The 53,826-nt window shown below is 63.8% G+C and carries 59 protein-coding genes, 1 tRNA gene and 1 pseudogene (1 of these 61 only partly in view); 25 read left to right on the forward strand and 36 right to left on the reverse strand.

What is annotated here, in order from left to right:
• Window positions 1-212: 212 nt before the first annotated feature.
• The 3 genes from FJW07_RS26060 to FJW07_RS26070 are packed head-to-tail and all read right to left on the reverse strand — an operon-like array spanning window position 213 to window position 2,076.
• The gene (locus FJW07_RS26060; protein WP_140859287.1) at window positions 213-512 is read right to left on the reverse strand and encodes a GNAT family N-acetyltransferase; all 300 of its coding nucleotides are present in this window, start codon (window positions 510-512) and stop codon (window positions 213-215) included.
• The gene (locus FJW07_RS26065) at window positions 505-1,140 is read right to left on the reverse strand and encodes an alpha/beta hydrolase (RefSeq protein ID WP_140859288.1); all 636 of its coding nucleotides are present in this window, start codon (window positions 1,138-1,140) and stop codon (window positions 505-507) included. The genes FJW07_RS26060 and FJW07_RS26065 overlap by 8 nt, the downstream gene beginning before the upstream one ends.
• Window positions 1,141-1,143: 3 nt before the next feature.
• Window positions 1,144-2,076, reverse strand: coding sequence for a VOC family protein (locus FJW07_RS26070; RefSeq protein WP_140859289.1), 933 nt, complete (start codon window positions 2,074-2,076; stop codon window positions 1,144-1,146).
• A 216-nt stretch (window positions 2,077-2,292) separates the two neighbouring features.
• Here FJW07_RS26070 and FJW07_RS26075 point away from each other — a divergent pair, with 216 nt between their 5' ends.
• Entirely contained in the window at window positions 2,293-3,861 is a 1,569-nt protein-coding gene (locus tag FJW07_RS26075; RefSeq protein WP_140859290.1) for an alkaline phosphatase family protein, read from the forward strand.
• 139 nt (window positions 3,862-4,000) lie between these two features.
• Here the strand turns inward: FJW07_RS26075 and FJW07_RS26080 are convergent, their stop codons facing one another.
• The gene (locus tag FJW07_RS26080; RefSeq protein ID WP_140859291.1) at window positions 4,001-5,365 is read right to left on the reverse strand and encodes a PRC-barrel domain-containing protein; all 1,365 of its coding nucleotides are present in this window, start codon (window positions 5,363-5,365) and stop codon (window positions 4,001-4,003) included.
• A 245-nt stretch (window positions 5,366-5,610) separates the two neighbouring features.
• Between FJW07_RS26080 and FJW07_RS26085 the strand changes: the two genes are divergently transcribed.
• Window positions 5,611-6,531: a diacylglycerol kinase family protein gene (locus FJW07_RS26085; protein ID WP_140859292.1), complete on the forward strand. Its 921-nt coding sequence runs from the start codon at window positions 5,611-5,613 to the stop codon at window positions 6,529-6,531.
• 412 nt (window positions 6,532-6,943) lie between these two features.
• On the opposite strand, the gene FJW07_RS26090 is transcribed toward FJW07_RS26085, so the two are convergent.
• The 3 genes from FJW07_RS26090 to FJW07_RS26100 form a co-directional block, all read right to left on the reverse strand.
• Window positions 6,944-7,408, reverse strand: coding sequence for a hypothetical protein (locus tag FJW07_RS26090; protein ID WP_140859293.1), 465 nt, complete (start codon window positions 7,406-7,408; stop codon window positions 6,944-6,946).
• A 6-nt stretch (window positions 7,409-7,414) separates the two neighbouring features.
• Window positions 7,415-7,741, reverse strand: coding sequence for a DUF883 family protein (locus FJW07_RS26095; RefSeq protein ID WP_140648111.1), 327 nt, complete (start codon window positions 7,739-7,741; stop codon window positions 7,415-7,417).
• A 77-nt stretch (window positions 7,742-7,818) separates the two neighbouring features.
• Window positions 7,819-8,580, reverse strand: coding sequence for a Crp/Fnr family transcriptional regulator (locus FJW07_RS26100; RefSeq protein ID WP_140704741.1), 762 nt, complete (start codon window positions 8,578-8,580; stop codon window positions 7,819-7,821).
• A 152-nt stretch (window positions 8,581-8,732) separates the two neighbouring features.
• On the opposite strand from FJW07_RS26100, the gene FJW07_RS26105 reads away from it, so the two are divergent.
• Window positions 8,733-9,113 carry a response regulator gene (locus FJW07_RS26105; protein WP_140648113.1) on the forward strand — a complete coding sequence of 127 codons (381 nt, stop codon included), beginning with the start codon at window positions 8,733-8,735 and terminating at the stop codon, window positions 9,111-9,113.
• A 35-nt stretch (window positions 9,114-9,148) separates the two neighbouring features.
• Here FJW07_RS26105 and FJW07_RS26110 read toward each other — a convergent pair whose 3' ends face one another.
• Both FJW07_RS26110 and FJW07_RS26115 read right to left on the reverse strand, forming a co-directional pair.
• On the reverse strand, window positions 9,149-9,700 hold the full coding sequence (locus FJW07_RS26110; protein ID WP_140648114.1) for an RNA polymerase sigma factor: 552 nt from the start codon (window positions 9,698-9,700) through the stop codon (window positions 9,149-9,151).
• A 3-nt stretch (window positions 9,701-9,703) separates the two neighbouring features.
• Complete coding sequence (locus tag FJW07_RS26115; protein ID WP_140648115.1) at window positions 9,704-9,907, reverse strand: NepR family anti-sigma factor; 204 nt, start codon at window positions 9,905-9,907, stop codon at window positions 9,704-9,706.
• Between the two features lie 218 nt (window positions 9,908-10,125).
• On the opposite strand from FJW07_RS26115, the gene FJW07_RS26120 reads away from it, so the two are divergent.
• The 6 genes from FJW07_RS26120 to FJW07_RS26145 all read left to right on the forward strand — a co-directional run bounded on the left by FJW07_RS26120 (window position 10,126) and on the right by FJW07_RS26145 (window position 13,774).
• Window positions 10,126-10,920, forward strand: coding sequence for a response regulator (locus tag FJW07_RS26120; protein ID WP_140648116.1), 795 nt, complete (start codon window positions 10,126-10,128; stop codon window positions 10,918-10,920).
• Window positions 10,921-11,089: 169 nt separating this feature from the next.
• Window positions 11,090-11,254, forward strand: coding sequence for a DUF1328 domain-containing protein (locus tag FJW07_RS26125; protein ID WP_018429836.1), 165 nt, complete (start codon window positions 11,090-11,092; stop codon window positions 11,252-11,254).
• Window positions 11,255-11,544: 290 nt separating this feature from the next.
• On the forward strand, window positions 11,545-12,495 hold the full coding sequence (locus tag FJW07_RS26130) for a sensor histidine kinase (RefSeq protein ID WP_246680872.1): 951 nt from the start codon (window positions 11,545-11,547) through the stop codon (window positions 12,493-12,495).
• A gap of 329 nt (window positions 12,496-12,824) precedes the next feature.
• Window positions 12,825-12,995, forward strand: a complete 171-nt coding sequence (locus FJW07_RS31810; RefSeq protein ID WP_181182724.1) for a hypothetical protein — start codon at window positions 12,825-12,827, stop codon at window positions 12,993-12,995.
• 123 nt (window positions 12,996-13,118) lie between these two features.
• Window positions 13,119-13,445 (forward strand): hypothetical protein, encoded by a 327-nt coding sequence (locus tag FJW07_RS26140; RefSeq protein WP_140859296.1) that lies wholly within the window; start codon window positions 13,119-13,121, stop codon window positions 13,443-13,445.
• A gap of 83 nt (window positions 13,446-13,528) precedes the next feature.
• On the forward strand, window positions 13,529-13,774 hold the full coding sequence (locus tag FJW07_RS26145; protein ID WP_140648119.1) for a YMGG-like glycine zipper-containing protein: 246 nt from the start codon (window positions 13,529-13,531) through the stop codon (window positions 13,772-13,774).
• A gap of 93 nt (window positions 13,775-13,867) precedes the next feature.
• On the opposite strand, the gene FJW07_RS26150 is transcribed toward FJW07_RS26145, so the two are convergent.
• From FJW07_RS26150 to xylF, 3 genes and pseudogenes are all read right to left on the reverse strand, one after another.
• Window positions 13,868-15,508 carry a CHASE domain-containing protein gene (locus FJW07_RS26150; protein WP_140859297.1) on the reverse strand — a complete coding sequence of 547 codons (1,641 nt, stop codon included), beginning with the start codon at window positions 15,506-15,508 and terminating at the stop codon, window positions 13,868-13,870.
• A 124-nt stretch (window positions 15,509-15,632) separates the two neighbouring features.
• Window positions 15,633-15,812: pseudogene (locus FJW07_RS26155) on the reverse strand (sugar ABC transporter ATP-binding protein); the annotation flags it as partial.
• Between the two features lie 155 nt (window positions 15,813-15,967).
• Entirely contained in the window at window positions 15,968-17,008 is a 1,041-nt protein-coding gene (gene xylF, locus FJW07_RS26160) for a D-xylose ABC transporter substrate-binding protein (RefSeq protein WP_140648123.1), read from the reverse strand.
• Between the two features lie 270 nt (window positions 17,009-17,278).
• Here xylF and FJW07_RS26165 point away from each other — a divergent pair, with 270 nt between their 5' ends.
• Complete coding sequence (locus FJW07_RS26165; RefSeq protein ID WP_140859298.1) at window positions 17,279-18,520, forward strand: ROK family protein; 1,242 nt, start codon at window positions 17,279-17,281, stop codon at window positions 18,518-18,520.
• A 323-nt stretch (window positions 18,521-18,843) separates the two neighbouring features.
• Here the strand turns inward: FJW07_RS26165 and phoB are convergent, their stop codons facing one another.
• From phoB to FJW07_RS26200, 7 genes are all read right to left on the reverse strand, one after another.
• Window positions 18,844-19,533 (reverse strand): phosphate regulon transcriptional regulator PhoB, encoded by a 690-nt coding sequence (gene phoB / locus FJW07_RS26170; RefSeq protein ID WP_010911896.1) that lies wholly within the window; start codon window positions 19,531-19,533, stop codon window positions 18,844-18,846.
• A 16-nt stretch (window positions 19,534-19,549) separates the two neighbouring features.
• Window positions 19,550-20,257: a phosphate signaling complex protein PhoU gene (gene phoU / locus FJW07_RS26175; RefSeq protein ID WP_140647910.1), complete on the reverse strand. Its 708-nt coding sequence runs from the start codon at window positions 20,255-20,257 to the stop codon at window positions 19,550-19,552.
• A gap of 20 nt (window positions 20,258-20,277) precedes the next feature.
• On the reverse strand, window positions 20,278-21,081 hold the full coding sequence (gene pstB / locus FJW07_RS26180) for a phosphate ABC transporter ATP-binding protein PstB (RefSeq protein WP_140647909.1): 804 nt from the start codon (window positions 21,079-21,081) through the stop codon (window positions 20,278-20,280).
• Entirely contained in the window at window positions 21,078-21,929 is an 852-nt protein-coding gene (gene pstA, locus FJW07_RS26185; protein ID WP_140647908.1) for a phosphate ABC transporter permease PstA, read from the reverse strand. Before pstA ends, pstB begins: the two co-directional genes overlap by 4 nt.
• Window positions 21,930-21,932: 3 nt before the next feature.
• On the reverse strand, window positions 21,933-22,919 hold the full coding sequence (pstC, locus tag FJW07_RS26190; RefSeq protein ID WP_140647907.1) for a phosphate ABC transporter permease subunit PstC: 987 nt from the start codon (window positions 22,917-22,919) through the stop codon (window positions 21,933-21,935).
• 64 nt (window positions 22,920-22,983) lie between these two features.
• On the reverse strand, window positions 22,984-24,042 hold the full coding sequence (gene pstS, locus FJW07_RS26195; protein ID WP_140659482.1) for a phosphate ABC transporter substrate-binding protein PstS: 1,059 nt from the start codon (window positions 24,040-24,042) through the stop codon (window positions 22,984-22,986).
• A 578-nt stretch (window positions 24,043-24,620) separates the two neighbouring features.
• Window positions 24,621-27,986: a response regulator gene (locus FJW07_RS26200; protein WP_246680873.1), complete on the reverse strand. Its 3,366-nt coding sequence runs from the start codon at window positions 27,984-27,986 to the stop codon at window positions 24,621-24,623.
• A gap of 199 nt (window positions 27,987-28,185) precedes the next feature.
• Here FJW07_RS26200 and FJW07_RS26205 point away from each other — a divergent pair, with 199 nt between their 5' ends.
• Entirely contained in the window at window positions 28,186-28,533 is a 348-nt protein-coding gene (locus FJW07_RS26205) for a hypothetical protein (protein WP_246680874.1), read from the forward strand.
• A 58-nt stretch (window positions 28,534-28,591) separates the two neighbouring features.
• Here FJW07_RS26205 and FJW07_RS26210 read toward each other — a convergent pair whose 3' ends face one another.
• Entirely contained in the window at window positions 28,592-29,470 is an 879-nt protein-coding gene (locus tag FJW07_RS26210; RefSeq protein ID WP_246680875.1) for a DUF2865 domain-containing protein, read from the reverse strand.
• Window positions 29,471-29,813: 343 nt separating this feature from the next.
• On the opposite strand from FJW07_RS26210, the gene FJW07_RS26215 reads away from it, so the two are divergent.
• Complete coding sequence (locus tag FJW07_RS26215; protein WP_140647904.1) at window positions 29,814-30,029, forward strand: hypothetical protein; 216 nt, start codon at window positions 29,814-29,816, stop codon at window positions 30,027-30,029.
• Window positions 30,030-30,128: 99 nt separating this feature from the next.
• On the opposite strand, the gene FJW07_RS26220 is transcribed toward FJW07_RS26215, so the two are convergent.
• The 6 genes from FJW07_RS26220 to FJW07_RS31815 form a co-directional block, all read right to left on the reverse strand.
• Window positions 30,129-30,488 (reverse strand): hypothetical protein, encoded by a 360-nt coding sequence (locus FJW07_RS26220; RefSeq protein WP_181175324.1) that lies wholly within the window; start codon window positions 30,486-30,488, stop codon window positions 30,129-30,131.
• 274 nt (window positions 30,489-30,762) lie between these two features.
• Window positions 30,763-31,602, reverse strand: coding sequence for a glutathione S-transferase family protein (locus tag FJW07_RS26225; protein WP_140859301.1), 840 nt, complete (start codon window positions 31,600-31,602; stop codon window positions 30,763-30,765).
• A gap of 22 nt (window positions 31,603-31,624) precedes the next feature.
• Complete coding sequence (locus FJW07_RS26230; RefSeq protein WP_140647901.1) at window positions 31,625-32,206, reverse strand: VOC family protein; 582 nt, start codon at window positions 32,204-32,206, stop codon at window positions 31,625-31,627.
• Between the two features lie 193 nt (window positions 32,207-32,399).
• Window positions 32,400-32,681, reverse strand: a complete 282-nt coding sequence (locus FJW07_RS26235) for a hypothetical protein (protein ID WP_140859302.1) — start codon at window positions 32,679-32,681, stop codon at window positions 32,400-32,402.
• A 124-nt stretch (window positions 32,682-32,805) separates the two neighbouring features.
• Window positions 32,806-33,183, reverse strand: coding sequence for a helix-turn-helix transcriptional regulator (locus FJW07_RS26240; protein WP_181182725.1), 378 nt, complete (start codon window positions 33,181-33,183; stop codon window positions 32,806-32,808).
• Window positions 33,184-33,227: 44 nt separating this feature from the next.
• Window positions 33,228-33,401, reverse strand: coding sequence for a hypothetical protein (locus tag FJW07_RS31815; protein ID WP_181182233.1), 174 nt, complete (start codon window positions 33,399-33,401; stop codon window positions 33,228-33,230).
• Between the two features lie 266 nt (window positions 33,402-33,667).
• On the opposite strand from FJW07_RS31815, the gene FJW07_RS26245 reads away from it, so the two are divergent.
• Both FJW07_RS26245 and FJW07_RS26250 read left to right on the forward strand, forming a co-directional pair.
• Entirely contained in the window at window positions 33,668-34,741 is a 1,074-nt protein-coding gene (locus FJW07_RS26245; protein WP_140859304.1) for a histidine kinase, read from the forward strand.
• A 20-nt stretch (window positions 34,742-34,761) separates the two neighbouring features.
• On the forward strand, window positions 34,762-35,427 hold the full coding sequence (locus tag FJW07_RS26250) for a response regulator transcription factor (protein WP_140859305.1): 666 nt from the start codon (window positions 34,762-34,764) through the stop codon (window positions 35,425-35,427).
• 221 nt (window positions 35,428-35,648) lie between these two features.
• Here FJW07_RS26250 and FJW07_RS31820 read toward each other — a convergent pair whose 3' ends face one another.
• From FJW07_RS31820 to FJW07_RS26265, 4 genes are all read right to left on the reverse strand, one after another.
• Window positions 35,649-35,819 (reverse strand): hypothetical protein, encoded by a 171-nt coding sequence (locus tag FJW07_RS31820; protein ID WP_181182726.1) that lies wholly within the window; start codon window positions 35,817-35,819, stop codon window positions 35,649-35,651.
• 163 nt (window positions 35,820-35,982) lie between these two features.
• Entirely contained in the window at window positions 35,983-36,405 is a 423-nt protein-coding gene (mscL, locus tag FJW07_RS26255) for a large conductance mechanosensitive channel protein MscL (protein ID WP_140647896.1), read from the reverse strand.
• A 37-nt stretch (window positions 36,406-36,442) separates the two neighbouring features.
• Entirely contained in the window at window positions 36,443-36,784 is a 342-nt protein-coding gene (locus tag FJW07_RS26260; RefSeq protein ID WP_140859306.1) for a DUF2853 family protein, read from the reverse strand.
• A 98-nt stretch (window positions 36,785-36,882) separates the two neighbouring features.
• Entirely contained in the window at window positions 36,883-37,233 is a 351-nt protein-coding gene (locus tag FJW07_RS26265) for a YidB family protein (protein WP_140859307.1), read from the reverse strand.
• Between the two features lie 425 nt (window positions 37,234-37,658).
• On the opposite strand from FJW07_RS26265, the gene FJW07_RS26270 reads away from it, so the two are divergent.
• From FJW07_RS26270 to FJW07_RS26280, 3 genes are read left to right on the forward strand one after another with little or no spacing between them, the layout of a single operon-like run.
• Window positions 37,659-38,012, forward strand: a complete 354-nt coding sequence (locus FJW07_RS26270) for a hypothetical protein (protein WP_140647894.1) — start codon at window positions 37,659-37,661, stop codon at window positions 38,010-38,012.
• Between the two features lies 1 nt (window position 38,013).
• A complete protein-coding gene (locus FJW07_RS26275; protein ID WP_140859308.1) occupies window positions 38,014-39,882 on the forward strand; it encodes an OmpA family protein in 1,869 nt (622 codons plus the stop codon).
• Window positions 39,883-39,899: 17 nt separating this feature from the next.
• Window positions 39,900-40,388, forward strand: a complete 489-nt coding sequence (locus tag FJW07_RS26280; RefSeq protein WP_246674413.1) for a hypothetical protein — start codon at window positions 39,900-39,902, stop codon at window positions 40,386-40,388.
• Window positions 40,389-40,420: 32 nt separating this feature from the next.
• Here FJW07_RS26280 and FJW07_RS26285 read toward each other — a convergent pair.
• The 3 genes from FJW07_RS26285 to FJW07_RS26295 all read right to left on the reverse strand — a co-directional run bounded on the left by FJW07_RS26285 (window position 40,421) and on the right by FJW07_RS26295 (window position 41,473).
• Window positions 40,421-40,495 (reverse strand) — tRNA-Glu (locus FJW07_RS26285).
• A gap of 190 nt (window positions 40,496-40,685) precedes the next feature.
• Window positions 40,686-41,099 (reverse strand): VOC family protein, encoded by a 414-nt coding sequence (locus FJW07_RS26290; protein ID WP_140647892.1) that lies wholly within the window; start codon window positions 41,097-41,099, stop codon window positions 40,686-40,688.
• Complete coding sequence (locus tag FJW07_RS26295) at window positions 41,096-41,473, reverse strand: fimbrial protein (RefSeq protein ID WP_140859309.1); 378 nt, start codon at window positions 41,471-41,473, stop codon at window positions 41,096-41,098. Before FJW07_RS26295 ends, FJW07_RS26290 begins: the two co-directional genes overlap by 4 nt.
• Before the next feature lie 26 nt (window positions 41,474-41,499).
• Between FJW07_RS26295 and FJW07_RS26300 the strand changes: the two genes are divergently transcribed.
• Both FJW07_RS26300 and rpoH read left to right on the forward strand, forming a co-directional pair.
• A complete protein-coding gene (locus tag FJW07_RS26300) occupies window positions 41,500-42,570 on the forward strand; it encodes an RluA family pseudouridine synthase (protein ID WP_140859310.1) in 1,071 nt (356 codons plus the stop codon).
• 211 nt (window positions 42,571-42,781) lie between these two features.
• A complete protein-coding gene (gene rpoH / locus FJW07_RS26305; protein WP_140647889.1) occupies window positions 42,782-43,693 on the forward strand; it encodes an RNA polymerase sigma factor RpoH in 912 nt (303 codons plus the stop codon).
• Window positions 43,694-43,999: 306 nt separating this feature from the next.
• On the opposite strand, the gene FJW07_RS26310 is transcribed toward rpoH, so the two are convergent.
• The 3 genes from FJW07_RS26310 to FJW07_RS26320 form a co-directional block, all read right to left on the reverse strand.
• Window positions 44,000-44,659 carry a peroxiredoxin gene (locus tag FJW07_RS26310; RefSeq protein WP_140859311.1) on the reverse strand — a complete coding sequence of 220 codons (660 nt, stop codon included), beginning with the start codon at window positions 44,657-44,659 and terminating at the stop codon, window positions 44,000-44,002.
• A 190-nt stretch (window positions 44,660-44,849) separates the two neighbouring features.
• Window positions 44,850-45,215, reverse strand: coding sequence for a cell division protein ZapA (locus tag FJW07_RS26315; RefSeq protein WP_140647887.1), 366 nt, complete (start codon window positions 45,213-45,215; stop codon window positions 44,850-44,852).
• Between the two features lie 4 nt (window positions 45,216-45,219).
• A complete protein-coding gene (locus tag FJW07_RS26320; protein WP_023763725.1) occupies window positions 45,220-45,492 on the reverse strand; it encodes a DUF4164 domain-containing protein in 273 nt (90 codons plus the stop codon).
• A gap of 260 nt (window positions 45,493-45,752) precedes the next feature.
• On the opposite strand from FJW07_RS26320, the gene tkt reads away from it, so the two are divergent.
• The 6 genes from tkt to FJW07_RS26350 all read left to right on the forward strand — a co-directional run.
• Window positions 45,753-47,744: a transketolase gene (gene tkt, locus FJW07_RS26325; protein WP_140784428.1), complete on the forward strand. Its 1,992-nt coding sequence runs from the start codon at window positions 45,753-45,755 to the stop codon at window positions 47,742-47,744.
• Window positions 47,745-47,899: 155 nt separating this feature from the next.
• Complete coding sequence (gene gap / locus FJW07_RS26330; protein ID WP_140704687.1) at window positions 47,900-48,910, forward strand: type I glyceraldehyde-3-phosphate dehydrogenase; 1,011 nt, start codon at window positions 47,900-47,902, stop codon at window positions 48,908-48,910.
• 158 nt (window positions 48,911-49,068) lie between these two features.
• Complete coding sequence (locus FJW07_RS26335; RefSeq protein WP_140859312.1) at window positions 49,069-50,958, forward strand: potassium/proton antiporter; 1,890 nt, start codon at window positions 49,069-49,071, stop codon at window positions 50,956-50,958.
• A 104-nt stretch (window positions 50,959-51,062) separates the two neighbouring features.
• Window positions 51,063-52,259 carry a phosphoglycerate kinase gene (locus FJW07_RS26340; protein ID WP_140859313.1) on the forward strand — a complete coding sequence of 399 codons (1,197 nt, stop codon included), beginning with the start codon at window positions 51,063-51,065 and terminating at the stop codon, window positions 52,257-52,259.
• Window positions 52,260-52,376: 117 nt separating this feature from the next.
• Window positions 52,377-53,402, forward strand: coding sequence for a class I fructose-bisphosphate aldolase (locus tag FJW07_RS26345; protein WP_140859314.1), 1,026 nt, complete (start codon window positions 52,377-52,379; stop codon window positions 53,400-53,402).
• A 154-nt stretch (window positions 53,403-53,556) separates the two neighbouring features.
• A protein-coding gene (locus FJW07_RS26350; protein ID WP_140859315.1) for a thioredoxin family protein crosses the window boundary here: on the forward strand, window positions 53,557-53,826 show its 5' end (the start). Its footprint extends 465 nt past the window's final position; the window shows 270 of its 735 coding nt (coding positions 1-270); it begins with the start codon at window positions 53,557-53,559; its stop codon lies beyond the right edge, outside the window.

Raw genomic sequence — 53,826 nt, forward strand, 5'->3', positions numbered from 1 at the left:
GTCCGGGCGAACCGTCAACTTAGGCAAGATGATCGGGCCGTGCAAATGCCAAGGGCTTCTCCTTCTCCCCTTGTGGGCCCCCTATGGGAGAAGGTCGCCGAAGGCGACGGATGAAGGGGGGTTCCATGGAATGCCGACGTCTCACCCCGCTGGAGCATCCCTCATCCGTCTCGGCGCTGCGCGCCGATCCACCTTCTCCCAGAAGGGAAAGCTCATTGCTTCAGCACATCCGCCCATTCCGGATGACGGCGGAACTGGGCGTTGGCGAAGGGGCAGAGCGGGATGATCTTCTTGCCGGCCGCGCGTGCGTCCTCGACCGCGCGGGTGACGAGCCGAAGCCCGGCGCCCTGGCCGCGAAAGACATCCGGCACCTCGGTGTGGTCGATGATGAGCTGATGCTCACCGATCTTGGTGAAGGTCATCTCGGCCTCGGCGCCGCCGGGGCCGCGCAGCACGTAGCGTCCCTTGGAGCCGCGGTCCTCCAGTTCGATCTCGGGCAGTTGGTCAACCATTGTTCTTGCCTCCTTCAGCGGGCGCGAGCGCGAACAGCCGCCGCGCCGCTTCGATTTCATTCGGCCGAACCTCATGCCCGCCGTCGTGCCATTCCACTGTGACATCGGCGCCGTCGGCGCGCAAATAAGCCTCGAGCCGCGATGTCAGGCTGGGCGGACAGATCGGGTCGCGCCTGCCGGCCGTGATCAGGATGCTGCGGCCGGCAAGGCTGCCCTGGACGCGTGGCTCGAACGGGATCAGCGGATGCATCAGCGCCGTGGCGTCGAACAGGCTCGGCTCGGCGAACACCACCGAAGCCAGGACGTTGGCGCCGTTGGAGTAGCCGAGGCCGAACACCGCCGAGGGTTTTGCCGCCTCGACATGCGCCTTGACGAAGCCCGCCATACTCGATGTCGCGCGCGCCAGGTCGTCCATGTCGTAGACGCCCTCGCCGGTGCGGCGGAAGAAGCGGGCGGCACCATGCTCCGACACGTCGCCACGTGGCGAGACGATCGTCGCCGAAGGCACAAGCTCGCGACCGAAACCAAGAAGCTGGTTCTCATCCGCGCCAGTGCCGTGGAAGACGAAGAGCAGTGGGCCGCCCGGCGAACCGGGCAGCACCTTGTGGATGTAAGCGTCCTTGCTCATGGCTCAGCCTTCCAGCTTCTGCAGATGCTCTTCGAGATAAGGCCGCAAATGCTGATGCTGGGTCGGCAGCTTCAGCGCCTCGCCGAGATGCGCGGTGTCCTCATCGCGGTCGAATCCCGGTTCGTTGGTCGCCACCTCGAACAACACACCGCCCGGCGTGCGGAAATAGATCGCCCAGAAGTAGTCGCGATCGATGACCGGCGTCACGCCATAACCCGTGTCGATCAGCGCCTTGCGCACTTCGAGCTGCTTGGCGCGGTCCTCGACCGCGAAGGCGACGTGATGCACCGAGCCGGCGCCGAGATTGGCAAAGCCGGCGCCCGGCAGCGATTCGATGTCGACGACGTCGGCGCCATTGCCATTCTTGATCGCCAGCCGGCGGACGTTGCCGGACTTGTCGACCTCCTCATAGCCCATGAACTTCAAAAGCTCCTCGGTGGCGCCGCCATCCTTCAGCCGGAGCAAGACCGAGTGAAAGCCGCGGATCGCCTCGTCGCCGGGAACCCCGCCCTTGACCCAGGGCGCCCTCTTGTCGGCCTTGTCCTCGACCAGCGCGAAGCTGTCGCCGTCCGGACCGGTGAAGGTGAGCCGCTTCTCGCCGAAACTTTCCGTGCGGGCGACGTTGCCCACGCCCTCGTCGGCGAAGCGCTTTTCCCAATAGGCGAGCGTGCCTTCCGGCACCGAGAACACCGTGGTGCCGACTTCGCCGACGCCATGCCGGCCCTTGCCGATATCGGGGAAAGGGAAATAGGTCATCACCGAGCCCGGCGTGCCGACCTCATCGGCGTAATAGAGATGGTAGACATCCGGCGCGTCGAAATTGACGGTCTTTTTCACCCGGCGCAGGCCGAGCTTCTTGGTGAAGAACTCGTTGTTGCGGCGCGCGTCGCTCGCCATCGAGGTGACGTGATGCAGGCCCTTGATCTGATTGAGCATGATCGTGCTCCTTCCCTTGTCCTTATGCGGCCCTCGCCGCTGTCCACGCCAATATGAGGATCGGCGGGCCCGCGGCAAAGCGGGCAAACACAGAATGGACTGTGTCATAAAAGTGAACGACTGGTCAAAATATGTTCACCAATCCATCACCGGCTTCGGCTTGCAACGCCGGTGATTTCCGTTCCATCTGGGGCGCGCGTCCACAAGGAGACGATCTTGGACAATCCGACGAGCCGCCCGAATGTTCTCCTCATCACCTGCGACCAGTGGCGCGGCGATTGCCTGTCGGCCGCCGGCCACCCGGTGGTGAAGACGCCGAATGCGGATGCGCTCGCCGCGCAAGGCGTGCTCTTCCGCCGGCACTACGGAGGCGCAGCTCCTTGCTCGCCGGCCCGCGCCTGCCTCTATACCGGGCTCTACCAGATGAACAATCGTGTCTGCCGCAACGGCACGCCGCTCGACGCGCGCCATGGCAATATCGCGCTTTCGGCGCGCGCGGCGGGCTACGATCCGACCCTGTTCGGCTATACCGATGTCTCGCTCGATCCCCGACAACTCTCCCCGGAGGATCCGCGGCTGCGCAGCTATGAAGGCGTGCTGCCGGGATTCACCGTGCGCCAAGCCCTGCCCGAGCATCAGAAGCAGTGGCTGTCATGGCTGCAGGCGCAGTGCATCGATACCGGCGCGGGTAGCCCCGGCATCCACCGTCCGGCCAACGGGCAAGCGGAACGCGACGTGACCAACGCGCCGCCCGTCTATTCGCAAGACCAGACGCCGACCGCTTTCCTGGCCGGCGAATTCATCCGCTGGCTCGGCGAGCAGGAGAAGAGCGTGCCGTGGTTCGCGCATGTCTCCTTCATCAGCCCGCACCCGCCCTTCATCGTGCCGGAACCCTACAACACGATGTACGATCCAGGCGATGGTCCCGCCTTCCGGCGCGCTGCAAGCTGGCAGGCCGAGGCGGAAAGCCATCCCTATGTCGCTTACGATCTCGACCGGCAGAAGCGGACAAAATTCGTTCCCGGCATCGAAGGCAAGGTGCCGGACTGGAGCGAGGAAAATTTCCGCTTAGTCCGCGCGATCTATTACGGCATGATCGCCGAGGTCGACGCGCAGCTCGGCCGCATCTGGCGGGCGATCAAATCGGCGGACGCCTGGGACGACACCGTCATCGTGCTGACCTCCGACCATGCCGAGATGATGGGCGACCATTTCATGCTCGGCAAGGGCGGCTTCTTCGACGTCAGCTACCATATTCCGCTGATCATCCGCGATCTGCGCCGGAGAGCCGGGGCCGGTTCATCCGTCGACCGTTTCACGGAGGCGGTCGATATCTTCCCGACCTTGCTCGACCTGATCGGCGCCGCGCCGCAGCGCCATCTCGACGGCCGTTCGCTCGTGCCCTGGATCGAGGGCAAGAAGCCGGAGACCTGGCGCGACGCGGCGCATTGGGAGTTTGACTTCCGTACAGTCGCCAAAGACGAAGCGGAGCGCCATTTCGGTATCGCATCGAGCGCCTGCAACCTTGCGGTCATCCGCACGGTCGAGTTCAAATATGTCCATTTCGGCGGCGGTCTGCCGGCGCTTCTCTTCGACCTCTCGAAAGACCCGGGCGAGTTGAACAACGTGGCAGGCGACACGGCCTATCTGCCCGTACGGCTTGAGTTCGCCGAAAGGATGCTCGCCTGGCGCGCCGCGCATCTCGATCAGTCGCTGGCATTGGCGGAACTGACGGAAGATGGCGTGGTCGGGTACGTGAGTCAGGCAGTAGGCAGTAGGCAGTAGGCAGTAGGCAGTAGGCAGTAGGCAGTAGGCAGTAGGCAGTAGGCAGTAGGCAGTGAATATCACAACTGTGGGTTGCCTTGCCAACTTTTCTTTCGTCTACTGCCTATTCCCTACTGCCTACTGCCTAATCCCTAAATCCCTATTTCAACATCATCCGCTGCTGGTCGCGGTTGGCGGCATAACTGCTCTTGTCATAGGCCGTCTGCGCCTGCAACTGTTCCTTGGTGAAGTTGGTATAGAGATATTTCTTGCCGTTCTTGTCGGTCATGAATTTGAGCTTATCCATGCCGATCGCCACTTCCTTGGCGCCGATGCCGAGGAAGCCGCCGACATCGACAATGACTGCGTCCGGCTTGTTGTCGGGCGTCAGCACGACATCGCCGATCGAACCGATCTTGGCATCGTTGGCGCCATAGACCGTCGTGCCCTTGAGGTCGTCGACGCGGATGTTGCCCATCGGCATTTCGCTCAGCGTCGATTTGTCGATGGAAGCGGTCTTGGTCTGGTCGGTTGCGGCGGTGCCGTTATCGGCGGGCTTGTTCTCGGCCGTGCTCTGGGCCGGCGGCGTCGCAGGTTTGTTCTCGGCCGTCGACTTGGCGGGCTCTGCCGGTTTGGCCCCCTTGTCGGAGGTCGTATCCGAAGATACCACCGCGGGCGTGGTCGCCGCAGGAGCGTTGCTCGCTGCCGTCGTCGAGCCCGGCGCCGGATCATAGGCCTTGCGGTTGAAATCGGGCTGGGCCTGCAGCTCCTCCTTCGTCGTCTCGGCCACCAGCCAGCGGTCGCCGTTCTTCTCCGCCCATTTTGCCTTGGCGAAGTCATAGGTGACGTTCTTCGTGCCGATGCCGAGGAAGCCACCGACGCCGATCACCAGCGACTCGGCCTTGCCGTCCTTGGCAAGCACGATGTCCTTCACGTCGCCGATCTTCTGGGCGTCGTCCGCGGTGCCGTTATAGACCGACTCGCCCATGATGTTGGTGGCGAGGTTGCCCTCGGCCTTGTTCACCGGCTCAGCCGGTACGGCCGCCGGAGCCTGCGTTGTGGTCGTGTTGTTAGCAGGTTGCGTAGCGTCGGCCGACTGCGCTGGGGCCGGATCATAAGGCTTGCGGTCGAATGCCGGCAGAGCGTTCAGTTCATCTTTCGTGGACTTGGCGACTAGCCAGCGGTCGCCGTTCTTCTCGGCCCATTCCAGCTTGCCGTAGTCGAAAGCGACGTCCTTCTTGCCGACGCCGAGGAACCCGCCGACCCCGATAATGGCGGATTTGGCCTTGCCGCTGGAATCCAAGACGACATCGTCGACCTTGCCGATGTCCTGCGCGTCATCGCCGGTGCCGTTATAGACGGACTCGCCGATGATGTTCGTCATCAGCGCGCCATCCGAGCGCATGACCGGCGCTGGATTTTCGGCTGCTGGGGCTTGTGGAGCGGGGGCGGGCGTCGTCTGTGCAAAAGCGCCGCTTGCGAGCAGCGTCGCGATCGCGGTCGTCGCAAAAAGAGTGCGGATCATGATGGTCTCTCCTCGTGCCTGATTTGTATATGACACTGCCTCGACCAACCTCTGAGCGGCGGGTCGGGAGCGGCAGTGTCGACAGGTTCACAACGTCGTGACCGGGGTGTTGTTCCAACCACAACGCATCCACCACTGGCTGGAATCCTGAACCTCCGGTGGAACCTTTGGGGCCGCATCTTCGTTCCGGCGTGCGGCTGAGGGTCTGCCGGCTCAAACTGACCTGAAGCGACACGGAGTGGTGCATGCGGTTTGCTGCGGTGCTGAACCAGGACGGCGGCACGCTCCGCACCATCGATTTGGGAGCATTTTCCGAACAGTTGCGTCACACGCTCGAAGCGGCCGGACATTCGGTCGAGATCGATATCGTCGCCGGCCGCGACATCGCCACGGCGCTGGAGAAGGCCATCGCCAGGCGGAACATCGACGTCGTTCTTGCCGGAGGCGGCGACGGCACGATTTCCACCGCGGCGTCCCTCCTCATGAACAAGAAGAAGGTCCTAGCCATCTTGCCCGCCGGCACGATGAACCTCTTCGCGCGCGGCCTGGGCATTCCGCAGACACTGGAAGCCGCCCTGCAATCCTTCGCCGATGGCGAGGTGATCGCGGTCGATATGGCCAGCGCCAACGGCCAGCCTTTCGTGCACCAGTTCTCCGTCGGCATGCACGCTGAGATGGTTCAGCTGCGCGAAAAGATGGACTTCGGCTCGCGCCTTGGAAAGATGCAGGCATCCGTGCGCGCCGCATGGGCGGCGATCAACAATCCGCCTGCCCTCAAGGTCAGCCTGAGCGTCGGCAAGGCCGAGATCGTCACCCGCACCACCGGCATCGGCATCTCCAACAATCTGTTCGGCGAAGGCCATCTGCCCTATGCCGACAACCCGGCCGGCGGCGTGCTAGGCATCTATGTCAGCGTCGCGCGCCAGCGTCATCACTTGGCAAAACTCCTGCTGGACATGCTGCGCGGGAGGCTGCGCCAGAGCGCGCATGTCGAAGTGCATCAGGCAGGCAGGGCTGTGCTGAAGATCCACTCGCCCGCCAAAAAGTTCAGCGCGGTGCTGGATGGCGAACTCGTCAGGCTGGAACGCGAAACAACGATCGAGATTCACCCCGGCGCGCTGAAAGTGCTCGTTCCGGCAAGCAATGCGCAGGCAAGGGCTGCGTGATGCGGGGATCAACCGCCCCTGGACGGATTTCTGAGCCGCGGGCGGCGCTTCCGGCACGGTCTGCTGCGTCGTCGGCGATTTGATCAGCTCGCCGTAAATCTCGACTGCCCCCCACGCGATGAAGGCGAGCAAGAGCCCGGCGATGAGGATCCTGAGCGCATGCCAGCCCCAATGCCCCTGGCGTGCTTTGTCTTCGGGTACGATCTTGGTCACTCTTGGCCTCCATGCTGCGCGGCGGCGGGCGCTTCAGGTACGGTCGGGTAACGGGTCTTGATCGGGAAGGTTCCGAACCAGGAATGACATCCGCCGCCTTGCCCAAGTCAGCGACGTTGGCCACGAGTTCCGCCGGCGTCCTCGCCCGCAGGAAAGATACCGCCGAGCCTCCCTGGGGTCCCGGCGTTTCCTGAACCGCTTACGACATGTCCTGCGGATCCTGCTTCGGTGGCGTGGGCTTGGCGTTCTCGCGATAGATGGCGTAGGCGACGACCGCCAGGACGGGCGCGATGACGGCTCCCAGCCCGCCCTTGCTCTTGGCAATGGCCGGAAGCAGGGCAAGTACCGCGGTAACGCCCAGCGCGGTCATGTCGGCCTGCCGCCGTCTTGCGCGCCGCCTGCTGCGCATGCTGGTCATCAGCTTGTGAATGACGAGGATGAGCCCGGCAACCGCCAGGAAGCCGATGCCGAAGCCGAGACTGGTCACCAGCGGCCCGTAGCGCGCCGCCAGCCAGATATAGGCGGCGCCGATGAGGAAACCGACGCCGCACAGAGCAAAAACGGCGGCAAGTCCGTAAAGGATTGCCGTCGTCCGCGCCCTGTGCAAGGCGGCCATGGCCTCGCCCGAGGCGAGGGCCGAGATCAGCGAGACAAGCGCCCCCATCTGCGGCTAGCGGCGGGAAAGCAGGGCGAAGAGGAAACCGACGCCCGCCGCGATCGCCAGCGACGTCACCGGCTTCTCGCGCACTTTGGCGATCAGCTGCGCTTCGATGTCCTCGGCATTTCCCCGCATGCTCTCGAACGCGGCTTCGCCCTGCGCCCGCAACTGCTCGACGCCATCCGCGGCGGCGCGACGGGCCGCGCCATAGCCGTGTTGACCGGTCTTGGCGAGCTGCTCCGTAAGTTTCTGGATATCCGCCTTCAGTTGCTCGATATCGGCCTCGAGGTCGGCAGTGGTTGCTTGGTCCGTTGCGGATTTGCCTGCGGCGGTTGCCATTCTCTAACTCCTTGCGTTTGCGTTGGTTTCAACGCCCGTCCAGCGCCATGGTTCCGGTCGTCGCGACCCTAGGCATCCTAGATGAGTGGCCTGCGTTCCTCGCCCAGTCCCTCCCATCGGGCAAGCTTCTTCAGTCCATCATAGTCGATCACTTCGCAGCCGCCATCTCGCCACATCACGAGCTTGCGGTCCATCAGCTTGCGGATGGTCTTGTTGGTATGGACCAGCGAAAGGCCGAGCGTGTCGGCGATATGCTGTTGTGTGATCGGAATCTGCACCGGTGTCTTGCCATTCAATCCGGCGCTGCGCGCCCGACCGGCGATGAAGGCGACGAGATAGGCCGCTCGTTCGAGCGCAGTGCGGCGGCCGATGCTGAGCAGGTTCTCGTCCAGCATGCGCTCCTCGCGCGACGCGATCCAGGTGATGTCATAGGCAAGGCCGGGATGGTTGCGATAGAGTTCCTGCAGTTGGTCGCGTTCGAAGACGCACAGCAGCATCGGCGACAGCGCTTCGACGGAATGCTGCATCTCGCCCATCAGGCTTCCCTGCAGGCCGATGAGGTCGCCGGGCATGGAGAAATTGAGGATCTGCCGACGTCCGTCGGGCAAAAGCTTGTAGCGGAACGCCCAGCCGGACAGCACGGTATAGAGATGCGCGCTGTGGCTGCCTTCGACCAGGACTGTCGCCCCCTTGTCGACCGCAAGTTCACCGCGCTTGAAGGTGCCGATGAACGACAATTCCAGCTTGTCGAACTCACGGAACGCCGGCAACGGCCGCAACGGGCACTTTTCACAAGGATATTGACGGCTGGCAGCCGCGCGTGCGCTTTGGCCGGACATTTCGACCCCTCTTCGAAATCCCTGCCCTTATGGGCGCAAGGAAACGCCTGAGACCGGCAGGGGTTCCGTGAGGCTGGGATCCATGTCTTTTTTAAATGACATGGCGGCCAATTCCGCGCATGAGTGCGGTCCTGCCGAGGAGACACTGATAAGTGCCAGCGCTGCTTGATGGACTGCGTATTCTCGTTCTGGAAGACGAGTTCCTGATCGCGATGGATGTCGAGCAGCTTTGCCGCGACCACGGCGCCGCGGATGTGACGATCGCGCGTGAACTCGGCGAGATCGACGGGCAGGCGCTGCCTGCGCGCTTCGACGCGGCGGTTGTCGACCTGATGCTCGGCGGCGTCTCGACTCTGGATTTCGCCGCGCGGCTGCGCAGCGAGGGCGTGCCGTTCGTATTTGCCTCCGGCTATTCGGATTCGGACGAGATCAAGGGTTCGTTTCCGGATATCCGGCTGATCGCCAAGCCCTACTCAGGCGACGATCTGATCGAAGCCTTGGCCATGGCCTGCGGCCGGGCAAAGGCGGCCTGAGGCCATCCTTGCAATCGCAATCGTAACCGGTCGGTTCAAGCCGCGTTCGAACCTGTGACCTGCGCCGAGATCGCGTCGGGCCCGAACTCGTCCTCGCCGGAAATCTTGAGGATTTCCTGGAGCCTGGCGCGCGCCCGGCTGACGCGGCTCTTGATCGTGCCGACGGCACAGCCGCAGATCTCGGCGGCTTCTTCATAGGAGAAGCCGGAGGCGCCGATCAGGATGATGGCCTCGCGCTGGTCCTCGGGCAGCTGCTCGAGCGCGCCGCGGAAATCCTTGAGGTCGAGCTGGCCATGCTGGGCCGGGTGAACGGCAAGCCTGGCCGTCATGATGCCGTCGCTGTCCTGAACTTCGCGGCCGCGCTTGCGCATCTGCGAATAGAATTCATTGCGCAGGATGGTGAACAGCCAAGCCTTCAGATTGGTGCCGGGCTGGAAGCTCTCATGCTTGTCCCACGCCTTGACCAGCGTTTCCTGGACGAGGTCGTCGGCCCGGTCCGCATTCTGCGTCAGCGACACGGCAAAGGCGCGAAGGCTCGGGATCGCACCGAGCAACTCGGTCTTGAAGCTCTGGGATACCACCGCCATGCCTCAGTCCTTTTTCTGGGCAGGTTCGGTCTGTTCCAGTTGGCTGAGCAACTGAGCGAAACGGTCCGGCACATGGTCCGAGACCAACTCGTCATAATATTGTTTGAGCTTGCGGGCTATCTCTGAGTTTGCCCCAAGCGGATTACCGTCCCCGTTCCGATGCCTGCTTGCGGCATCAGCCAATTGTTTTTTCTTCATTTCTTTCATAGTCGCCCTAGTTTCCAGCGCCTGAACCGCTCTTCGACTTCAAACCACAACGCAAGCGGGACCTTCGTCTGGTTGCCCATCCCAAATCCCGAAACGCTCGCTTGCTAATTTAGTTCCACAGCCGGCGGAACTTTTTCCGAAAGCCGGCGTTTGATTTTCAGGGGCATGCAATCAGTGCGGCCTTGAACGTGCAACGTCATTTGAGGGAGACGTCGATAATGAGTTTGTCCGCAACCATCGCGCCGCATCTTCCGTTCCTGCGCCGCTTCTCGCGGGCGGTATCGGGATCGCAGGAGAGCGGTGACGCGTTGGTCGCGGCGATGCTGGAAGCCATCATCGCCGATACCAATATCTTCCCCGAAGCCTCGAGCGACCGTATTGCGCTGTACAAGGTTTTCGCCAGACTGTTCACCTCCGTGGCCATCCGCGTGCCGCAGGAACAGGCCCAGACCGCCTGGGAGCAGCGGGCCGCGGCCAATCTGAATGCGATCGCGCCCCTGCCGAGGCAGGCTTTCCTTCTGGTTGCCGTCGAGGGCTTCAGCGAGGACGAGGCGGCGGAAATCCTCGATGTAGACGAGGACGAATTCTCGGAACTGCTTGCCCAGGCGAGCAACGAGATTTCCCGGCAGGTCGCGACCGACGTGCTGATCATCGAGGACGAGCCGCTGATCGCCATGGACATCGAGGAGATGGTCGAGAGTCTCGGCCACCGTGTGGTCGGCACGGCGCGCACGCATGCCGAGGCCGTGGCCGTGTTCGGCAGGACGCGGCCGAAAATGGTTCTGGCCGACATCCAGCTCGCCGACGGCAGCTCGGGCATCGAGGCCGTCAACGAGATCTTGTCCTCGACGCCGGTGCCGGTGATCTTCATCACCGCCTTCCCGGAACGCCTGCTGACCGGCGAGCGCCCCGAGCCGGCCTTCCTGGTCACCAAGCCGTTCAATCCCGACATGGTCAAGGCTTTGATCAGCCAGGCCCTGTTCTTCGACCGTCAGGCCAAGGCCGCCGCCTGATCCTTCCGGAGCCTGGACCTCGAGCGTCATGCGAGGCCCTCCGCCGCGCGTGACGCCTGGCCCGTTTGCGGTCTGAAAAGCCCTTTCAAGGGGATCGTCTTTTTCAGCAAATGGTGGAACAAACGACACCGAGCCACGTTCTTTTCCCGACGTAAGAAGGAGACGCATCATGCTGTACTGGGCGCTCGTATTTCTCGTAGTTGCGATCATCGCCGGCGCGCTTGGGTTCGGCGGCATCGCTGGCACATCGGCGGGCATCGCGCAGATCCTGTTCTTCATTTTCCTCGCCTTCCTGGTGATCTCGCTCATCGCAGGCCTTTTTAGGAGAGCCTGACCGCGACACTGGAAGCCGCACCCCTCAAACGGTTTCCAGCCACCGTCGGACGGCGCCTCGAAAGAGCACCGTCCGGCGGACCGTTTTTGGAGAGCCCCCTGCGATTTCAGGGCCGCTGCGATTTCAAGGCCACTGCGATTTCAAGGCGCTGGCTCACGCGGAACCAGTTGCGGATTGAGCCGTTCCAGGACCGAGTGCGGGATGTTCCAATGCCTTCCGAGGGTCCCACGAAAGATAGGGTTGAAAAGCAGAACGCCGAAGTGATCGCGATGCATCCCTCGGAGAGCGGGATGCAGTTGGGGCGGGCCCTGCTTCATGCCCTGCACAATGCCGGGATTTCGGTTGTCTACGAGGATCGGCAGATGGAAACGGTCTGGGCGCGCAACATGAACGCGCCCTGGGCGTCCGATACAGCCGCCGGCAAGGACTTGCTCTCGCCGGCGCAGGCCGAACGCATAAGGGCCGCCAAACTCAAGGTAATCGAATCCGGCCACGCGGACCAGCTCGAGCTCAGCATTCCGGGACACCAGGGCGTACGTTGGTTCCAGCTTTGGATCGATGCCGACCGTGGCGACGCCGGCGACGTCCTCGGCGTCGTCACCACGATGGTGGAGACGACGGAGCAGAAACGCCGCGAGCAGACGCTGAAGGCGTTGCTTCGCGAAGTCAGCCATCGATCGAAAAATCTTCTGGCCATCATCCAGAGCATCGCCACTCAGACCGGACGCTATACGGAGACGCTCGGCGAGTTCCTGGCGCGGTTTCGCGGCCGGCTGCAATCGCTCTCATCCTCGCAGGATCTGGTCACATCCTCCAACTGGCGGGGAGCGGCGCTGCAGGAGCTCGTCTCCGGCCAGGTCGGCCGCTACAGCAGCGATCTGGCCAACAGTCTGCGGTTCGCGGGCGAAAATCCCTATCTCAACCCCAATGCCGCCCTGCATATCGGCCTGGCGATGCACGAGCTGGCCGTGAATTCCGTGAGCTACGGCGCGCTGTCGCGGCCGGAGGGCCATGTCGAGGTTCGCGCCAGGCTCGAGACCGAAAACGGAACCTCGCCCAACCTTCTGCTGACCTGGACGGAGGCGGTCGACGACGCGCCGCGCAATGAGAAGCGCTTCGGCAGCGTGGCGCTGGAACGCGTCGTGCCGATGTCGCTGAATGGCTCAGCGACGCTGGAAATCGGCAAGGACCGCATGGAATACCGTCTCACCGTCCCGCACGGGAATTTCGAGACGGATTGATGGTGCCGCCGATGGCGTGAGAGCAATTCCAGGAAAGTGTGCAACGGGTCAGGCTAATGCGTGTCGCGCAAAAGTGTGCAGCGGTTTTGCGATAACGACATGCATGAAAACAAAGCCTTGAAGCGTCGCGTGAATCCGCTTCAGCGCGACGCGCTGTTAGGCGGCTTCGCCGTAGCTGTCCGTCCGGAATTGCGTCAAAACGGAGAGGGAGCGCTTTGCCGGCGGGGGGCCCTTAACCTGCTGTTCACCATAAAGTCCGATCCTGTGCTCCCGGCTGACGATGCGCCGGAAACCCATCCGCGTCCCCGGCGCGACCTGGGGAGACTGAAATGATGGTTGCCGACATGAACAGGCTGGAGCAGGCCGCCCGCGTCTCGATGAGCGGCTTCCAGGATGCCGAGCCGCCGCCGGCGTCGCGGTCGTCGCATCTTTCGCTCCGCCTGGGCGCGATCGCGCTTCTGGCCGCCGTGGCCCTGACTGCGGCCTGGCAACTGCTCTGACCCCGCATGCGGCTTTGACGTCCAGACTTCAGCGCGCCGCCATTTCGCGCGGAGCGCTTCAGGCTCCGGCCCCGGAACTTTTGTTCGCCGAGATTCGTTGTTGGCGGCGAGAGGTTTGGAGCCATGGAACACATCGCCGCATTGCTCTTCGTCGTCGGCTGTTCGAGCACGATGGCCGATTGCCGGGAACTCGAAGTGCCCGTCAGCGTCTTCGAGACGGCGCAGGCCTGCGTCGCCGAAAGGCCATTCGCCCTCGGCGACCTGCAGGGTCAGGCCCCCCGCATCATCGGCAAGTGCCTCGCCGTGGATCCCGCGCTGGAGGACGATTACGACCGGATCGTCTGGAACGTGCGGCCCGACGGCACGCTGGCAGCATCGCTGGAGGTGTCCGGCATGCTTGTCGCGTCGAACGGCGAGCGCTCCGAAAAAGACTATGTTAGGCAACAGTAGAATCTGGCAGGCAAAACAGGTTTTTTCATGCTAAACGGTCGCTGGCACTGCCGAAAGTGAGGACAAAAGTGAGGAGCAATTCTATGCGGAAGATGATCATTGCCATGGTTGCTGTGGTCGCCGTCAGCGGCTGCACCACGACCGAGCAGGACGTTGTCGGCGGCGGCCTGATCGGCGCCGGTGTGGGCGGCCTGGTCGGCGGCAGCAAGGGTGCGCTGATCGGCGCGGCCGTCGGCGCCGGGTCGGGCCTCTTGGTTCGCAACCTTCGCAACGGCTACTGCGTGTATCGCCGCCATGACGGCACGACCTACCGGGCCCGCTGCAACTAGTTCCTTAGCGAAGAGAACCGGAGGCGGGTAGCCGGCCTCCGGTTCTCTTCGAATTCAAATGGCTGACTCGCCAGCCTAGGGCTGTTGGCCCGCTCACGCGATCAGCGGGATCCTGATTTCCACCTTCAATCCATTGTCGTGATAATCGCGCGCGATCGTGCCGCGCAATTCACGTGTGACGTTGAGATCTATCAACTTGGTGCCGAAGCCGGTCTTGACTGGCGCTTCCAGTTCCGTCTGACCCGCCTCGCGCCAGTTCAGGACCAGCGTCCTCTCGCGGTCGCGGCCTTCGACGCTCCAGTCGACCTTGAGAGCCCAGCTTCCCTTGACCGAATTGGCCGAACCGCCGGCCTCGCCATATTTCAGCGCGTTGGTGGCGAGTTCATGAAAGGTCAGCCCGAGCGCCTGCGTCGTCGTCTCGTCCAGCAGCACTTTCGGCCCTGACAACACGCCTTCGGGAAGGTCCTTGCCGAACACCTGCCCGAGCTCGATGCGCAGCAGGTCGCCGAGATCGGCTTTCTGCCAGCGCGAGCGCGTGAGCATGTCCTGCGATGCCGCCATGGCCTGCAGGCGCGCCGAGAACGAAGCCGAAAACTCCTTGACGTCGGTGGCTTGCGAGGCCGTCTGCCGCGCGATCGCCAAAACGCGGGTGATCGAATTCTTGATGCGGTGCTTCATCTCCTGCAGGATCAGGTCTTTTTCCAGCAGGCTCTTTTCGGTCGCCTCGTGCAGCGCCGATTTCGCGTCATAGGCGCGTTCCTGATAGCGCGCCACCAAGGCGATGGCGCCGGCGAGCAGCAGGCCGAACAGCCCGAGCATCACCGGGATGGCGCGCGAGGACGGCGGCTCGAATGCGCTTGTAGGCCGAAACAACAAGGTCCACGGCTCGCCCGCCACGACGATATCGCGGCGTGCCAAAAGCTTCGCGCCGATGCGTTCCGCCGGCGGCGCCTCCGAACGGAACAGCAAATTGCCGGCCTCGGGCTTGCCGTCATAGACCTCGACATTGACCGGCAGCAGCGGCGAATGGCTGAGCGCGACCTGGAACAGGTCCTGCGCGCGGAAGGCAACGTAAAGAAAACCGGCCGTCGAGGAGCGGCTTGCATTGATGACGTCGGGCGCGGTTTCGACGTTCAGCCGCACGAAAACCAGGAATCCGGTGAAGGTCTGCGCCACGCCGGCGCCCTGGCCGAGCTGGATCATGCCGCTCGCATGCTGCTGGTCATCCGCCATCGCCTCTTCGATCGCCGCGCGCCGTACCGGCTCGGTGAACATGTCGAAACCGATGATCGACTGGTTGGACGTGTCGAGCGGCTCGAACAGCACGATCGGCGTTCGCCATTGCTGCGTCGTGGCGGGATAGATCGGATGCGCCGACCCATGGTCGTGCAGGATGTCGCGTTCCACGGCCGCCTCGTCGCCGGTCTTGGCGAGCCTCAGGAAGCCGAGGCCGCGCAGCCCCGCGAAATTGTCGTCGATGTCGAGCGCGGTGAAGAAGGCCTTGAATTCGCCGCGCGAGATGTCGCCGTTGCGGGCATCGAACAGCGCCTGCGTCGAACGCAGCAGAGACAGATGCAGGTCGATGCGGCTCTCGATGCGGCTCAGCGCGTCATCGGCGGTACCCTCGAACTTGATCCGAGCCGCCTCCTGCGTCGCGAAATAGGCAAACCCCGCCATCGTCAGGCTGATCAGCGCGACGGCGACGAAGGCAACGATCGGAAAGAGCTTCTTCAAATCAAGGATGCGGCCCGTGGACGGTCGACGACCTTTATGGGCAAGTCTCCGCGCCAACACAATGGCGCGGTCAAATCATCACTGCGGCTGGTACATCACGCAGTCGTTAATTAGCCGGCTATCATCATGCCGCGATCTTCAGCGCGCCTGGACCCGGAATGGCGCCTGGCGGGCATTTGCCCAGGATGATCATTCCGAGCACCTCGTCCTGGGTGACGTCGGTGGTGCGCGCGGTCCCGACCACCTGGCCGTTCTTCATCACGCAGACCCGGTCGGCGAGCTCGAACACGTCGTAGACGTCGTGTCGGTCATGATTTCCTCCCGCCGGCCTGCCCGTCTGGCGCGGATGCCTGGCCAAGCCTAGAAGCTATCCGCCAGAGGCGGAAACACAAATCTTTTTGAGAAAACGCCGCGGCTTTCAGGCCGCGGCGCAGGGATTTTGATCGAGAGCCGGCAGACTTAGTTGCAGGCCTTGACGCTACCGGCGGCAACGCCCGCGCAGACTTCGTCCTTCTTGATCCAGCCGGCGTCGATGACGACGTTGAGATTGTCCTTGGTGATCGCGATCGGAGTCAGGAACAGCGACTTGACGGTGTTGCCGCCGGGCGTCGTGAAGTCCTTGGCGCCGGCGATGTCGCCCATCTTCTTGCCGTCGGCGAGCTGCGAGGCGATCTCGGCGGCGTTCTTGCCGAGCTCGCGCGCGTCTTTCCACACCGACACGGTCTGCGTGCCGAGCGCGATGCGGTTGAGCGCCGCGTGGTCGCCGTCCTGGCCCGAGACCGGAACGGTGCCGGCCAGGCCTTGCGCCGTCAGCGCCGCGACGACGCCGCCTGCGGTGCCGTCATTGGCCGCCACGACCGCGTCGACCTTGTTGTCGTTGGCGGTCAGGAACTGCTCCATGTTCTTCTGCGCGTTGGCGGGCAGCCAACCGTCGGTATAGGCCTCGCCGACATTCTTGATCTTGCCGCTGTCGATCGCCTCCTTCAGCACTTCCATGGAGCCCGAGAACAGGAAGTCGGCGTTCGGATCGGCGCCCGAGCCCTTGATGAAGACATAATTGCCTTCCGGCTTGACCTTGAACACCTCGCGGGCCTGCATGCGGCCGACTTCCTTGTTATCGAAGGTCAGGTAGAACACGTCCTTGTTCTCGATCAGGCGGTCGTAGCCGACGACCGGAATGCCTTCATCGAGCGCCTTCTGCACCGCCGGGCCGATTGCCGAGGCATCCTGCGCCAGGATGATCAGCGCGTTGGCGCCTTGCGAGATCAGGCTTTCGACGTCGGTCAGCTGCTTGCCCGGATTGGACTGCGCGTCGGCCGAGATATACTTGTCGCCGGCGGCCTCGATGGCGGCCTTCATCGCCGCTTCGTCAGTCTTCCAGCGCTCTTCCTGGAAATTCGACCACGACACGCCGATCACCTTGTCCTTCGCCTCGGCGACCGACGCCAGCGTCAGCGACATGGCAACGCCCGCCAGAATGGCGGCTGCGAATTTCTTCATGATTTCCTCCCTGCGCCTGTGCGGCGCGACCCAGACTGGCCCGAAGGCCGGCACAGAGGCTTTTTTTCGAGCCTCAAAAAAATAGTGGTCCAGCAAAACGACGCTGTCAACTGCGATTCTGATGGGTTTTGATGGGTCAGGGTATTTTTTTCGACATCCGCAATAAATAATGACACAGGCTGCGGCTTCTGCCACTATCCCTAGCATGTCACCGACAGGCCATGGCATCATCATCACAAGGCCGCGATGACTGGGAGGACGTGCGAGACGATGTCGGTCGGAATCCGTCACGACGATTTGCGCCGGCGCAACCGCGCCATGGTGATTTCGGCCGTGCGCCGCGCCGGCCAGCCCTCGCGCACGGAGATTGCCGCCACCACCGGGCTCAGCCACTCGACCATTTCGGCGATCTCCGCCGATCTGATCCAGGAAGGCATTCTCACCGAAAGCAAGGCCAGCGAGCCGACGGCGTTGAAACGCGGCCGGCCGCAGATCGGTCTGGCGCTGAACCCCGAAGCCGCCGCGGTGCTGACCGTGGTGCTGTCGCTGAACTTCCTGTCGGTCGCCGTGATCGATTATGCCGGCCAGGTGGTTGCCGAGGAGCAGCAGCGCCTCGACACGCTTGTCATGCCCCGCGACGAGTTGATCGGCGAATGCATGGCGATCGTCCGGCGCCGGCTGGGGGATCCCGACCTCGACGTGGGCAGCGTCGCCCGCATCGCCATGGGCATTCAGGGCATCACCGATTCCCATTCACGCGCCATGCTGTGGTCGCCGATCACGCCGCTGACCGACATCCCTTTCGCCGACCTCCTCGAACGGGAATTCGGTATTCCCGCCACCATGGAGAACGACTGCAACATGATGGCGGTGGCGCTGCAATGGCGCGATCCCGAGCGCTATCGCGACGACTTCATCGCCATCCTGCTCTCGCACGGTATCGGCATGGGCCTGGTGCTGAAGGGCGCGCTGTTCAGCGGCACACATTCCTCCGGCGGCGAGTTCGGCCATATGATCCATCGTCCGGGCGGCGCGCGTTGCCGCTGCGGCCGCCGCGGCTGCGTCGAGGCCTATGCCGGCAATTACGCGATCTGGCGCAGCGCCATGGGAATAAGCGAGGATGCCACGCCGACCGACGTCGGTGACGCCGATATGCGCGCGCTGGCCGCGAAAGCCCGGCAGGAGGACGGACCCGAGCGGGAGGCTTATCGCCGGGCCGGCGAAGCACTCGGTTTCGGCCTCGGCAGCCTGTTCGCCCTTATCGACCCGGCGCCTGTCGCCATGGTCGGCGTAAGCGCGGCCGCCTTCGACCTGATCGAGCCGGCGCTGCGAGAGGCGATCGCCCAGACCGCCGGCGGCCAGCACTCGGAATCGATCTCCTTCGACACCGAGCCGAACGAACTGCCGCTTATCCGCGAAGGCTGCGCCATGCGCGCGCTGACCTTCGTCGATCAGGAGATTTTCGCGCCGGGGGTGCAGGCCAGAGCGGGGGCCGGGAAGAACGTGGCCTGAGCGAACGTGGCGCTGAAGCCGCGAATCGCACCAACGTTGGAGATTGGCCGAAGCCACGGCGACTTCGTCATTCCAGGGCGGAGCAAGGAGCGAAGCGACGCGCGCAGACCCTGGAATCCATGCCGTTACCTCGATCGTACGGTGCAGCGGTGCAGAGTTCTGCGCCATAGCGGCGCGTGGAAGTCACGGAATGGATCCTCGGGTCTGCGCTGCGTCGCTACGCTCCTTGCTCCGCCCGTGGATGACGAAGTACAAGCGTCTCGGCTACCCATCAACGTGGTTGTTGGAAGTGCCTGACCCGTCAGGACTTTGGCGTCCAGGGACTAATCCTCCCTGATCGCGTAGCCCGCCCCGCGGATGGTGCGGATGACGTCCGGCATGCGGCCGTTGTTGACCGCCTTGCGCAGGCGCCCGACATGGACGTCCACGGTGCGCTCGTCGATATAGATCGTCTCGCCCCAGACATTGTCGAGCAGCTGGCTGCGCGAGAACACGCGGCCGGGATGGCGCATCATGAATTCGAGCAGGCGGAACTCGGTCGGCCCGAGCCGGATCTCGCTCTTCTTGCGGTAGACGCGGTGCGATTCGCGGTCGAGCACGATGTCGCCGACCTTGAGCACGCTGGACAGCACCTCCGGCTTGGCGCGGCGTAGCAGCGCCTTGACGCGCGCCATGAACTCGGGCGTCGAGAACGGCTTGACCAGATAGTCGTCGGCGCCGGTCGAGAGGCCGCGCACGCGGTCGCTTTCCTCGCCGCGCGCCGTCAGCATGATGATCGGCAGCCGCTCGGTCTCGGGCCGCATCCTGAGACGCCGGCAGAGCTCGATGCCGGAAACCGCCGGCACCATCCAGTCGAGCACGAGCAGGTCGGGAACGTTTTCCTGAAGGCGGATTTCGGCCTCGTCGCCGCGGGTCACCACTTCGACCTGGTAACCCTCGGATTCGAGATTGTAGCGGAGCAGCACCCCCAGCGGCTCCTCGTCCTCCACCACCATGATGCGTGGCGCGATCATCGGGGTAACCTTTTCGTCAGGCCGCCGGCGCCGACATTGCGGTCTCGTCCTGCTTCGGACGATTGGCGGGCAATTGCGTGCCGGTCAGCACATAATAGGCGTTCTCGGCGATGTTGGTCACATGGTCGCCGATGCGCTCGAGGTTCTTGGCGCAGAACAGAAGATGCGTGCAAGCGGTGATGTTGCGCGGGTCTTCCATCATGTAGGTCAACAGCTCGCGGAAGACGGACGTGTATTTGACGTCGATGCGCTCGTCGTCGTTGCGAAGCTTGGCCAGCGCCGTGGCATCGCCCACCATATATTCCTGGATCACGGCCTGCACCTGGATCAGCACCAGCTGCGCCATCGAATCGATCGAATGCGTGAGGTCGCGCGGCGCGGCGCTGACGCCGACCGAGCCGACACGCTTGGCGATGTTCTTGGCGAGATCGCCGATGCGTTCAAGGTCGCCCGCCATGCGGATCGAGCCGACCACGTTGCGCAGGTCGTCCGCCATCGGCTGCCGCTTGGCGATCAGCGTGATGGCGCGGTCGTCGAGCTCGCGCTGACGAGCGTCCATGATGGCGTCGTCGGAGACGACGCGCTGCGCCAGCGCATTGTCGGTCTCGAGCAGCGCCCTGGTCGCACCGCCGACCATGGAGCTGGCGAGATCGCCCATGTCGTTGATGAGCCGGCTGATCTGCCTCAGATCCTCGTCGAAGGAGGCGACGGTATGTTCGGCCATGATGATGTCCTCGTATGAACTCAGCCGAAGCGGCCGGTTATGTAGTCCTGCGTGCGCTTCTCGCGAGGCGAGGTGAAGATCTTCTCGGTCCGGTCGAACTCCACCAGCTCGCCCAGATACATGAACGCCGTCTGCCGCGACACGCGCGCCGCCTGCTGCATGTTGTGGGTGACGATGACGATCGTGTAGTCGGCCTGCAACTCGTCGATCAGTTCCTCGATCTTGGCGGTCGACAGCGGATCGAGCGCCGAGGCCGGCTCGTCGAGCAGGATGACCTCGGGCTTCACCGCCACGGTACGGGCGATGCACAGGCGCTGCTGCTGGCCGCCCGAGAGGCTGAGGCCGCTGGCGTTGAGCTTGTCCTTGACCTCGGTCCACAGCGCGGCGCGCTTCAGCGCCTGCTCGACGCGGCTATCCATCTCGGCCTTGCTGATCTTCTCATAGAGCCTGACGCCGAAGGCGATGTTCTCGTAGATCGACATCGGGAACGGCGTCGGCTTCTGGAACACCATGCCGATCTTGGTGCGCAGCAGGTTGAGGTCCTGCGAGCGGTCGAGGATGTTCTTGCCGTCGAGCAGCACCTGGCCCTCGGCGCTCTGCTTCGGATAGAGCTCGTAGATGCGGTTGAGCACGCGCAGCAGCGTCGACTTCCCGCAGCCCGACGGGCCGATGAAGGCTGTGACGCTGCGCTCGGGCAGGGACAGGTTGATGTCCTTCAGCGCCTTCGACTGGCCATAGTAGAAATTGAGGTTCTTGACCTCGATCTTGGCCTTCTCGACGGTCGTGTCGGCTGCGTTCAGGTCGGTGGACAACATCGGTTTCATCTGTCCTCTCTGCGTCCGGTTAGGCTGCGGGCGATGATGCTCAGCCCGAGAACCGTCAGGGTGATTATGAGTGCGCCCGTCCAGGCCAGTTGCTGCCATTCCTCGTAAGGGCTGAGAGCGAACTGGAAGATGGTCACCGGCAGGCTGGCCATCGGCGCATTGAGATTGCTCGACCAGAACTGGTTGTTGAGCGCGGTGAAGAGAAGCGGCGCCGTCTCGCCGGAGATGCGGGCGATCGCCAGCAATATGCCGGTGACGATGCCCGACATTGCCGCGCGGTAGGCGACGGAGCGGATCACCACCCAGCGCGGCGCGCCGATGGCGGCGCCTGCTTCGCGCAGCGCATTGGGCACAAGGTTCAGCATGTCCTCGGTGGTGCGCACCACGACGGGGATCACCAGGATCGACAGCGCGACGGCGCCGGCAATCGCCGAGAAGTGCCCCATCGGCCGCACCATCAGCTCATAGACGAACAGGCCGATGATGATCGATGGCGCCGACAACAGGATGTCGTTGATGAAGCGCACCACCGTCGTAAGCTTCGAGAAGCGGCCATATTCGGCCATGTAGGTGCCGGCCAGCACGCCGATCGGCGTGCCGACGACGATGCCGATGATCGTCATGACGATGCTGCCGTAGATGGCGTTGAGCAGGCCGCCGGCGTCGCCGGGCGGCGGCGTCATTTCAGTGAACACCGCCAGGTTCACCCCGGAGAGCCCCTTGTAGAGCAGGGCGCCGAGGATCAGCGCCAGCCAGGCGAGGCCGATGCCAGCCGCGACGACGCACAGCGCCATCATCACGGCATTCTTGCGTTTGCGGCTTTGGTGAAGCGATGCGGCAGTCGACATCGGTCAGGCTCCCGTGCGGCTATCGATGCGCAACAGCATGTAGCGTGCAAGCGCGAGGATGATGAAGGTGATGATGAACAGGATCAGGCCGAGCGATACCAGCGAGGATGTATAGAGATTGCCGTCGGCTTCGGTGAATTCGTTGGCGATGGTCGCCGAGATCGTCGTGCCCGGCGCAAACAGCGAGGCGCTGATGCGGTGCGCGTTGCCGATGACGAAGGTAACCGCCATCGTCTCGCCGAGCGCGCGGCCGAGGCCGAGCATGACGCCGCCCATGATGCCGACGCGGGTATAGGGGATGGTCACGCGCCGGGTCACTTCCCAGGTCGTGCAGCCGATGCCGTATGCCGATTCCTTCAGCACCGCCGGCACCGTGTCGAACACGTCCTTGGTGATCGAGGTGATGAAGGGCAGCACCATGATGGCAAGGATCAGCGACGAGGTCAGCAGGCCGATGCCGTAGGGCGGGCCGGCAAACAGGCTGTTGAGGCCGGGGATGCCTTTGAAGAGCCAGATGACGAAGGGCTGGATCGTCGTCTGCAGGAACGGCGCGAAAACGAACAGGCCCCAGATGCCGTAGATGATCGAGGGAATGCCTGCGAGCAGCTCGACCGCGATGGCGATCGGGCGCCTGAGCGGACGCGGGCAGAGCTCGGTCAGGAAGATGGCGATGCCGATGCCGATCGGCACAGCGATGAGAATGGCGATGGCCGAGGTGACGATGGTGCCGTAGATGGGCGCCAGGGCGCCGAAATTCTCGGTGACCGGGTTCCAGGATTCGGTGGTCAGGAAGGAGAAGCCGAACTTCGACAGCGCCTCCCACGAGCCGGCGACCAGCGAGATCGCGACCCCGCCGAGCAGAACCAGCACGAGGATGGCGGAAAGGCGCGTGGCCGTCCGGAATGCCATGTCGGTGAAGGCGAAGCGGCGCACTGTCGCTTCCCTGGTCCGCAGGGCGGACGATGTCGCGGCGTCGGAAACGGCTGTCATTTAGCCCCTCGCATTTCGAAAGAGACAGGAGGGCGCCGGAGACGCCCTCCTTATTCGCTAGGAATTACATGCCGGAGTAAAGCGGCTTGCCGCTCGCGTCGACGATGTCCTTGCCCCACATTTCCTCGACGCTCTTCACGACCGCGTCGGGCATCGGAACGTAGTCCAGGCCCGCGGCCAGCTCGTCGCCCTTGGCATAGGACCAGGCGAAGAACTTGAGCGCTTCGGTCGTGGCCGCAGTGTCGTCGGGCTTCTTGTAGACGAGGATCCAGGTGGCCGACGTCATCGGCCAGGATTCAGCACCGGCCTGGTTGGCCAGGATGACGCCGTAGCCCGGCTGCGAGCTCCAGTCGGCATTGGCCGCGGCGGCCGAGAACGCGGCGGCGGTCGGCTCGACCTTCTTGCCGTCCTTGTTGACCAGGTCGGTGTAGGTCAGCTTGTTCTGCTTGGCATAGGCGTATTCGACGTAACCGATCGCGCCGCCGGTCTGCGAGACGTTGTTGGCGACGCCTTCATTGCCCTTGGCGCCGATGCCCACCGGCCATTCGAGCGCGGTGTTGACGCCGACCTTCGACTTCCAGTCGGCGCTGACGTCAGCCAGGTAGTAGCTGAAGTTGAACGTGGTGCCTGAGCCGTCCGAACGGTGGACGACGGCGATCGCCTGGTCGGGCAGCTTGGCGTCGGGGTTGAGCTTCTTGATCGCTTCGTCGTTCCAGTTGGTGATCTTGCCGGCGAAGATGTCGGCCAGCGTCGGACCGTCGAGCACCAGTTCGCCCGGCTTGATGCCTTCGAGATTGACGACCGGAACGATGCCGCCCATCACCATCGGGAACTGCGCGAGCCCGGTGGAGTCCAGATCCTCGCCCTTCAGCGGCGCGTCGGAAGCGCCGAAGGTCACGGTCTTGGCCTTGATCTGCTTGATGCCGCCGCCGGAGCCGATCGACTGGTAGTTGAGACCGATGCCGGTCTCCTTCTTGTAGGCGTCGGCCCACTTCGCATAGATCGGATAGGGGAAAGTGGCGCCGGCGCCGGAGATATCGGCTGCCATTGCGGCGGAGATGCTAAGGGTTGATGCCGCAGCCATTGCAATCGCAACGGCCGCCGAGCGGATGAAATGTCTCATGTGGCCTGCTCCTGTTCGGAAGATGGTCTTTCGGCACCCGTTCTATCGGCGCCCGGTGAGCGCAATAGCCTTCGATTATTACAGTCGCATGACAGTTTCGTGTCAGCCCGGTAACGCCTGAACGGGGATGCTCGGAAGGGTCCGCGGCGGCCTCGAAGGACCGGCCGGAGTTTGCCGCGGGAATCAGTAACTTGTCTGACTTTTGAAACAAAATTTATCCCGGCGGCCGGATGATGGCCGCCGGGAAATAAAATCCGGACGAGAGTGCGTTGCCTGAATGCCAGAGCGGATCATGGCCTGGCCATCGCCGAAAACAGGTCCGTTGGGGTAGAGTCGACGCTGTTTCTTGTTGGCGGTCGCTGCTCCCGCCCGTAACCGAAGAGCGGAATCAATGTCGTGATTGTCCGAGCTTGGCGTTTGCTTTGGTATGGTGCGATCGCACCATACGCATGCGTCAACGCCCTGCGCCCGCCAGCCGGCTAAAATCCGCCTTGACTCTTGATTTCGCGCAGTTCCGGGACGGACGGCTACGCGAAGGCGCCGGAGCTTGAGCGTTTCACGCTTTTCCCGATATTGCTCTAACCTGCGTTGCGCCGGGTCTCGACGTCCGAGCCCAGCCATCGCTTGAGCTTTTCGAGCAGCGCCCGCGGACTGATCGGCTTCGGCAGGTAATCGTCCATGCCGGCCTCCAGGCAGCGTTCGCGGTCGCCCTTCAGCGCGTGCGCGGTGACGCCGACGATCGGCACATGCGTGCCCATGTCCTCCTCGAGCCTGCGGATGGCGGCCGTCGCCTCCAGCCCGTTCATTTCCGGCATCGACACGTCCATCAGGATCATGCGCGGATTGAGCCTGCCGAAGGCGTCGAGCGCCTTGCGGCCATTGCCGACGATCTCGAAGCGGTAACCGGTCTCGCCGAGGATCTGGGTGAACACCATCTGGTTCACCTCATTGTCCTCGGCGACGAGGATGTCGAGCCCGCGCTCCGCATCGGCAGGGCGTGGACGTGCCCGCGCCGGCGGCGGCTGCAGCATGGCGCGGTCCGATGCCGCCGTCTGCGCCGGAGCGGCTTGCGGGGAGCTGCCGGCGCCAATGGCGGGTTGCGGCTGCGCGGCCGTGCTGCTGTGGCGGTGGCGCTGGATGGTCGAGACCAGCGTTTCCAGGAGAATGGAGGAGCGCGCCGGCTTGATCAGCTGCGCATCGATGCCGAGGTCGCGATAGGCCGTGCCGGCAAGCGACTGGTCGACCGAGGTCAGCATGATGATGGGCGTATGCGCCAGGCCCGCCGTGTTGCGCACGATGCGCGCCATCTCGGCGCCGGTCATGCCGGGCATCTGATAGTCGAGCACCACGCAATCGACCGGCACACCATAGGCGGCGGCGGCAATCAGCACCTTCAACCCCTCGGCGCCGCTTTCGGCCGCGCAGGAATCGAACGTCCACGACGCCATCTGCTCGCTCAGGATCGAGCGGTTGACGGCGTTGTCGTCGACGATGAGCACGCGTGCGCCGGTGACATCGACCGGCATGATGCGCTGCCCGCCCTGCTCGGCCCTGGGCAGCGTGACGGTGAACCAGAAGGTCGAGCCCTTGCCTTCGGCGCTGTCGACGCCGATCTCGCCGCCCATCATCTCGACCAGCCGCGAGGTGATGGCAAGGCCAAGCCCGGTGCCCTCATGCCGCCTGGTCGAGGAGGTGTCGACCTGGCTGAATTTCTCGAACACCAGCTTCAGCTTGTCTTCCGGAATGCCGATACCGGTATCCGTCACGGAAATGGTGAGCTTCGTGCCCGCGGGGACCCGGTCGCCCGTCACGTCGACCAGGACATGGCCCTCGTCGGTGAACTTCACGGCGTTGCCGAGCAGGTTGGTGACGATCTGCCTGATCCGGCCGACATCGCCGACGAACTGGCCGTCGAGCCCCGGCTGGACACGAACGATGAGCTCGAGGTCCTTCTCCTTGGCGCGCGTCGACACCAGCGTCGCCACGTCCTCGATCGCCTCGGCGAGATTGAAGGGCGCCGGGTCGAGCACCATCTGGCCGGCATCGATCTTGGAGAAGTCGAGGATGTCGTTGATGATGGTGAGCAGCGCGTTGCCGGATTTGACGATGATGTCCGTGAACGTCTTCTGCTTCGGATCGAGGTCCGACTTTGCCAGCAGCTCTGCCATTCCAAGAACCCCATTCATCGGCGTGCGGATCTCGTGGCTCATATTGGCGAGGAATTCCGACTTGGCCCGGTCGGCGAGCACGGCGCGCCGGCGCGCCTCGCTGAGCTCGGCCTGGCGCTGCTTGAGCTCGGTGATGTCGGTGGTGGAGCCGATCAGATAGAGCGAGCCGTCAGAGGCGATCATCGCGCCCTTGCGGGCGAACTGGTGCCTGACGCTGCCGTCCGGCATCGTCACCGTCTCTTCGATCTCCTGCGTCTCGCCGGTGCGCAGCACTGCCAGGTCGCTGGCGACGAAGGCTTCGCCGTCCGCGCCGAAAATCTCGACATCGGTCTTGCCGACGGCTTCTTCCTTGCTGAAGCCGGTGAGATCGCACCAGCCCTTGTTGACGTAGAACTGCCTGAGGTCCGAGCGCTTGGCGTAGATCGACACCGGCACGTTGTCGATGAGGCTGCGGAACACCTCGTTCTCGCTCATGCTCTGCCGGAGCGCCTGCTCGCGCGCCTTGACGTCGGTGATGTCGGTGCTGGAGCCGACCAGATGCACGGAGCCGTCGATCGCCACCAGCCGGCTCTTGCGCGTCATCAGCTGCCGCACCGTACCGTCGCGGTGGGTGACGGCCTCCTCGATCTCGCGCCCCGAGCCGGTCGCCACGACGTCGGTGTCGTCATTGCTGAAACCGTCCGCCTCTTCCGACGCGAAAAGCTCGCGATCCGTCTTGCCGAGCACCTCGTCCTTGGCGAAGCCGGTCAGCGCGCACCAGGCCTTGTTGACGAATTCAATGCTGAGATCGTCGGCCTTGATGAAGGCGGCCACGGGCAGCTCGTCCATCACGTGCCGGTAGAGGTCGATCTGGCGCATGGAGTCGCGCAACGCCTTCTCGCGCGTCTTGATGTCGGTGATATCGACGCGCACGCCGATGAACGTCCCGTCGTCGGTGCGCATGTCATAGACCTGGTACCAGCGCCCGTCGGCGTTGAGGCGTTCGTAGGCGGAGCTCGGCAAACGGTAGCGCGTGAGCATGGCGTCAAGCCAGCGTTCGGTGTCGACGCCATACAGACCGTCGATTTCGGCGTCGCCGCTCGAGCGGAAGTAGCCGACCGAATGGCCGAGAGACAACGCCTCGCGGAATGTGCGGCCCGGCTGCCAGGCCGGCTTCAGCGCCGGCAGCGTATCCTGCAGCTTGCGGTTGGCGAAGACGAAGCGATCGTCGCGATCGTAGATGATGACGCCCGCCGGCAGCGACTCCAGCACGGTGGCGAGGTTCCTGCGTGCGTCCTCCGCTTCTGTCTCGCGCTGTTTCATGTCGGTGATGTCGACATAGGAGATCAGCCGCTTGCCTCCGGGAAGCGGCGCCAGCGAGGCGATCAGTGTGCGGCCGTCCTTGCGCGGCAACTGCCTGGACCCCGCGGCTCCGGCGCGGATTTCGGCCTCCCGTTCGGCCACATGGCTTTGCCAGGCCTGTTCCTCGCCGCCGAACGGATCGGCGTCACGGCTGGCTTCCATGAGGTCGCGAAAGCGACTGCCGGCCGGAGCGCGCCGCGGATCGATCTTCCAGAAATCGTAGAATGCCCGGTTGACCACCTCCGCCCGCAATTCGGCATCGAGAACGATGACGCCGATCGGCATCGAATCGACCATCAGGCTCAGATTGGCAAGCGCCTCCGAAGTCCCGGCCATATCGTGGACGCCACCGAGAAAGGCCCCGTTGTCGCGCATATCCGCCTTGTTGAAGCTCCGCGCGCTGTCCGCCTCGACAGTTCCGTCCGTGTCCGCCATTCCTACCCCCAAGGACCGAACCGTGCCGGTCCGTCGGCGGAATGTGCCCGACAAGCATTAACGATCCGCTAACCATAATGATTGCAACCGCCTGCCGCCGGTCCCGTTGAGCCAGATTCCGGTTGTGGCGCCGGCTGCGATAATCCGCCCGTTGGCGATAGAGGCAACGACGCATTATAAGGTGCCTGAGGTGTTGCTAATGTTTGGTCGAATCGCGGCTTTCGTCCTGTGCCCGGCGCTGCTTGCAGCGGGCGGCTGCGTGCGCAGCGACGACGGCACGGTGATCGTTCCCAGCCGGATGGATGTCAGGCGTGTCTGGGACGAGGCGCCGCCGGGAACGACCGGGCCGCGGCAGATCGCGTCGGACGTCTTTCCTCTGCCGCCAGGCCCGCCGCCGGGCCCGGCCGTCCGGCGCTACCCCAGGCGCGCTTCGATGACGCCATCCCTGAGCCAGGACATGCCGGACGAGTCTTCCGGCGAGCAGAGACCCCTCGCCTGCAGGAATGTCGGCGAAAACGGCAGGCGCTACCGGGTCGTCTGCGAATAATGTTGCCTGGTCAAAATAGCCAGGCGGCCCTGCCGCAAGGCAGGGGAAGATGGCCCGATCAATTCGCGGGGAAGAAGGCCGGCCCGACCACGCGCACCGGCTTTGCATCTGCCGGGACAAGCGCCTCGGGCTGCGCGATCGAGCTGGTCGCATCCGCTCCCGCGCCCTGAGCACCGCTCGATGGAATCTCCGAGACCGTGCCCATGTCCGGCCTTGATGTCGGCAAGGGAATGATGGCGTTTTCCATGTTGCGCGGCCTCACCGTGCGCGCCCTGAGCTCGGCCACTCGCTGGGAGTAGCGCTTGAGGTCGCAGGCCTTGAACTCGGCGGCATCGCGATAGCGGAAGGCGGTTGGGAGTTCGGTATAGGGCTTGCGCGTCTCGACCGCGACCATCTGGTCGGTCTCAAGGCTCGGATCGCTCAGCGTATAGAGATCGACACCCGCATCGTCGCAGATGTAGCGGCATTGATCGACCGTATCTTTGAGGTCCCCGCCTCGCGCGAATTGCGAATTCGGTGCAGGGAAGAAATAGCCGTCCGAGAGGCGAACGCAAAACAGCATCGCATTCCCTCCATATGCCGGGGTGGAAGCCTCTGGGTTGGACGCCTGCTGCTGCGGCGCCTGCTGCCGCTTGGGAGCCCCCTGACAGCCAAGCGCCACGTATCTCGCCTGCAACCCGGAGGAGTCGCGGCCGGAATTGCCGATGCTGGCGATCCGGCGCTGCACCTCGGTCCGATTCCGGGCAAGATCCGCGCAGGCATTGAAGAAGCCCCCGACGGCGCCGACGGCGATGCAGCGGCGCTGCCTCTCCAGCCCCTGGATCGCGGCGAGCTGGCGCCGCAGTTGCCCAAGCTCGGGGCTCGCCGCGTCGCGGCCGCCGGACAGGATCTGGCTTCTCAGCGCCGAGCAAGAATCGGCATAAGAAACCTGCGTCATCGCCAAGATCGCCATGACCACCAGCAATGATATCTTAAGAAGCCGCAACCTCGTCATCGGGCGCCACCCCTGTTCGAAGATTTAATTGATACAAGCTAATTGAGAGATAACTCATATACACAAAGCTTAGCCGGGAGCTCACCTATATGATCCAAGTGTTACGCTAAAGCTTGTGAAGCGAATATTACGCTTTCATTTCAAGATTGAGACAGTAGCCGAAAAACCATTTTCAGGGCGGCCAAAGCGGGGCCGCTGCGCGATCACGGACTGCTGATGAAACCTTTGACCGGCGATAAACGTTGTTGGCGTTGATGTGAGCCGCGCAGTGCAGAGGAGACTGAAGATGTCCATTCACTTCACCGTCTCTGGCTTGACCAGGAACCTGATCCATTCTCTTGGGCTGGATCATGAGCAGGCGCCGAGACCCCTTACCCCCGAACAAAGCCTTCTGCTGGATTGCTACCTGGCCGGGCAGATCCCGGACTCCGCCTGGAACGATTACGTCTTCGAGATGCCGGAATTGGAAAAACACGCCCAGGTCAGGCGCGCACGCGGTTGACTTGAGCGCGGCACGGCCGGGCTCGGCGCCTTAGAGGACTTCCAGGAAAGTGCAAGTGGCTAAAGCGCGTCGCCTGAATCCGTTTCAGCGCGACGCGTTTTAGGTCTTCGGCGAATTGAACTGCAGCGTGAAGACGTTTCCGGCAACGCCTTGCGCCAGCGACGGCGAAAAGCTGAGCGGCAGGCAATCGTTCAGGGCCTTGGTCGCCGCATCGACATAGGCCTTGCGCGTCTTGTCGTCGCCGCTGACATGGATGGCGGTCGTCCTCGGCGGCCCGATCAGCGTGCCGTCGCGCTTGAAGCTGAAGCTGAGCGTGACCGAGGAATTGTCGGAATTGGCCGGCGGTGTCCAGCAGGCGAGCAACGCAGCACCGACCTCGTTCATGCTGCTGAGCGACGCGGCGGCCGATGGAAACGGCGCGATCGACAGCGCGCCCGCCATCATCAAGGATCTTGCCATGTTCATCGCGGATTCCTCGTTGCCATCGCTCAACCGCCTGGCGGCATCGTACGACCCATGACGGAGATGACAATAGGCTTTCAGCCCGCCCGTCGGCACCGCAATCATACTGTCGTGATTGCGGCGCGATGGCCGCGAAAAAAAAGCAAAAGGCCGGCACGGAGCCGACCTTTCCCTTGCCTCGTCATGGCGCCAGTACATCCGTGGTCGCCGCGAGGACTGCGACCAGTAGACAGGCCTTAGGTAAACGAAACCTTAACCCCGCGAGGCACTGCTACGCCCTGGCCTGCGATTTCACATGCGCGATGTAGCCGCGCACGTCGCCGGCGGGTTCGGCATAAGCCTTGCCGAGCTTTTTCTCCAGCGCCGCCATATACTCGTTCGCCCATTTGGGCAGCACGTAGTCGATGACCGCCAGGAATTCGAGCGTTGCCGCCAGCCTTATATCGGCGATCGACGGGTTGTTGCCGCCGATGAACGGTTTGCCGTCGCGGAAGAAGGAATGAAACACCTCGAGCGGCTCCGCGATCGCAGCCATCGCCGCCTTCTGCGCTTCCGATTTCTTGTCGGGATGGGCGTCGCCGTGGCCGACCTCGCCGGCATATTGCGGGAAGCCGAGCGCCGGATATGTCGCGCGCGCGACATACGGATAAAGTGTGCCGACCAGATAGAACATGGCGCTGTCGATCATCGCCCGCTTGGCCGGCGCCTTCGGATAGAACTTATCTAGCCCGTGCTTGTTGGCGAGATACTGCATGATGGCGCAGCTTTCCCACAGCACGCCGCGCGGCAGGCCCTTATCCTCGATCATCGGCGTCAGATGCGCCGGATTGCGCGCCAGGAATTCGGGCGAACGCGTATGGCCCCAGGCATCGGTCTCCGTCGGATCGAGCCCGGCCGCGCGCGCGAACACCCGCACCGTCATGTTGTTGACGCTCGGCCTCAGCACGCTGAGTTTCACGCCGGGCTTCTTGGCCGGCTTCGCTTTGGGCGCCACTTTTGCCGCCGGCTTTGACGCCGCCTTGGCCGAAGCTTTGGCGGCCGGCCTGGCCGCCGCTTTCGGCACCGCCTTGGCCGCGGGTTTCTTTGCACTCTTCGCTGCAGCTTTTGCCATGTCGGTCCTCCCTCTGACCCGGTTAATAAGGATTTTTAGCCGCCCTGTTTTCCGACAGGGTTTCGCGTGACCGCTCGACCAGCGCCTGGATGGCGTCGGCCAGATGCAGTTCGGCGATGTTGTAGTCGCCGCGCGCCACGCGGATCTTGTGCGCCTCCATCAGGACGTCTGCATGGGTGAAGCCGGCCGGCGGCTCGAAGCGGTAGGAAGCAAGCTCGATCAACAGCCCCAGCGGATCCTCGAAATAGATCGAGTCCATGAAACCGCGATCCTTCACACCGCTGTGCTTGATGCCGCGCTCGTCGAGCCGGGCGACCGCCTGCAGGAAGGTGACCCGCGACACCGAGAACGCGATGTGGTGGACGCAGCCGATATCGGTCGGTGTCCGCCGCTTGACGGGGACCCGAGTCTCGTCGGTGAAGACCGTAATCAAACGCCCGTCGCCCGGATCGAAATAGAGATGGCTTTCGCTCGCCTTGTCGAGATTGGGCTGCTCGAAGATGAAGGGCATGCCGAGCACGCCCTCCCAGAAGTCGATCGAGGTCTGGCGCCCGGCACCGACCAGCGTAATGTGATGAACGCCTTGCGACTGCAGCTTCCGCATTGGCTCCTCCCCGCCTGCACTTGCGCCTTGCCGGTTTCCAGGTGCCTGGCCGCGCTCGGATCAGCCTCGGCACGCGACCACCGCCCGGTTCTCGTGCGCTCCGCATTCCGCATCCTGTCGGATCGCGGCCGGAGCGCTGATGAGGGGATGCTAATTCAATCCGGGACGTTACGCCAGAAGCGCCGCCGGGCCTTCACTGCGGTTGCGAGCCGTTGCCGCCGTCGGCGATGATGCGGATCGATCGCTGCTGTCCGGTTTGGATTCGGATGGCGGCCAGGCACTCACTCGATTCATGACCCCAGTTCTGCCCCGTGCAGGCAAAGTCGATCCCCGATCGGGGAACGATGCGCTGCTCTTTGCCAGCGGTGTTGACGGCAAGCGGATCCGGATCACGCGCGGCGGAAGAGGTAACGCTTGATAGCCAACCGATGGCGATCAGCATCAGACAACAGCCGCATCCGATCAGGACGGCCATTCGCCACTCGGAGATCCCCCTCAGCGGCCACGGGGAACGGCTCTCTGTCGCGTTCATCTCACTCACCCACGCTTTGCCTGCCGATCTCGAAGCGCGCGCGGCGCCGCCGCGGGCGTCTCGATCCTCAGGTCAGGATCCACGCCACGGTCCTGCCGGTATCGGCCGGAACGCCGCCGATACCAGCGGACAGATGAGGCGAAATGGCACCGAGGGGCACATCCAGGATGTGCGCGATTGCCTTGAGGGTCCGGGTGGAGGCCGTCTTTCCGGAGCGCTCTATCTGCGACAGCATGCTCGGGGTTATTCCGGCTTGGGCGGCGAGTTGCCTTCCGCTCAGGCCGCGCAGGACCCTGACGGCGCGAACCGGGTTCTCGCCGGCGGCGATCCTGTCGAGGACGCGCTTGGGCAAAGGACTATTGAGGGCAGGCTCATCGAGCTCGCTCACACCCGCCATCGCGGTCCGCTTGAGTATGCGGAACTGGGATTCCGGCAGCACGACCATGCGCTCTTTCGAGCCTGGGTGCTTGATGAATTGGACGTTTAGCTTCATGGCGACCGGCGTTCGGGTTTGGCTTGCTGCGCGGCTCGAGACGGAGCCTCGATTACCTGAAAATAAAAAGCACGAAGATCAGAAATGAGATCGACAGGATCGCGGCTACCGACAGAAGCGCCAATATCTGAAAGCTGATCGGCAACTGCCGAAACCGTCTCCACGTCCACGGTTCCTTTTCCCAGTGCTGAAATCGCGGCAACCCCAGCTCCCTCGGTCTGAGCCCGTCGTGCCGGCGAACCGGACGAAGATCATCGTTTCAAACCACGTCGACAGGTTGCCGATGTCGACGACCTTCGACCTAGCCCCTTTGGCGGGGGCGTGACATCTGTCGAAAGTCAGGGGCGATGATGACGAAAGTCATATTCGTTTGCGGCCGGTTCGGGCTTACGTCAAAGTCGACTGCCGCGTCCTGCGGCTGTTTTTGCGAGAACGAATGATCGATATCGGCACAGAATTACTGCCGGCCGCGCAAGCGGAAGTCATCGGGCTTGCTGTTTTGCGGGCCGACAGGACAGTTCAGCAAAAAGTGGGGCGCCTGGTCGAGTGGCTCCCCGCCCTTGGAGCGGACTGCTGCCTGTGCACGCTCCTGGTCGGGATGGAGGCCGAGATGGCGGCCTTGTCCGAGGGACGCCGCGATCTGATCGCCTTGTCGGGCGTGCGGGCCGAATTGCCGGGGCTGGACCGTCCCGTCACCGCGGTCATCCTGTGGAATGGCGATCGATCGCACTACGTCGTGATCGCGATGCCCGACTTCACGGCGCGCCAGGCCGAGATCATGTTCGAAAGCGAGCGGCGCGCCCGACGCTTGATGGAGCAGCAGCTCGAAGCCGCCAATTCCGAGGTGCGCTTCGCCTCGCTCGCCCGCACGCGCCTTCGCTTGGCGCGCGACCTCCACGACACGCTCGTGCATTCGATCGTCGCATTGCTGACGCAAATCCGGCTGACCAGGCACTTCCTGGCGACCGATCCAGCCCGTGTTTCAGACGGGCTCGCAATTGCCGAGGAAGCCGCGATAACCGGCTTGGCGCGGGCGCGCGACGCCATCGCCCGGCTCAGGATGCCCGACGACCTCGAACCGGGTTCGGATGTCGAGAAGATGCTGTCGGACTTCGCGCAGCAGACCGGCATCGAGGTTTCCATGCAAATCGATGATGGAGCCCGCCCCGGGCTGCAGGATCACGAGACGACGGTTCGGCGTATCGTCGGCGAAGCGTTGCGCAACGTCGAGGCGCATGCGAAGGCGCGACGGGTCCGGTTCGACGCGGCCGTGGAAAGAACCGAAGCTGGCGCAAGACTCATTGTCGATGTCCGCGACGACGGACGCGGCTTTGACGGGACGATCCCCAAACAGGGACATTTCGGGCTGATTGGAATGGTCGAATTCGCCGAGCTCGCGGGGGGACAATGCGCGGTGGAAAGCGCGCCGGGGGCGGGCACGCTGGTTCGGACGACCCTTCCCCTGACCGTGCCGGCAACGAACGACCGGTCCGGCGCCGTGGGTGCGTAGAAAGTTGGGGGTGTAGCAAGATGACCGATCCGCGCCTGACATCCGAAAGGATACGCGTGCTGATCGCCGAGGATCAGACATTGATCCGGGAAGGCCTTGCCACGCTGCTTGCCCAGCAAAACGACGATTTCGAAATTGTCGGCGCCGCGGCCGACGGCGAGCAGGCGATCGAGTTCGCGCGCCGGTATCGCCCGGACGTCGTCCTGATGGATCTGCAAATGCCGCGCGCCGACGGCGTTACGGCAACCCAGCGTATCCTGCGCGAATTTCCAGGAACCGGCATCGTGGTCCTGACCACGTTCGAGACCAACGACCTGATTTTCGAGGCTGTCAGCGCCGGAGCCAAGGCATATCTGCTGAAGGACTCGAGGATCGACGAGATCGCGGCGACGATCCGGACCGTGGCGAACGGCCAATCCGCGCTTTCACCCGGTGTCGCCGCGAAAATTCTTGAGGAATTCAAGCGATTGCGTCCGCGCCACGCCCCGGCGAGCCCGCCGTTGCGTGGCGACCTCACCGCGCGCGAGAACGAAATCCTCAAACTGATCGTCGAAGGCAAGAGCAATGGCGAAATCGGCGCCCAACTGCATTTGGCCGAAGGTACGATAAAGAACTACGTCAGCACGATCCTCGAAAAGTGCGGCGCCAAGAACCGGACCGAACTGGCCATAAAAACGATAGGCTGAACGGCCGTTCGGTGCGCCGCGACCTTTGGGTTTCTCCCACCGGACCTGCCGGGCGATCGAACGCGCAAAAAGGCCCGCGGCTCCGAGGTTTTTGCGGGGAAGCCACGGGCAGTCTTGTTGCCCGAGTTCCTGCTCTTGGCGGCAGGTCGAGGGAGGCGCCGGTCGACGGCCTCGCTGCAGCTCCGAACGGCTAGCTCTTTGCCCGATTGCGAGCTTCGATCTCACGGAACGCCAGTATGGTCAGGACCATCCCGGCGCTGCCGATCGATGGTCGAGCCGCAAGCAGGCGTATGAGCGCGCGTGATCTGCTCGGCATCCACTTCAGCCAAATGGCGTTTCACGGCCCGCATGGTCTCGTCGACCTTCGTCAGCAATTCCACAACGATCGTCATGTCCGAAGCCTTGCCCATGGTGCGCGTGGGCGACCTTGAAAGCGGAAGGCGGTGCTGGAGATTTCCGCTGATGGCCCTGGGTGGCAAGAGATCGAGAAACGACGCAGGCTGGAGCGGAATCGCGGGCGGGCGGACCGGGGTCCGGCCGCCGCGAACAAATCCGCTATTTTCTCGCGAGCAGGTCGCGGATTTCGGTCAGCAGCGCGACGTCGGCCGGCGGCGGCGCAGCGGCAGGCGCGGGCTTTTCGCGCTCCAGACGCTTGCGCATATTGTTCACGGCCTTGACCATCAGGAAGATGATGAAGGCCAGGATCAGGAAGTTCAGCACGGCAGTGATGAAGCTGCCATAGGCAAAGACGGCGCCCTCTCTCTTGGCATCGGCCAGCGCGGTCGAGTGGACGTTCGAAGACAGCCCGAAGAAGTAATTGTTGAAGTCCAGCCCGCCGAAAATCGCGCCGACGATCGGCATGATGATGTCGTCGACCAGCGAAGTGACGATCTTGCCGAAGGCGGCGCCGATGATGACGCCGACGGCCAAGTCCATCACATTGCCCTTGGAAATGAATTCCTGGAATTCTTTGAGCATCCCCATCTCCTCTTAGCCCATTTGCCTGTTTGCGCCGTCAGGCGAAGGCGTTCTCGCGCCTGAAATGCTTGACGAGCAGGTAGTAGAAGACCGGGCGGTGTTTGTTGCGGTTGGTGCGGCCGTACTGGTCGATGACCATGGCGAGCCCCGCGTCCAGGCCGGCATCGGCCGTCAGCCCCAGTCTTTTGATGAGAAAGTTTTTCTTGACCCGTTCCAGCTCCTCCTTATCCGAGGCCGAAACGGTGGATGCGTCCTTGTCGTAGATCGCCGGACCGCAGCCCTTCGTCACCTTCGTCAAGAGATCCAAATCCGCCGTAAGGCCGCATTTGACCCTCAGGTCCGCCGCATATTTGCTGATCAGTTCGTCCTGCTTGCTCACACGCTTGCCCTCTCGTTTCCGGCTGGACAGCGACTGCCGTCGAACCGCGCGGCCTGGTCGCCGCAAAGCTATGTCTGGATGACCGCTGCCCGTAAGTTTCAGCCGCTCCGCGTCGCGAGCACCCCGTCGGGGCTGGCCTGGTCGACCGCGGCCGGAAGATGCTGCGCCAGGGCGGCGGCCACCTGGTCCAGCGGAATCCCGAACTGGCTCGCCAGTTGCTGAAGACGCTGGTCGCCAAGGGCCGCCTTGATCTCGCCGGGCGCGATCGGAAGATTTGCGGCATTGGTGCTCAGCCAGGATTCGACACGGTCGCCGAGACCCGATTTCTGCAGCATGGCAAGCACACCCTGATAACCGCCGACGCTGGTCAGCGCATCGGCCAAGAGTGACGAGCCTCCGCCCTGCTGTTCGCCTTGCAAGGCGCTTTGTAGACTGTCCAAAAATCCCATCTGGAAACCTCCCGTCGAAAAATCACGTCCGCCGCAGCGCAGCGTTCCGGCGTGCTGATCTAGAGCGTTTCAAGGGGTTGCGACACCTGACGAAGGTCAGGACCGGAGATGACGAAAGTCATATTCGGCAGCAGCCGGATCGCCCTCGAACCGGGCATCGCTCCTGGCAAGGCGGCTCCGCGTCTTTCCCGGTGCGGGGGCTGCTCGGCCTGCATTCGATTCAGCTCGGATTCGATTCAGCCCCGAAGGGCGACTGGCGTGCGAGCAGTCATTGCGATAGGTGACGATTGACAGGGCGGCACAATTGCCACGATCGACGCGAGATAGCTCCCACGAAGGTAATAAGTCGATTGCCTGTCACACGAATTAGGATTTGATATAACGGTCGTCACCGTATCAGTGAGCGTGAGAACCGAGGAAAGAACATGAAAGCCGCCGAGCAAGCCGCAAAAGCCGCGGATGGAGCCGCATCCGCGAACGGATCCGAAGCCAAAATCCATGCCGAAGCGACGATCGACCAGGTTCGCAATCTCCTGTTCGGAGGCGCGCAGCGGTCGCTCGAGAGCAACCTTGCCGACCTGCGCGAGGAGATGCAGGCCACCATCAAGCAGCTCCAGGCGGACTTTGCCAAGGAGCTCGCGACGCTCCAGGCGCACGTCCTGGAACTGGAGCGGGAAACCGAACAGAAGCGGCTCGCCTCGCAAAGGGATATCGGCGCCGCGATTTCGGAGCTTGGAGCAACCATCAGCGGGCTAGGGTCCGGCCGCGCGGGAAAGTAGCATGACGTCCGCCGCCGGCCAGAACCGTGAGATCGAGCAGCTTAGAAAACTGCTCTTTCAAACGGAGGCGGCGCGCCTCGAGGCGCTGGGCGCGGACGTCGCCCTGCTTCAGCAATATATCGGCAGCCCCGACCGTCTGGAAACGGCGACGGCAGACATATTGGTCGCCGCGCTGGAGCGCGCCGAAGTCGTTCGGCCGCGCGAGCTGGCGAACGTCATTGCGCCATCGGTGGTTTCAGCGATCCGCAGCGAGATCAGGAACTCGCGCGACCTCATGGTCGATGCGCTCTACCCGATCACGGGCAGGCTGGTCAGCGCGGCCGTGGCGAACGCTTTCAAGGAACTCGTCGCGCGGCTGGAGCAGCGCCTCAACGCCCTGACATCGACGGAGCTGTGGATCGGGCGCGTCAAGTCGCTGGCGACCGGCCGGCCGATCAGCGAGTTCGTTCTGGCAAACGCCAGTCCGCCGCGCGTCAACCGGCTGCTGATGATCGAACGCGGCAACGGTCGCCTCGTCGCGGACTGGAGGAGGCAAGAAACCTCCGACGAGCGGGCCGACCTGCTGAGCGCGATGGTCGCAGCGATCCTGGAATTTTCCGTCCAGGCTCTGGCAGGAGAGGGCAATCTGCAGCAGCTCGATTTCGGCGGACGCGAAATCGTGCTTCGCGCCTCGCCCCGGTTCATCCTGGCCGCGGAATGCATCGGCCCGCTTCGCCCCGCCGACAATGACAGGATCAATTCGCTTTTCTTCGACACGATAGAGAACATGGATCGCGGCCTCGACTGCGACGCCGCCATGCTGGCGTCGCTGGCCGCCTCCATCGAAGCCGCTCCCGCCGCGGAGCGTAAAGCACGTCGGGCCGGAAAGGTCGTCCTGTTCGTCCTCGCGGCTCTCGTCGCCGCCGGGCTGGCATGGCTGGCGAGCGTCTATTGGACCCGCACGATGCTGGAGCGGCGCACCAACGATGCGCTCCAGGAACTGGCCGGCAAGCAACCGCTGCTGGAAACGTTTCCCCTGCGCCTGGATTTTGATCACCGCAATCGCAGCGTCTCGGTCTCCGGCATCGAGCCAAGCCAGGTGCAGACGGCTCCGCTGATCGACGCCCTGGCCAAGGCCGCAGCGCCCTATCGGGTCGTCGGCCGGATCGGCGTCGTGCCGGGCACGGAGCAGGTGGCGGCGCTCAGCGCCGACATCGAAGCCCTGCGGCAATCGGTGACCGGCCTCCAGGCGGGTATCGACGAAAACCACCAGGCGATCGCCGAGCTGCGGCAATCTCTTGCCGGCTTGCAGAAGTCCGCCGGCGAGACCGGCGAAGCGGTTGCCGGCCAGAAGCAGTCCCTCGCGGGCTTGCAGGCCCGCATCGACCAGACGCGCGGGCCAAGCGAAGAAGAGCTGCGATCCCTTGCCGGCCTGCGGGCGGGCATTGATGAAACACGCGCGGCGATCGCCGAGGAGACAAAATCCAGGCACCAGCAATACGACGCCCTGCAATCGATGGTCGACAGCCCGGCCGAGCGGCTCGACCGCTTCATGGCCTCGACGGCAATCTTCTTTGGCACAGGCGACGCCTTCGCCGACGACAAGGAGGCTGGGCAGCAGATTGCCAATCTTGCCGGGCTTCTCGCCGGCAACGATCTGAGAATCCGTGTCGTAGGGCACGCGGACGACACTGGGACAGATGTGGCCAACCGGGTAGTTGCCCGCAAGAGAGCCGACCAGGTGGCGCGCAAGCTGGCTGCGCTTGGCGTCGATCCCGCGCGCTTATTTGTGGTTTCGCGCTCGTCATCGCTGCCGATTTCCGACGTGCCGAGCGAAGGCAACCGCCGCGTCACCTTCGAAAACGTGTTCCGCGCCGAGCGCCCTCAATGATGCTCAGCGCAAAGGTCATGCTGCTTGGCGACATGGGTGTGGGCAAGACATCCATCATGTACCGCCTCGTGCACGATCGTTTCGACGGCGAATACAAATCGACGCTCGGCGTCGAGGTGCTGAGCTACGATGTTCCGGCCGATCCGGTTCGCGGCGGCGACGCGGCGCGGCTTGTGCTGTGGGACACCGACGGCGATTTCGGGACGCGTATTTTCGACACCGTTTACGTTACCGGCGCGTCGGCCGCGATCGTCGTGTCGGACGTGACGCGCCCGCAAACCGTGACGCGCATGGTCGAGCTGGTCCGCAGCTTCGAGGCGCGATTTCCGGGCAGGCCATACCGGGCCCTCGTGAACAAGATCGATCTCGCCGAGGCCCCCGGCAGCGCCGAAGAGATCGGCCAGCTGCCGCGATCGAGCGTCAAGTTCGTGAGCGCCAAGAACGGCGAGGGTATAGTCGATGCTTTTGCCGAACTCGCCGAAACGATACGGCGTCGGCAGTTGTAGTTCGGCAAAAAGTTCGGCTTGTTTGATTGTCTTGGTACGCCCAAGGGGAATCGAACCCCTGTTCCCGCCGTGAGAGGGCGGTGTCCTGACCGCTAGACGATGGGCGCGCTCAAGAACCGGCTACATAGGCTGGCGGCCGGGAAAAAGCAACCGAGCAGATTCGCGAAAAGTGTCGTACGGTTTTCCGACAAGAATCTGCGACAAAACAAAAGTCCTAAGCGGAGCATTCATTGGCTTGCCGATGAGTGCTCCGCCTAGGGTTTCGACCGCTTCGCGCGCTTTGCCGGCCGCCACCGGTCAGCCCTGCCGTTTCGGCTCGATCAGGTCCCAGAGATTGCCGTAGAGATCGGAAAAGACGGCCACCGTGCCGTAGGCCTCGAAGCGCGGCGCCTCGCGGAATTCGACACCCTTTGCGAGCATCGCCCGATGGTCGCGGGAAAAATCGTCGGTCTCGAGAAACAGGAAGACGCGGCCGCCGGTCTGGTTGCCGATGCGGCTTTCCTGCTCTTCGCCGGATGCTTCCGCCAGGAGCAGCCGCGCCCCATGGCCCTTCGCCGGCGCGACGGTGACCCAGCGCTTGCCGCCGCCGAGGTCGACATCCTCGCTCAGCACGAAGCCGAGCCGCTCGACATACCAGGCGACCGCCTCGTCGTAATTGGCGACGACGAGCGCCACGGTCGCGACGCTGCGGCGTTCGGCAAAGCCGCTCATTTGTTACGGATCGAGAACTGGCCGATGATGCGGCGCTCGGCGATGTCGTAGACGAAGATCGAATGGCTGCCGTCGGCAAGCTCGGCATCGATCGACAGGCGGTTGCCGGAGAGCGACTGGCTGATCACCTTGGCGCCGACGGGCAGCACGATGTCGCCCGACGGCGGCGCGCCGGCCGGAGCCTGGACATCGCCGGCGGGCGCCGCCACCGGCGCATTGCGGGCTTTGTAGACAAGCGCCCCGATCACCACCATAAGGGCGAGGAACAGTAGGCCGAGATTGACGATCATGAAGCGGACGAGCTTGCGGCGCACGTTCTCGGCCGCGGGGTCGAGCGGCTTTTCCTCATCTTCTTCGGCGATTGGCCGGGCCATGGCTAGACAATCCGCAACGGTTTTCGATGAGCGCTCATAACGAAGAGACCCCGATATTGATAGAGGACGAATTGGCGGACGAGGAATCGGCTGCCGGCGAAGCCGTCGTGCTGGAAACCGGCGCCGACGCCGCCGGCCAGCGTCTCGACCAGTGGCTTGCCGCCCGGCTCGGGCCGGAGCTCTCGCGCAACCGCGTGCAGGCGCTGATCAAACAGGGCGCGGTCTCCATCGCCGGCAGGCAGGTGCTGGAAGCCAAGCGCAAGCTGAGCGCCGGTGAGCGGATCGAAATTCTGGTGCCCGCGCCGGAGCCGGCCGAGCCGCAAGGCGAGGACATTCCCCTCGACATCCTCTACGAGGACGACGAGCTGATCGTCATCAATAAGCAAGCCGGACTGGTCGTCCATCCCGGCGCCGGCAACTGGACCGGCACGCTGGTCAACGCGCTGATCCATCATTGCGGCGACAGCCTGTCCGGCATAGGCGGCGTCAGGCGGCCGGGCATCGTCCATCGCCTCGACAAGGAAACCAGCGGCGTCATGGTCGTGGCCAAGACCGACCGCGCGCATAAGGCGCTGTCGGAGGCCTTTGCCGACCACGGCCGCACCGGCGATCTCGAACGCGCCTATCTGGCGCTGGTCTGGGGCATTCCGCAACGGCCGACGGGCACCGTCGACGCCGCGCTCGGCCGCGCCGCCGATCGCATCCGCCGCGCGGTGGTGCCGGAAAGCCGTGACGATGCCCGCCATGCCGTCACCCATTTCAGCGTCGTCGAGCGCTTCGGCGAAGGACAGCAGGCTTTCGCCACCGCAAGCCTGGTCGAATGCCGGCTGGAGACCGGCCGCACCCACCAGATCCGCGTCCACATGGCCCATATCGGCCATCCGGTGATCGGCGACCCGGATTACGGGCAGGCCTTCCGCACCAAGGCCAACCGGCTGCCCGAACCCTTGAAAGCCAAGGTCAGCGCCTTTCCCCGGCAGGCCCTGCATGCCTGGCTCCTTGAATTCCGGCACCCGACTACCCATCTATCGATGAGGTTCGAGGCGCCAATACCAAGGGACATGGAGGAATTGGTCGGCGGCTTCCGCAAGCTCTGAAACCTGCCATTAAGACGCTTCAAACCGACCATCAAAAAACCTGACTGGCGTTGTTCACTTCAGCGTGACACACTGTTTCGTGTTGAACAAATGCTGTCTTTTCTGGTTTTGTTCCTATATACACAGGTTGTCGCGGATGAGCCTTTGGCATCCGTGACGAATGCCCGCCGCTTTTCGGGGGCATCCACTCCAAAGAGAGAGGGGCGCTATCATGGCCCAATCATTACCCAGTATCGTTTCCGGTGAAGGCGGTCTCGCCCGTTACCTGGAAGAAATCCGCCGCTTTCCGATGCTTCAGCCGCAGGAAGAGTACATGCTCGCGAAACGCTACGCCGAGCATCAGGACACCACGGCTGCCCACAAGCTCGTCACCAGCCATTTGCGGCTCGTCGCCAAGATCGCCATGGGCTATCGCGGCTACGGCCTGCCGATCGGCGAGGTGATCTCGGAAGGCAATGTCGGCCTCATGCAGGCCGTTAAGAAATTCGAACCGGAGCGTGGCTTCCGGCTCGCCACCTATGCCATGTGGTGGATCAAGGCCTCGATCCAGGAATACATCCTGCGCTCGTGGAGCCTGGTCAAGATGGGCACCACCGCCAACCAGAAGCGTCTGTTCTTCAACCTGCGCAAGGTGAAGGGCAAGATCCAGGCGCTCGACGATGGCGACTTGAAGCCCGACCAGATCGCCGAGATCGCCACCCGCCTCAACGTTTCCGAGGCGGAAGTGGTATCTATGAACCGCCGCCTGTCGGGCGACGCTTCGCTCAACGCCCCGATCCGGGCGAGCGAGGGCGAGTCCGGCGAATGGCAGGACTGGCTGGTCGACGACCACGAAAGCCAGGAAGAGATGCTGATCGAGCAGGACGAGCTGGAAAACCGGCGCTCCATGCTGTCGGGCGCTCTGTCCGTGCTCAACGACCGCGAGCGGCGCATCTTCGAGGCGCGTCGCCTCGCCGAAGAGCCGTTGACCCTGGAAGAGCTGTCGGCCGAGTTCGACATCAGCCGCGAGCGCGTGCGCCAGATCGAGGTGCGCGCCTTCGAGAAGGTGCAGGACGCGGTCAAGGCCGCCGCCAAGCGCCAGATCCAGGCGCTGCGCACCATCGAGGCGCAGCCGGCGGCGTAAAGCCACCGCGCATTGAGTAGCAAAACGGCGGCGCCAGAATCTGGCGCCGCCGTTTTTATTTGGCGAAAGCGGTGGCGCGCCCCTTTCTCCCAGTCGCTATGCGAGGAGAACTGCCGGTTCACCCTCCTTAGCCGCAGCGGAGGATGGGCAGCAATGAGGGGCAGCGCCGAGGCTGCGAGGTTGTTAACTCAGAACAAACAATCGGACCGGGGAGCAGGCGCGCGCTCATCTTCGACCGCCGCGCCGCCCCTCATCCGCCCTTCGGGCACCTTCTCCCCGTTTAACAGGGAGAAGGAAAAAGGCTCATCACGCCGAAGGCTGCTTCGTCTTGCGCAAATACGGCAGCACCGTCTCGTACGCCCCGAAGCGCTTGATCGCGTCCTCATTGGAGACGGCGGCGGTGATGATGACGTCGTCGCCCTGTTTCCAGTTGGCTGGCGTCGCCACCTGGTGCCTGGCCGTCAGCTGGATGGAATCGATGACGCGCAGGATCTCGTCGAAGTTGCGGCCCGTGGTCATCGGATAGGTCAGCGCCAGCTTGATCTTCTTGTCCGGGCCGATGACGTAGACCGAGCGCACGGTGGCGTTGTCGGCCGGCGTGCGGCCCTCAGAGCTGTCGCCGGCGCCCGCCGGCAGCATTTCATAGAGCTTGGCGACGTGCAGGTCTTTGTCGCCGATCAGCGGATAGTTCACCGTCTGGCCGGTAGCGGTCTTGATATCGGCCTGCCATTTCTCGTGGCTCGACACCGGATCGACGGAAATGCCGATGATCTTGACGTTGCGCTTTTTGAACTCGCCTTCCAGGCCGGCCATGGTGCCGAGCTCGGTGGTGCAGACCGGGGTGAAGTTCTTCGGATGGCTGAACAGCACCGCCCAGCCGTCGCCGATCCAGTCGTGGAACTTGATGGTGCCCTGCGTAGTCTCGGCCGTGAAATCCGGCGCGATATCGTTGATACGAAGACTCATGACCTATCCCTACCCTTTTTGTGAAACCGCCGGCGCACCCCCTTTCGGCGGTGGCCGGACGTTAGTTCTAGCACCATGAGGGTAGGGTTCAAACGCCGGGAGTAGGAAGCTTGCCCATGGCAGGCGAAAATTTTTCGCCGTCGCCCGCAATTGGAGGCAGGATTTTCGATTTACCGCTGGCGCCGGGCGCTCAGGCTTTCTTTAGCGCGAGCGTCGCCGCGAGATCTTCCATGCGCTGCGCAAGCGCGCCGAGCGCGGTTGTGAGCACGCTGTCGCTCTTGTCGGCCTTGGTCAGCGCCTCGTCGCGTGTCTTGCGCAAGGTCAGCACCTCGCTCTCCATGCCCTTGACGCGCTTGGTGAGCTCCGAAAGTTCGTCCATCACCATGATGCCGGCCATGACGGTAAGCCGCTGGTCGCCGATCTCGCCGAAGGAATCCTTCAGATGCGAGACATAGCGGTCAAAGCGCTCGGCAAGGTCGATCAGGTGCTCTTCCTGGCCCTCGTCGCAGGCCATGCGATACTGTTTGCCGTCGATGGAAACGGTGACCTGTGCCATTGCCTTACCTGTCCAGAACCGCGCGGATGGTTTCCATGGCAGTCACCAGCCGCCGCGACACTTCCTTGTTGGCATCTTCCAGACGCTCGGCGCGCGCTTCGGAATTGTCGAGCTCCTGCGCCAGGCGCGAACGGTCGGCGTTCATGCGCTGCACCTCGGCCTCGGCTTCCGAATAATCGCGCTCATGCTCGAGCTTCGCCGCCACGGCGTTTTCCAGCCCTTCCATGGCCTTGCCCAGCCTGGCGATGACTTCCTTGAGGGTCGTTTCCCCGGTCATGGCCTCGTCCTATGCCCTGCCCATCACCGAATCGCGCGCGTTCAGAATGCGTTACCTCGGAAAGATTAGGCACCGGGTGAAGGGCGCGTCAACAAAGCTCTCGCGACTGTCCCCCGCTATCGCTAATGTAAGGCGCTCGATGCCATCACAAGCCCGGCAAAATCCGCCCCGATTTGTTGACTAAAAGGCCGTGCCTGCTATGTGTCCCGGCATCCTTTTCCAAGGGTTCTCCCAAGCTCCAACCCACTTCCGGAGGAAGCATGACGTCGCGTGAACAACATGATCGGATGGCCAACGCGATCCGTTTCCTTTCCATGGATGCCGTCGAGAAGGCGAACTCCGGTCACCCCGGCCTGCCGATGGGCTGCGCCGACATCGCCACAGTGCTGTTCAGCCGTTTCCTGAAATTCGACGCCAAGGCGCCGCACTGGGCCGACCGCGACCGCTTCATCCTCTCCGCCGGCCACGGCTCGATGCTGCTCTATTCGCTCCTCTACCTCACCGGCTATGAGGACATGACGATCGACCAGATCAAGAATTTCCGCCAGCTCGGCTCCAAGACCGCCGGCCACCCGGAATACGGCCATGCCGCCGGCATCGAGACCACTACCGGCCCGCTCGGCCAGGGCCTGGCCAATTCGGTCGGCTTCGCGCTCGGCGAGCGCATCATGAACGCAGCCTTCGGCAACGACCTCGTCAACCATTATACCTATGTGCTGGCTGGGGACGGTTGCCTGATGGAAGGCGTCTCCCACGAAGCCATCGCGCTGGCCGGGCATCTGAAGCTCAACAAGCTGATCGTCTTCTGGGACAACAACAACATCTCGATCGACGGCCCGGTCTCGCTCGCCGACAACACCGACCAGGTCGCCCGCTTCCAGGCGTCCGGCTGGAACGCCAGCCACATCGACGGCACAGATCCCGAAGCGATCGCCTACGCCATCGAGGCGGCGCGCCATTCCGACAAGCCGACGATGATCGCCTGCAAGACCACCATCGGCTTCGGCGCGCCGACCAAGGCAGGCACCAACAAGGCGCATGGCTCGCCGCTGGGCGCGGATGAAATCGCCGGCGCGCGCAAATTCTTCAACTGGGACTCGCCGCCCTTCGAGATTCCGGCCGACATCCTCGACGCCTGGCGCGCCGTGGGTAAAAACAGCACCAAGGCACGCACCGACTGGGAAGGCCGTCTGGCCAAGGCCGAGCCGAAGCTGAAGGCCGAGTTCGAGCGCCGCCTTGCCGGCAACCTGCCGTCGAACTTCGATGCCGTCATCGCCGATTACAAGAAAAAGCTGTCGGCCGACAAGCCGAAGGTCGCCACCCGCAAGTCGTCGGAAATGGCGCTGGAAGTCATCAACGGCGCCGTGCCGGAGACCATCGGCGGCTCGGCCGACTTGACCGGCTCCAACAACACCAAGACCAGCCAGACCAAGAACATCACGCCCGACGATTACGGCCAGCGCTATGTCCACTACGGCATCCGCGAGCACGGCATGGCGGCGGCGATCAACGGCCTGACGCTGCATGGCGGCCTGATCGCCTATGGCGGCACCTTCCTGTGCTTCTCCGACTATGCCCGCCCCTCGATGCGCCTTGCCTCGCTGATGGGCATCCGCTCGATCTTCGTCATGACGCATGACTCGATCGGCCTTGGCGAGGACGGCCCGACCCACCAGCCGGTCGAGCATCTGGCGGCGCTGCGCGCCATCCCGAACCACAATGTCTTCCGCCCGGCCGACGCGGTCGAAACCGCCGAATGCTGGCAGATCGCGCTGGAATCCGAAAAGACGCCGTCGACCCTGGCGCTGACCCGCCAGAACCTGCCGACCGTGCGCACCGAACACTCGGCGAAGAACCTCTCCAGCCAGGGCGCCTACGAGCTGGCTGCCGCCAGCGGCGAGGCCGTGGTGACGATCTTCGCCACCGGCTCCGAGGTCGAGATCGCCCTCGGTGCGCGTGACCTGCTCGAAAAGCATGGCCATCCGACCCGCGTCGTCTCGGTGCCCTGCTTCGAGCTGTTCGACCAGCAGAGCGACGATTACCGCAAGAAGACGATCGGCAACGCCAAGGTGAAGGTCGCCATCGAAGCCGGCATCCGCCAGGGCTGGGACCACCTGATCGGCACCGACGGCATCTTCGTCGGCATGCATGGCTTCGGAGCCTCGGGCACGATCGAACAGCTCTATCCGCATTTCGGCATCACCGCCGATGCCGCGGCCAAGGCGGTCGAAGCCCGTCTGCACGGCAAGTAGGAATTGCCTCGGGCCTGGCAACACCGATTGGCGGTTTTGCCGGGCTGGACCAACCTAATCGATTTAAATGCGACGTTCTGCGGCTGGATTCTTGTGCCTTCCGCCGTTATGAAACTGCGGACCCATCCGCTTTCCAGCCCCCAAGGGAGAGAACAATGACCGTCAGAGTTGCCATCAACGGATTTGGCCGCATCGGCCGCAACATCCTGCGCGCCATCCACGAATCCGGCCGCAAGGACATCGACGTGGTCGCCGTCAACGATCTCGGCCCGGTCGAGACCAACGCGCACCTGCTCCGCTATGACAGCGTGCATGGCCGCTTCCCGCATGAGGTTTCGGTCGACGGCGACCAGATCTCGGTCGGCAAGGAGACGTTCAAGGTCACCGCGATCAAGGATCCGACCCAGCTGCCGTGGAAGGAGCTCGGCGTCGACATCGCGCTCGAATGCACGGGCATCTTCACCGCCCGCGACAAGGCCGCCGCGCACCTGACCGCCGGCGCCAAGCGCGTCATCGTCTCGGCCCCGGCCGAAGGCGCCGATCTCACGGTCGTCTACGGCATCAACCACGACAAGCTGACCAAGGACCACATCGTCATCTCGAACGCGTCCTGCACCACCAACTGCCTGGCGCCGCTGGCGGCCGTGCTGCACGAGACCGTCGGCATCGAGAAGGGCATGATGACGACGATCCACTCCTATACCGGCGACCAGCCGACGCTGGACACCATGCACAAGGACCTCTACCGCGCCCGCGCCGCGGCGCTCTCGCAGATCCCGACCTCGACCGGCGCCGCCAAGGCGATCGGCCTCGTTCTGCCCGACCTCAAGGGCAAGCTCGACGGCATCTCGATCCGCGTGCCGACCCCGAACGTCTCGGTCGTCGACCTCAAGTTCATCGCCAAGCGCTCGACCACGCCACAGGAGATCAACGAGGCGCTGATCGCCGCCTCGAAGGGCAAGCTGAAGGGTGTTCTGTCCGTCACCCATCACCCGAACGTGTCGATCGACTTCAACCACGACCCGCATTCCTCGATCGTCGCGCTCGACCAGACCAAGGTGATGGACGGCAACTTCGTTTCGGTCCTGTCCTGGTACGACAACGAATGGGGCTTCTCGAACCGCATGGGCGACACCGCCGTCGCCTTCGGCAAGACCATCGCCTGATCGTAGCCTTGCTCCGCAGTTTGAAACGCCCGGCCTCGGCCGGGCGTTTTTTATTGGCCGGCTGAGCCAAAAACCACGCCGTTGCCTTGCACTGGTCATGCCTTCGCCCCACTCTCTGTTAAAGCGACAGATAGAGGGATTTGGAGGGGCAATAGCGGATGGAGCATGCGATCTATCTCGTGACGCTGGTCGGCACGGCGCTCATTGTCGCCGCAGCGTTTTCGAGCCTGATCGCCTTCCGCTTCGGCGCTCCCTTGCTGCTGCTCTTCCTCTGCATCGGACTTGCCACCGGCGTCGACGGCCTCGGCATCGAATTCGACAATGCGCGGCTGGCTTATTTTGCCGGCTCACTGGCCTTGGCGATCATCCTGTTCGATTCCGGTTTCGGCACACCGCTCAACGCGCTCAGGCAGGCAGCCGGGCCCGCGCTGTCGCTGGCCACGATCGGCGTTATCCTGACCACAGCCATCTTCAGCGCCGCCGCTTCCTATGTTCTCAAACTCAGCTGGCTGGAATCCTCCCTGCTCGGCGCCGCCGTCGCCTCCACCGACGCGGCCGCCGTCTTCTTCCTGCTGCGCGCCGGCGAAATCCACCTGCGCGAGCGCGTGCGCGCCACGCTCGAGGTGGAATCCGGCACCAACGACCCGATCGCCATCTTCCTCACCATCACCCTGGTCGAGATCATCGCCGCGCATGCCAACCCGGAAGCCAATGTGCTGGCCACCAACCTTTTGCTCGGCTTCCTCGCCAATATGGGGCTCGGCGCCGTCATCGGCGTGCTCGGCGGCTTCGGCATCGTGCGTCTTGTCGAGCGGCTGAACCTCGACCACGGCCTGCTGCCGATCTTCGTGCTGACGCTGTCGCTGATGGTGTTCGCGGCGGCCGGCGCCATCGGCGGCTCGGGCTTCCTCGCCGTCTACCTTGCCGGGCTGATTGCCGGCAATTCCGATATCCGCGCGGTCACTATTCTGAAGCGTTTCCAGGACGGCATGTCGTGGCTGGCGCAGATCATCATGTTCCTGATCCTTGGCCTGTTCGCCACACCCTCGCAGTTCCCGGCGATCCTGGTGCCGGCGATCCTGCTCGGCCTGTTCCTGATCTTCGTGGCGCGGCCCTTGGCCGTCTGGCTCTGCCTGATCCCGTTCCGGCTGCCGCGCCCCGAGGTCGCCTTCGTCTCCTGGGTCGGCCTGCGCGGCGCGGTCTCGATCCTGCTCGCCATCACGCCGCTGCTCGGCGGCCTCGAGCATGGGCGCCTGATCTTCAACGCCGCCTTCATCATCGTGCTCGTGTCGCTGGTGGTGCAGGGCTGGACGGTCGGTCCGCTGGCGCGGCGTCTCGGCCTGATCGTGCCGGCCCGTCTCGGGCCGCTGGACAAGGTGGAGCTCGAATTGCCGGGCTCGGCCCATCATGAGCTGCTCGCCTACCGCGTCGCGCCCGGCAGCCCGGTGGCGCGGGGCGAGCGCATCCCGCGCTGGGCAAGGCCCTCGCTGGTGCTGCGCGACGGGCGCTCGATGCGCTTCCAGGACATGGGGCGGCTGGCGGCCGGCGATCAGGTCTACATCTTCGTGCCGGACCGCTACCCGCGCCTGCTCGACAAGCTTTTTGCCAGCCGCGCCGTGGTCGACCCCGAGGATGCCGACTTCTTCGGCGCCTTTGCCGTCGATCCTGCCCGCTCCGCCGCGGAGCTGGAAGCCGCCTACGGACCAGGCCTGACCGAAGCGGAACAGAAGCTTACCGTCGCCGCGCTGGTATCGGAGCGGCTCGGCGGTCATCCCGAATATGCCGACCGCGTGGTGATCGGCCCAATCGAGCTGATCGTGCGCGATGTCGATGAGAAAGGCCGGATCGCCGGCCTTGGCTTGTCTTTCGAGCCGACCGCGCCGGTCGCGCGCGTGCCAGTGTTCATGAGCGCCGGCGAGATCGGCGACCGCATCGCCGCGCTCGTCCGCAACTGGCGCAGGCCGGCCGAAAAGCAGGCGGTCGACGACGTGCCGATCGGCACCGGGGCGCCCGGACCGGACAGCCAGAAGGCAACCGGCGAAGGCTGATGTCTCAAGCCGACATCATTTTTGCGCGCGCGCAATCGACGCGACCCTTGCATCGTCCTTCGCGCCGGGTAAGGTCGCCGCGTTTTCGCTAAAAAGGAACAACCATGGCCGGCTTCAAGACACTCGACGATATCGGCGCCGTCAGCGGCAAGCGCGTGCTTGTGCGCGTCGACCTCAACGTTCCCGTGGCCGACGGCAAGGTGACCGACGCCACCCGCATCGAGCGCATAGCGCCGACCATTGCCGAGCTCTCGAAAAAGGGCGCCAAGGTCATCCTGCTTGCGCATTTCGGCCGCCCCAAGGACGGCCCATCGGCCGAATTCTCGCTCGAGCCGATCGCCAGGGCCACGGCTGAGGTTCTCGGCCGTCCGGTCGGCTTTGCCGCCGACTGCGTCGGCGACAAGGCGGCGGATGCAGTCGCGGCGATGAAGGACGGCGACGTCCTGCTGTTCGAAAACACCCGCTTCTACAAGGCCGAGGAGAAGAACGAACCGGCCTTCACCGAAAAGCTCGCCGCCAATGGCGACATCTATGTCAACGACGCCTTTTCCGCCGCGCACCGCGCGCATGCCTCGACCGAAGGCCTGGCGCGCCATTTGCCGGCCTATGCCGGCCGCACCATGCAAGCCGAGCTCGACGCACTGGAAAAGGGCCTCGGCGATCCGGCCCGGCCGGTCGTGGCCATCGTCGGCGGCGCCAAGGTTTCGACCAAGATCGACCTGTTGATGAACCTCGTGAAGAAGGTCGACGCGCTGGTGATCGGCGGCGGCATGGCCAACACGTTCCTGGCCGCGCGCGGCACCGACGTCGGCAAGTCGCTCTGCGAGCATGACCTTGCCGGCACCGCCAAGCAGATCATGATCGAGGCGGCGGAAGCCGGCTGCGCCATCATCCTGCCCGCCGACGGCGTCGTGGCCAAGGAATTCAAGGCCGGCGCCGCCAGCCAGACCGTCGCCATCTCGGACGTGCCGGCCGACGGCATGATCCTCGATGTCGGCGCAAAGACCGTACAAAGCGTCAACGACTGGATCGACCGCGCCGCCACGCTGGTCTGGAACGGCCCGCTCGGCGCTTTCGAGATCGAGCCCTTCGACCGCGCCACGGTGGCGGCGGCAAAGCATGCGGCAGCCCGCACCAAGGCGGGCAAGCTTGTGTCGGTCGCCGGCGGCGGCGACACGGTGGCGGCACTCAACCATGCCGGCGTCGCCGACGACTTCACCTATGTCTCGACCGCCGGCGGCGCCTTCCTCGAGTGGATGGAAGGCAAGCCGCTGCCCGGCGTCGAGGTGTTGAAGCGGTAAACAGTCAGAGACCAGGCAAAGCCCGCGCGGCTTTCAATCGATTCTAGCTTTCCGGTGTCATTCCTTTGGCGGTAGTCTTCTGCTAGCGCGGAACAAACGCAGCGTAGGAGAGCACCCATGAGCGAACGTCTCGAAGATATCGCCGCCGCGATCGTGGCCGATGGCAAAGGCCTTTTGGCCGCCGATGAAAGCTCCGGCACCATCAAGAAGCGCTTCGACGTCATCGGCGTCGAATCGACCGCCGACAACCGGCGCGACTACCGCGAGATGATGTTCCGCACCAAGGAGGCCATGACGAAGTACATCTCCGGCGTCATCCTCTATGACGAGACCATCCGCCAGAAGGCTGCCGACGGCACCCCGCTGGTCGATATCATCAAGGCGGCAGGCGCCATCCCGGGCATCAAGGTCGATCTCGGCGCCAAACCTCTGGCCGGCTTCCCCGGCGACACCATCACCGAGGGCCTCGACGGGCTGCGCGAGCGGCTCGCCGACTATTACAAGCTCGGCGCCCGCTTCGCCAAATGGCGCGCGGTGATCGACATCGATACCGGCAAGGGCGTGCCCTCGGCCAATTCGATCGCCTCGAACACCCATGCGCTGGCCCGCTACGCCGCGCTTTGCCAGGAGGCCGGCATCGTGCCGATCGTCGAGCCGGAAGTGCTGATGGACGGCGCCCATTCGATCGACACCTGCTACGACGTCTCCAAGGCCACGCTGGTCAAGCTCTATGACGAGCTCTATGCGGCGCGCGTCGTGCTGGAAGGCTCGATCCTGAAGCCCAATATGGTCATCTCGGGCAAGAAATCGGGCAAGACCGACAGCCCGGAGGAAATCGCCGAGAAGACGATCAAGCTGTTCCGCGAAGTGGTGCCGGCGGCGGTACCGGGCATCGCCTTCCTCTCCGGCGGCCAGGAGGACGAGGAAGCGACCGCCAACCTCAACGCCATCAACGCCATCGGGCCGCATCCGTGGAAGCTGACCTTCTCCTATGGCCGCGCGCTCCAGGCCGCGCCGCAGAAGGCGTGGAGCGGCAAGGCCTCGAACGTTGCCGCCGGCCAGACCGCTTTCACCCACCGCGCCCACATGAACCACCTGGCGGCGCTTGGGAAATGGCAGCCGGCGCTGGAAAAGGCCGCGTGACGCCATCCCTTCCAATAAACAGCAAGGGCCCGGGTATAGCCCGGGCTTTTGCTTTTTACGGGCACCGTTCCTACCTGATGCAGCGAAACGGCGGCGGCGATGTCGGATCGCGCCCATGTCGAACGTCCTTGGCAGGAGAGGACAGGAGATGGTCATGCATCGCAATGCCGTGGTTTCGCGCGAGGACTGGTTCGAGGCGCATCGCAAGCATCTGGAACGCGAGAAGGAACTGACGCGGTTCCGCGACGCTGTCGCCGCGGAGCGGCGGCAGCTGCCCTGGTTCAAGCTGCGCAAGGATTATGTCTTTGAAAGCGAAGCGGGACCGAGGCGCCTAGGCGAGCTGTTCGCCGGCAAGAGCCAGCTGATCGTCTACCATTTCATGATGACGCCGGGTTGCGATCACCGTTGCCAGGGCTGCTCGTTC

The sequence above is a fragment of the Mesorhizobium sp. B3-1-9 genome (assembly GCF_006439595.1).
In the GTDB taxonomy this organism is placed as follows: domain Bacteria; phylum Pseudomonadota; class Alphaproteobacteria; order Rhizobiales; family Rhizobiaceae; genus Mesorhizobium.

Excerpts from the sequence above, each read along its gene's own strand:
- FJW07_RS26345 (WP_140859314.1), top strand. The coding sequence starts at position 52,377 with ATGAGCGAACGTCTCGAAGATATCGCCGCCGCGATCGTGGCCGATGGC.
- FJW07_RS26125 (WP_018429836.1), top strand. The coding sequence starts at position 11,090 with ATGCTGTACTGGGCGCTCGTATTTCTCGTAGTTGCGATCATCGCCGGC.
- FJW07_RS26315 (WP_140647887.1), bottom strand. The coding sequence starts at position 45,215 with ATGGCACAGGTCACCGTTTCCATCGACGGCAAACAGTATCGCATGGCC.
- FJW07_RS26300 (WP_140859310.1), top strand. The coding sequence starts at position 41,500 with ATGAGCGCTCATAACGAAGAGACCCCGATATTGATAGAGGACGAATTG.
- pstA (WP_140647908.1), bottom strand. The coding sequence starts at position 21,929 with ATGTCGACTGCCGCATCGCTTCACCAAAGCCGCAAACGCAAGAATGCC.
- mscL (WP_140647896.1), bottom strand. The coding sequence starts at position 36,405 with ATGCTCAAAGAATTCCAGGAATTCATTTCCAAGGGCAATGTGATGGAC.
- FJW07_RS26070 (WP_140859289.1), bottom strand. The coding sequence starts at position 2,076 with ATGCTCAATCAGATCAAGGGCCTGCATCACGTCACCTCGATGGCGAGC.
- FJW07_RS26310 (WP_140859311.1), bottom strand. The coding sequence starts at position 44,659 with ATGAGTCTTCGTATCAACGATATCGCGCCGGATTTCACGGCCGAGACT.
- FJW07_RS26210 (WP_246680875.1), bottom strand. The coding sequence starts at position 29,470 with ATGACGCAGGTTTCTTATGCCGATTCTTGCTCGGCGCTGAGAAGCCAG.
- rpoH (WP_140647889.1), top strand. The coding sequence starts at position 42,782 with ATGGCCCAATCATTACCCAGTATCGTTTCCGGTGAAGGCGGTCTCGCC.
- FJW07_RS26140 (WP_140859296.1), top strand. The coding sequence starts at position 13,119 with ATGGAACACATCGCCGCATTGCTCTTCGTCGTCGGCTGTTCGAGCACG.
- FJW07_RS26265 (WP_140859307.1), bottom strand. The coding sequence starts at position 37,233 with ATGGGATTTTTGGACAGTCTACAAAGCGCCTTGCAAGGCGAACAGCAG.
- FJW07_RS26090 (WP_140859293.1), bottom strand. The coding sequence starts at position 7,408 with ATGGGGGCGCTTGTCTCGCTGATCTCGGCCCTCGCCTCGGGCGAGGCC.
- FJW07_RS26205 (WP_246680874.1), top strand. The coding sequence starts at position 28,186 with ATGTTTGGTCGAATCGCGGCTTTCGTCCTGTGCCCGGCGCTGCTTGCA.
- FJW07_RS26060 (WP_140859287.1), bottom strand. The coding sequence starts at position 512 with ATGGTTGACCAACTGCCCGAGATCGAACTGGAGGACCGCGGCTCCAAG.
- FJW07_RS26290 (WP_140647892.1), bottom strand. The coding sequence starts at position 41,099 with ATGAGCGGCTTTGCCGAACGCCGCAGCGTCGCGACCGTGGCGCTCGTC.
- FJW07_RS26120 (WP_140648116.1), top strand. The coding sequence starts at position 10,126 with ATGAGTTTGTCCGCAACCATCGCGCCGCATCTTCCGTTCCTGCGCCGC.
- FJW07_RS26110 (WP_140648114.1), bottom strand. The coding sequence starts at position 9,700 with ATGGCGGTGGTATCCCAGAGCTTCAAGACCGAGTTGCTCGGTGCGATC.
- FJW07_RS26275 (WP_140859308.1), top strand. The coding sequence starts at position 38,014 with ATGACGTCCGCCGCCGGCCAGAACCGTGAGATCGAGCAGCTTAGAAAA.
- FJW07_RS26270 (WP_140647894.1), top strand. The coding sequence starts at position 37,659 with ATGAAAGCCGCCGAGCAAGCCGCAAAAGCCGCGGATGGAGCCGCATCC.
- FJW07_RS26250 (WP_140859305.1), top strand. The coding sequence starts at position 34,762 with ATGACCGATCCGCGCCTGACATCCGAAAGGATACGCGTGCTGATCGCC.
- pstC (WP_140647907.1), bottom strand. The coding sequence starts at position 22,919 with ATGACAGCCGTTTCCGACGCCGCGACATCGTCCGCCCTGCGGACCAGG.
- FJW07_RS26085 (WP_140859292.1), top strand. The coding sequence starts at position 5,611 with ATGCGGTTTGCTGCGGTGCTGAACCAGGACGGCGGCACGCTCCGCACC.
- tkt (WP_140784428.1), top strand. The coding sequence starts at position 45,753 with ATGACGTCGCGTGAACAACATGATCGGATGGCCAACGCGATCCGTTTC.
- FJW07_RS26240 (WP_181182725.1), bottom strand. The coding sequence starts at position 33,183 with ATGGTCGTGCTGCCGGAATCCCAGTTCCGCATACTCAAGCGGACCGCG.
- FJW07_RS26335 (WP_140859312.1), top strand. The coding sequence starts at position 49,069 with ATGGAGCATGCGATCTATCTCGTGACGCTGGTCGGCACGGCGCTCATT.
- pstB (WP_140647909.1), bottom strand. The coding sequence starts at position 21,081 with ATGAAACCGATGTTGTCCACCGACCTGAACGCAGCCGACACGACCGTC.
- FJW07_RS26280 (WP_246674413.1), top strand. The coding sequence starts at position 39,900 with ATGCTGCTTGGCGACATGGGTGTGGGCAAGACATCCATCATGTACCGC.
- FJW07_RS31810 (WP_181182724.1), top strand. The coding sequence starts at position 12,825 with ATGATGGTTGCCGACATGAACAGGCTGGAGCAGGCCGCCCGCGTCTCG.
- FJW07_RS26230 (WP_140647901.1), bottom strand. The coding sequence starts at position 32,206 with ATGCGGAAGCTGCAGTCGCAAGGCGTTCATCACATTACGCTGGTCGGT.
- FJW07_RS26225 (WP_140859301.1), bottom strand. The coding sequence starts at position 31,602 with ATGGCAAAAGCTGCAGCGAAGAGTGCAAAGAAACCCGCGGCCAAGGCG.
- FJW07_RS26115 (WP_140648115.1), bottom strand. The coding sequence starts at position 9,907 with ATGAAAGAAATGAAGAAAAAACAATTGGCTGATGCCGCAAGCAGGCAT.
- FJW07_RS26100 (WP_140704741.1), bottom strand. The coding sequence starts at position 8,580 with ATGTCCGGCCAAAGCGCACGCGCGGCTGCCAGCCGTCAATATCCTTGT.
- FJW07_RS26080 (WP_140859291.1), bottom strand. The coding sequence starts at position 5,365 with ATGATCCGCACTCTTTTTGCGACGACCGCGATCGCGACGCTGCTCGCA.
- FJW07_RS26340 (WP_140859313.1), top strand. The coding sequence starts at position 51,063 with ATGGCCGGCTTCAAGACACTCGACGATATCGGCGCCGTCAGCGGCAAG.
- phoB (WP_010911896.1), bottom strand. The coding sequence starts at position 19,533 with ATGATCGCGCCACGCATCATGGTGGTGGAGGACGAGGAGCCGCTGGGG.
- FJW07_RS31820 (WP_181182726.1), bottom strand. The coding sequence starts at position 35,819 with ATGACGATCGTTGTGGAATTGCTGACGAAGGTCGACGAGACCATGCGG.
- FJW07_RS26165 (WP_140859298.1), top strand. The coding sequence starts at position 17,279 with ATGTCGGTCGGAATCCGTCACGACGATTTGCGCCGGCGCAACCGCGCC.
- FJW07_RS26295 (WP_140859309.1), bottom strand. The coding sequence starts at position 41,473 with ATGGCCCGGCCAATCGCCGAAGAAGATGAGGAAAAGCCGCTCGACCCC.
- phoU (WP_140647910.1), bottom strand. The coding sequence starts at position 20,257 with ATGGCCGAACATACCGTCGCCTCCTTCGACGAGGATCTGAGGCAGATC.
- FJW07_RS26235 (WP_140859302.1), bottom strand. The coding sequence starts at position 32,681 with ATGGCCGTCCTGATCGGATGCGGCTGTTGTCTGATGCTGATCGCCATC.
- gap (WP_140704687.1), top strand. The coding sequence starts at position 47,900 with ATGACCGTCAGAGTTGCCATCAACGGATTTGGCCGCATCGGCCGCAAC.
- FJW07_RS26065 (WP_140859288.1), bottom strand. The coding sequence starts at position 1,140 with ATGAGCAAGGACGCTTACATCCACAAGGTGCTGCCCGGTTCGCCGGGC.
- FJW07_RS26130 (WP_246680872.1), top strand. The coding sequence starts at position 11,545 with ATGCAGTTGGGGCGGGCCCTGCTTCATGCCCTGCACAATGCCGGGATT.
- FJW07_RS26245 (WP_140859304.1), top strand. The coding sequence starts at position 33,668 with ATGATCGATATCGGCACAGAATTACTGCCGGCCGCGCAAGCGGAAGTC.
- xylF (WP_140648123.1), bottom strand. The coding sequence starts at position 17,008 with ATGAAGAAATTCGCAGCCGCCATTCTGGCGGGCGTTGCCATGTCGCTG.
- FJW07_RS26200 (WP_246680873.1), bottom strand. The coding sequence starts at position 27,986 with ATGGCGGACACGGACGGAACTGTCGAGGCGGACAGCGCGCGGAGCTTC.
- pstS (WP_140659482.1), bottom strand. The coding sequence starts at position 24,042 with ATGAGACATTTCATCCGCTCGGCGGCCGTTGCGATTGCAATGGCTGCG.
- FJW07_RS26320 (WP_023763725.1), bottom strand. The coding sequence starts at position 45,492 with ATGACCGGGGAAACGACCCTCAAGGAAGTCATCGCCAGGCTGGGCAAG.
- FJW07_RS26215 (WP_140647904.1), top strand. The coding sequence starts at position 29,814 with ATGTCCATTCACTTCACCGTCTCTGGCTTGACCAGGAACCTGATCCAT.
- FJW07_RS26095 (WP_140648111.1), bottom strand. The coding sequence starts at position 7,741 with ATGGCAACCGCCGCAGGCAAATCCGCAACGGACCAAGCAACCACTGCC.
- FJW07_RS26220 (WP_181175324.1), bottom strand. The coding sequence starts at position 30,488 with ATGGCAAGATCCTTGATGATGGCGGGCGCGCTGTCGATCGCGCCGTTT.
- FJW07_RS26145 (WP_140648119.1), top strand. The coding sequence starts at position 13,529 with ATGCGGAAGATGATCATTGCCATGGTTGCTGTGGTCGCCGTCAGCGGC.